This is a genomic window from Streptomyces sp. NPDC101151 (genome assembly GCF_044768335.1).
In the GTDB taxonomy this organism is placed as follows: domain Bacteria; phylum Actinomycetota; class Actinomycetes; order Streptomycetales; family Streptomycetaceae; genus Streptomyces.
In genome coordinates this window covers 1-57,214 of the sequence record NZ_JBIWPP010000006.1, presented here as the reverse complement: position 1 = coordinate 57,214, position 57,214 = coordinate 1, and the positions used below count along the sequence as shown (strand labels likewise).

The following is a 57,214-nucleotide window of genomic DNA, read 5'->3' as shown; positions in this document are numbered from 1 at the left end:
GGTCATCCGCGCCGCCAACCGGCACGTCCACTGGGTGGACACCGACCGTCACGGCTACGGCATCCTGGACATCACCGCCGACCGCGCGCAGATGGACTACTACGTCCTGTCCGACCGCACGGACACGAACGCGACGTCCTCCTGGGCGCGTTCGTACCGCACCCGCAGCGGCACCCAGAAGATCGAGCGCACCTACGACCCGGTGTAGGGGTCATCGGAGCCATCCGCGTACGGGCGGATCGTCACCTCGGCGGTCCGCCCGCAGCGTTCCTGAACGGCCCGGGCCGCTCGACGGCCGGCCCGGGTCCGGGCGGCCGTCACAGACTGTCGAGGAAGCCGAGGACCACCCGCCAGGTCGACTCGGCGGCCTCCTCGTCGTAGTCCGGCAGGCCGGGGTCCGTGTAGAGGTGACCCGCACCGGCATACCGGTAGATCTCCACCTCCGCCCCCGCCCTGCCCATCTGCAGGTACCAGGCGCTCAGCCAGTCGTCCGTCTCGAACGGGTCCGGCTCGGCCACGTGCAACTGCACGGGAAGCTCGTCCGCCTGCGCGTTCGGCGCGATGTCCGACGTGCCGTGCAGGAGGAGCAGGCCACGGGCCTTCTCGTCGCCCAGGGCCAGGGTCTGCGCGACGGAGGCCCCGAGCGAGAACCCGGCGTAGACGAGCCCCGGCTCCGAGTACGGCGCCGCCGCCAGCACGGCCCGCTTCAGCAGTTCCTCCTTGCCGATCCCTTCCTTGAACTCCATTCCCTCCTCGACCGTGTCGAACGTGCGTCCCTCGAAGAGGTCCGGTGTCCACACCTCGTGGCCCGCCGCGCGCAACCGGTCCGCGGCCTCGCGCACCGCGGGCCTGAGCCCGTAGGTCGAGTGAAAGAGCATGATGTTCATGAGGCCATGGTGCCAGCCGGCCCGGACACCACCACACCGCGGCCGTACCCGGATGCGCCGGTAACACACAGGTTCATGACCCCGCCGGGCCGGTTAGGCGCCGAGACATGGAGAACGTACTCCGCCCCCTGATCGTGATCGGCGGCTCGGTGCTGCTCACCCTGGCGATCGGCTGGGCCACCGACCGACTGCTGCGCAAGGCCGACGAACGAAACCCGGAGACCCCGCTGTGGGACCTGCTGCGACGCGGCCGTGTCCCCTATCAACTCGTCCTGTGCACCGCGCTGCTCAGAGGCTCCTACGACCAGACGAAACTGCTGGAGCGCCATCAGGTCGGCGCGGGCCGGGCCCTGACGCTGGTGCTGATCGGGTCCGCCGCCTGGTTGGTGATCCGGATCGCCTCGGCGATCGTCGAGACCTCCTACAGCCGCTACGCACGCGCCCACCGGGACGCCGCCCGGGTGCGCCGGGTCCGCACCCAGGTGGAGCTGATCATGCGGGTGGTCTCCGCGATCGTCATCGTGGTGGCGAGCGCCTCGATGCTTCTGACGTTCCCGGCGATGCGTGCGGCCGGTGCCTCGCTGCTGGCCTCCGCCGGCATCCTCGGGATCGTCGCCGGTGTCGCCGCCCAGTCCACCCTTTCGAACATGTTCGCCGGACTGCAGATCGCCTTCGGCGACATGGTCCGCATCGGCGACACCGTCGTGGTGGACGGAGAGTGGGGCACGGTCGAGGAGATCACCCTGACCTTTCTGACGGTACGGACCTGGGACGAGCGCCGGATCACGATGCCTGTGTCGTACTTCACCTCCAAACCCTTCGAGAACTGGTCGCGGGGCACCCCGGAGATGACGGGCACCGTCTACTGGCAGCTCGACCACAGCGCTCCGATCGAGGCGATGCGCGAGAAGCTCCGCGACATCCTGCGCCAGTGCCCGGCCTGGGACGGCCGCGCCTACGGCCTGCAGGTGACGGACACGACCCCGAACACCATCCAGGTGCGTGCCCTGGCGACCGCGAAGGACGCGGACGACATCTGGACGGTCCGGGTCACCGTCCGCGAGCAGATGATCACCTGGCTGTCCGCGGAACACCCCCACGCTCTTCCGCGCGTCAACACCGCGGACGCGGTCCTCCCGCCGTCAGTGCCCGCGTTCGGCACCGCCGTTGACCTGGATGATCTGCGAGGTGATGTGCCCGGCGCCGGGTGAGGCCAGCCAGTGCAGAGTGGCGGCCACATCCCCCGGTGTCCCGGCGCGGCCGGTCGAGGTGTCGGCGATGAGCCGCTCCCGCCGTGCCTCGTCCATGGCGTCGCCGAAGAACTCGGTGTCCTCGATGTACCCGGGTGCCACCACGTTCACGGTGATGCCGCGCGGGCCCAGCTCACGGGCCAGGTCATGGGCGTACGGATGCAGCCCTGCCTTGGCCGCCGCGTACGCACCTCTGCCCGAGCCCCGGTAGGCGGCGATGGAACTGAGGAGGAGCACCCGGCCGCCGGGCTCGGCGAGCCGGTCCTTCAGCGCTTCGGTGAGGAGAGCGGCGGTGAGGACGTTCAGCCGGAAGTTGACCGTCCAGTCGCGGTACACCCGGTCGAGGGGGTCCTCGCTGTCGGCCGGGGGCTCCAGGTTCCCCGCGCCGCCCGCGTTGTGCACGAGCACGTCGACGGTGCCGAGTTCCTCGGCGACGAACCGGGCGACGCGGCGCACGTCACCTGGCTCGGCCAGATCCGCCGCGCAGGTGAGTGCACCGGGCACCCCGGCCTTCTCCAGCACCTCCGCGCGCCGCCCGAGGAGCAGCACCCGATCCCCGTCCGCCGCGAAGGCATGCGCCGTCACGAGCCCGATCCCCGTACCACCACCACTGATCACGATGTTGCGAGTCATGATCCGAGACTACGGACGACCGCACGCGGAGGCCTCCGGATATCCACAGCCCCGACCCGTTTGTACGACTTTCGAGCACGGCCTGAGCGGAGGGACCGGACCCGCACACCGGGAGAGACACGTCAGCGCAGGCTGCGCACATCGAGATGCCTGAGCACCCGGTCCACGATCTCCGGATCCGCCCCCGGTTCGCTCCGCGCGGCCAGCACTTCGTGCCGCGCCGCGCTGAGCATCTCCCCCTGAATCCGCCGCACCCGCTTCAGCCTCCGCGCCCGCTGGCGATACGCCTCCCGCCGCTCCTCCTCCCCCATGTCCGGGCTGATCCGGATCCCGATGTCGAAGGCCCGCCGCAGCATCTGCTCCGACAGCTCCTCCGGCAACTCCTCCACCTGCTCGATCTCCCGCAGTTTCCGCTTCGCCGCCTTCGCGGCCCGCCGCGCCAGCTCCTTCTCGAACTCCTTCTCCCGCTCGGCGTCGGCCCGTACCCCGAGCCGCTTCACCAGCCAGGGCAGAGTCAGCCCCTGCAGCACGAGTGTGGCGATGATGACCCCGAAGGCGATGAACACGATCTCGTCCCGGTCGGGAAACGGGGCCCCGTCGTCGGTCTTGAGCGGGATCGCGAGCGCCAGCGCGACCGAGGCCACCCCGCGCATCCCGGACCACCACATCACGACGGTCTCCCGCCAGCTCAACGGGATGTCCTCGTCGTAGTCCCGCCGGGCGTGCAGCCGCTTGGTCAGCCAGGTCGCGGGCATCAGCCACAGCAGCCGTACCAGGACGACGACACCCACGGTCATGGCGGCCCAGCCGAGCAGCTCGCCCCAGCGCCCGGCGGCCGTCCTGATCGCGTTGTGCAGTTCCAGGCCGATCAGGCCGAAGGCGACCCCGGTGACGAGCGTGTCGATGATGTCCCAGAAGGTGTACCCGGCCAGCCGGGTCATCACGTCGTCGGCGTCGGTGGCGTACTCGGCGAGGAAGAGGGCCGTGGTGAGCACGGCGAGAACCCCGGACCCCTGCAGCACCTCCGCGAGCACGTAGGAGGCGTACGGCACCAGCAGGGTCAGCCCGATCTGCAGGGTCGCGTCACCGAGCAGGTCCATCAGCTTGTTCGCGCCCCAGCCCAGCACCAGCCCGATGGCGACCGCGACCACGGCGGACAGAACCAGGTCCAGCCCTGCGTGCCATGGCGAGAACTCCCCGCTCACGGCGGCGGCGATCGCCACGTGGTAGAGCACGATGGCCGTGACGTCGTTGAAGAGCCCTTCGCCCTCCAGGATCGACACCAGCCGGCGCGGCAGTCCGAGCTGCCCGGCGACGGCGGTGGCGGCGACCGGGTCGGGCGGGGCGATCAGCGCACCCAGCGCCACGGCGGCGGCGACCGGCAGCCCGGGCACGATCGCATGGGCGACGGCGGCCACGCACACCGTCGTCACGAACACCAGGGCGACGGCCAGCAGGAAGATCGGCCGTTTGTTGGCGGCGAACTGGCGCCACGAGGTCCGCCGTACGGCGGCGTAGAGCAGGGGCGGCAGCAGTCCGGGCAGGATCAGCTCGGGCGGGATGTCCACGTTGGGGACGAAGTCGGCCACTGCCAGGATGCCGCCGAACACGGTCATCAGCACCGGCGCCGGCAGTCCGAACCGGTCCCCCACCGGAACGCTCACCAGGGCCCCGAGCAGCACCACGAACAACAGAGCCAACTGATCCACGGCCGGCGCTCCGGGAGTCGACGATCACACGGCAGGCCCCCAGCCTGCCACGGCCCCCGGCCCACCAGTCGTTGCGGCGCCCTCGGCTACAGGACGCGCCGCATCGCCCGGTGCGGGATCCCTGCGTCCGGGAACTCCGGGCCGTACGCCTCGTACCCGAGGCGCTCGTAGAAGCCCAGGGCGTGGGTCTGCGCGTGCAGGTCCACCGCTGCCAGTCCGCGCGCGCGTGCCGCCTCCTCGACGGCCCGCACCAGGGCCACGCCGACACCCAGCCCACGCGCCGCACCGGCGACGGCGAGCCGCCCCAGGGAGCCCACCGAGGCGTCCCCGCCGGTCTTCCCGGCGGCCGCCTCGCCGAACAGCAGGCGCCCGGTGCCGAGCGGCACGCCGTCCTCGCGGACCGCCAGCACATGCACGGCGACGGCGTCGTACGCGTCGTACTCGATGTCCTGCGGAACGCCCTGCTCGACGACGAAGACCTCCTTGCGCACCGCGAAGCAGGCCTCGCGGTCGGCGGGATCCTCGGCGATCCGGACGGTGTACGGCGTACTCACCCGTACGTCTCCTCGCGGACCTGGTCGAGGGCCGTCCGCAGGTCCTCCGGGTAGTCGCACTCGAACTCCACCCACTGGCCGTCCCCGGGGTGCTCGAAGCCGAGCCGTACGGCGTGCAGCCACTGGCGGGTCAGGCGCAGCCGCTTGGCGAGGGTCGGGTCGGCGCCGTAGGTCAGGTCACCGACGCAGGGGTGACGGTGGGCGGACATGTGGACGCGGATCTGGTGGGTGCGGCCGGTCTCCAGCTTCACGTCGAGCAGGGAGGCGGCGCGGAAGGCCTCGATGAGGTCGTAGTGGGTCACGGAGGGCTTGCCGTCGGCCGTGACCGCCCACTTGTAGTCGTGGTTCGGGTGCCGGCCGATCGGGGCGTCGATCGTGCCGCTCGTCGGGTCCGGGTGGCCCTGGACGAGGGCGTGGTAGCGCTTGTCGACCGTGCGCTCCTTGAACTGGCGCTTGAGCGACGTGTACGCGTACTCGGACTTCGCGACCACCATCAGGCCGGAGGTACCGACGTCCAGGCGGTGCACGATGCCCTGGCGCTCGGCGGCGCCCGAGGTGGAGATCCGGTACCCGGCGGCGGCGAGACCGCCGATGACGGTCGGGCCGCTCCAGCCCGGCGAGGGGTGCGCCGCCACGCCGACCGGCTTGACGATCACGACCACGTCATCGTCGTCGTGCACGATCTCCATGCCCTCGACCGGCTCGGCGACCACCTGCACCGGCGCGGGCGCCTGGGGCATCTCGACCTCGAGCCAGGCGCCTCCGTGCACCCGCTCCGACTTGCCGACCACCGTGCCGTCGACCTGGACCTTGCCGGCCGCGGCCAGCTCCGCCGCCTTGGTGCGGGAGAAGCCGAACATGCGGGAGATGGCGGCGTCGATGCGCTCGCCCTCCAGGCCGTCGGGCACGGGCAGGGTTCGGATCTCGGGAATCGTGCTCACCCGACGAGTATGCCGGACCGGGCCGACGGCCCCGACCGGGCCTGTGGACAACGACCCCGCGAACGGGGCCGGCCTCAGTCCTTGTGGACGGTGCCGTCCGGGTCCAGGCCGCGGAAGGACAGCAGCACGATCAGGATGCCGCCGCACACGATCGCCGAGTCGGCCAGGTTGAACACCGCGAAGCCCTTGGGCGCGATGAAGTCCACGACCTCGCCCTCGAAGATCCCGGGCGCCCGGAAGATCCGGTCGGTGAGGTTGCCGAGCGCGCCGCCGAGCAGCAGGCCGAGCGCGACCGCCCAGGGGAAGCTGTAGAGCTTGCGGGCCAGACGGAAGATCACCACGATCACGGCGGCCGCGATCAGCGTGAAGATGATCGTGAAGGCAGCGCCGAAGCCGAAGGCCGCGCCGGGGTTGCGGATGGCGTGCAGCTCCAGCCAGTCTCCGATCAGCTGGATCGGCGCGCGGTGCTCCAGCTTCGCGACCACGAGCATCTTGCTGATCAGGTCGAGGGCGTACGCGAAGGCGGCCACCGCGAACAGCACGGCGATCCGGCGCCCGCGCCCGGTCTGCTGCCGCGCCGGCGTTTCCTGCTCGCCCGCGCCGGACGTGACGGGCGGTGCGGCCGCCGCCGTGTGCTCGTCGCTGTCGCCCGGGGTGTCCGGCGTACCGATGATGCGCTCCGCCTCTGCCACGTGAGTCCCTCAACCTAGGTGCCTGACTGGGGACGAGACTACGGCACGCCCCGCGGGACCCTCGTGCTCAGGAGCGACGTTCCTGCTTCTGTTTGCACTCCACGCACAGAGTGGCCCTCGGGAACGCCTGCATGCGGGCCTTGCCGATGGGGTTGCCGCAGTTCTCGCACAGGCCGTAGGTGCCCGCGTCGAGCCGTTCCAGGGCGCGCTCGGTCTGGATCAGCATCTCGCGCGCGTTGGCGGCCAGGGCCATCTCGTGCTCGCGCGTGATGTTCTTGGTCCCGGTGTCGGCCTGGTCGTCGCCGGCGCCGTCCCCGGAGTCGCGCATCAGGCCCACGAGGGAGGCCTCGGAGGAGCTGATCTCGGTCCGCAGCCGTTCTCCCTCGGACAGCAGCTCGGCGCGGGCCTCCTCGACCTCTTCCGGGGTCCAGGGGTCCTCGCCGGGGCGCACCGCCAGTTCGCCGGGCTCCGCCGCGGCGACCCGCGCCTTGGGGACTGCGCTCTCCGCCGTGGCCGTGCCAGGAGTCTTCTTCGCAACCACTGTCGTGGCTCCCGTCTGCTTCGCGGCCCGCGCCGCGCCCGCTTTCTTGGCCGTGCTCTTCTCGGCCGCCCCCGTGGAGACGTCCTTGGCGACCGCCTTCTGGGTGACAGCCCGCTTACCGCCCGCCTTCCCGCCCGCCTTCCTGGCAGCCGTCTCCTTCGTGACCGCCTCCTCGGCGACCGTCCTCTTGCCGGCCGTCTTCGTCGCGGCCGCCACCTTGGAGACCGCCTTCTTCGCCGCCGTCTTCTTGGCAGGCTTCCCGGCGGCCGCCTCCGTGACGGCAGCCTTCTCGGCATCCGCCTTCCCGGTGGCAGCCTTCCTGGCGGCTTCCTTCCCTGTGGCAGCCGCCTCCTTGGCGTCCGACCCCTTGGCGGCCGCCCTTTTCGCCGCTGCCTTCTTGGCCCCTGCCTCCTTGGCCTCTGCTTTCCGTGCCCCTGCCTTCTCGATCTCGGCTCCTGCCTCCTCGGCCGGCGTCCGCTCGGCCGCCGCTTCCTTGGCGGCCGTCTTCCTGGCGACAGGCTTCCTGGCGGCAGACTTCGTGCCGTTCTCCCCGGTGGGCGTCTTCTTCCCGGCCCCCGCCGCAGCGCTCCTCCTGCCCCCGCGCTCCTCTCCCGCCGCCTTCTCGGCGGCAGCGCCCCTGTCCCTGTCCTCCCCGGGCGGGTGCTTCGCCGCCCGGGCGGCCGTCGTCCTGTCCGACGGCCCCTCTCCCCGCTCCGCCCCGTCGGCAGGCGTCCGGACCGTCTTCGCCGGCCCCGCCCGCTCGGACGCCGTGGCCCCCGCGCGCGTGGTCTTCTTGCCGCCGGCTCCCTTGGCCTCGCCACCGGGGGCGGCCGAACCCCTGGAGCGGCCGGTCGCCGGCTGCTGTACGGCGGTCTTCTTCGCCACCATGGCCGCGGCCCCTTCACATATTGTGATCTTGCACGCGAATCGTGCTGGGACGATAAATCGACTTGAGTCCCGCGGCAACGGGGCACACCGCCCGATTCGCCCGCCCGCGCCCCCCTCTCAGCGGACCTGCATCCGTTGTGCCCAGCTCCTCGCCGGGTAATCCGCCGAGCCGGGCGTGCCCGGATCCGGGCAGCCGCACCCCTCCCCATTCGGGTCACCCGGACCCTTCCTGGACCGCGTGCCCCCACGGGCCCGAAAAGCGGTCGGCCGCTGTCCGCGCGGCGCCGTACACTGGGCGCAGCGAGAAGCGTGGATGGGGACGAGTAGCGACGTACGCAGCCCAGAGCGACCCGGGGACGGTGTGAGCCCGGGGGCGAGCGCGACGTGAAGATCACCCCGGAGCCGCCGGAAGAAAGCCGTGGAGGACCCGTCGCGGCGAGTAGAGCCGGCTTCGCGACCCCAATGAGGGGGCTCACCGGCGTGTACGGCGCGGCGGAGGGCCAAGGAGGGTGGTACCGCGGGAGCGCGCCGCACACGGCGTAGCAGGAAAGAAGGCTCTCGTCCCTCCGACGGAAGGCAGCAAGTCCGTTGGAGGATGCTCGCAGATGACAGCGCCGACGTACCGCCAGGTGCCCGCCCAGGTCGACCTGCCCGCGCTTGAGCACGCCGTGCTCGACTTCTGGCGCGACCAGAAGATCTTCGCCAAGAGCCTGGAGCAGTCCGAGGGCCGCCCCGAGTGGGTGTTCTACGAGGGCCCGCCCACCGCGAACGGCATGCCCGGCGCCCACCACATCGAGGCGCGCGTCTTCAAGGACGTCTTCCCCCGCTTCCGCACCATGCGCGGCTACCACGTGGCGCGGAAGGCCGGCTGGGACTGCCACGGCCTGCCGGTGGAGCTGGCGGTCGAGAAGGAGCTGGGCTTCTCCGGCAAGCAGGACATCGAGGCGTACGGCATCGCCGAGTTCAACGCCAAGTGCCGCGAGTCGGTGACCCGGCACACCGACGCCTTCGCCGAGCTGACGACCCGCATGGGCTACTGGGTCGACCTGGACGACGCCTATCGGACCATGGACCCCGAGTACGTGGAGTCGGTCTGGTGGTCGCTGAAGGAGATCTTCGCCAAGGGTCTGCTGGTCCAGGACCACCGCGTCGCCCCCTGGTGCCCCCGCTGCGGCACCGGTCTGTCCGACCATGAGCTGGCACAGGGCTACGAGACGGTCGTGGACCCGTCCGTGTACGTCCGTTTTCCGCTCACCTCCGGTCCGCTCGCCGGCGAAGCCGCGCTCCTGGTGTGGACGACGACCCCGTGGACCCTGGTGTCCAACACGGCGGTCGCCGCGCATCCCGAGGTCACCTACGTCGTCGCGACCGACGGCGAGGAGAAGCTCGTCGTCGCCGAGCCGCTCGTCGCCAAGGCGCTCGGCGAGGGCTGGGAGGTCACCGGCCAGACCTTCACGGGCGCCGAGATGGAGCGCTGGACGTATCAACGTCCCTTCGAGCTCGTGGAGTTCCCGGAGCCGGCCCACTACGTGGTGAACGCCGAGTACGTCACGACCGAGGACGGTACGGGTCTGGTCCACCAGTCCCCCGCCTTCGGTGAGGACGACCTCAGGGTCTGCCGGTCGTACGGTCTGCCGGTGGTGAACCCGGTCCGCTCGGACGGCACCTTCGAGGAGGACGTCCCGCTGGTCGGTGGCGTCTTCTTCAAGAAGGCGGACGAAAAGCTCACCGAGGACCTCCAGCAGCGCGGCCGGCTCTTCAAGCACCTCCCGTACGAGCACAGCTATCCGCACTGCTGGCGCTGCCACACCGCGCTGCTCTACTACGCGCAGCCCTCCTGGTACATCCGCACCACGGCGATCAAGGACCGCCTGATCCAGGAGAACGAGAAGACCAACTGGTTCCCGGACACGGTCAAGCACGGCCGGTACGGCGACTGGCTGAACAACAACATCGACTGGGCGCTGTCCCGCAACCGCTACTGGGGCACACCGCTGCCGATCTGGCGCTGTGAGGAGGACCACCTCACCGTCGTAGGCTCGCGCGCGGAGCTGTCCGAGCTGACCGGCACCGACCGGTCGGGCCTCGACCCGCACCGCCCGTACATCGACGAGGTCACCTTCGCCTGCCGTCACGACGGCTGCGGGAAGACGGCCACGCGCGTGCCTGAGGTCATCGACGCCTGGTACGACTCGGGCTCGATGCCGTTCGCGCAGTGGGGCTACCCGTACAAGAACAAGGAGCTGTTCGAGAGCCGGTACCCGGCGCAGTTCATCTCCGAGGCGATCGACCAGACCCGCGGCTGGTTCTACACGCTGATGGCCATCGGCACGCTGGTCTTCGACGAGTCGTCGTACGAGAACGTCGTCTGCCTGGGCCACATCCTCGCCGAGGACGGCCGCAAGATGTCCAAGCACCTGGGCAACATCCTGCAGCCGATCCCGCTCATGGATCAGCACGGCGCGGATGCGGTGCGCTGGTTCATGGCGGCCGGCGGTTCCCCGTGGGCGGCCCGCCGGGTCGGCCACGGCACCATCCAGGAGGTCGTCCGCAAGACGCTGCTGACGTACTGGAACACGGTGGCCTTCCAGGCGCTGTACGCCCGTACGTCGAACTGGGCGCCGTCCGCGGCGGACCCGGCCCCGGCCGACCGCCCGCTGCTCGACCGCTGGCTGCTGTCCGAGCTCCACGCACTCACCGACCAGGTGACCCAGGCGCTGGAGGCCTACGACACCCAGCGCGCCGGCAAGCTGCTGTCCGCGTTCGTCGACGACCTGTCCAACTGGTACGTCCGCCGCTCGCGCCGCCGCTTCTGGCAGGGCGACAAGGCCGCGCTGCGCACGCTGCACGAGGTGCTCGAGACGGTCACGAAGCTGATGGCCCCGATCACCCCGTTCATCACCGAGCGGGTGTGGCAGGACCTGGTCGTGCCGGTGACCCCGGGCGCCCCGGACTCGGTGCACCTGGCCTCCTGGCCGGAGGCGGACCTCGGTGCGATCGACCCGGACCTGTCGAAGCAGATGGTCCTGGTCCGCCGGCTGGTGGAGCTGGGCCGTGCCACGCGCGCGGAGTCGGGCGTCAAGACGCGTCAGCCGCTGTCCCGGGCCCTCATCGCCGCCACCGGTTTCGAGGCCCTGGACCCCGAGCTGCATGTCCAGATCACCGAGGAGCTGAACGTCTCCGGCCTGGCGTCCCTCTCCGAGGTCGGCGGCTCGCTGGTCGACACGACCGCCAAGGCCAATTTCCGCGCCCTCGGCAAGCGGTTCGGCAAGCGGGTGCAGGACGTGGCCAAGGCCATCGCCGCGGCCGACGCCGCCGCGCTGTCACTGGGCCTGCGCGAGGGCACGGCGTCGGTGGAGGTCGACGGGGAGACCGTCACCCTCGCCCCGGACGAGGTGATCATCACCGAGACCCCGCGCGAGGGCTGGTCGGTGGCCTCCGACTCGGGTGCCACGGTGGCGCTGGACCTGGAGATCACGGAGGAGCTGCGGCAGGCGGGCCTGGCGCGTGACGCGATCCGGCTGATCCAGGAGGCCCGCAAGAACAGCGGCCTGGACGTCGCCGACCGGATCGCCCTGCGCTGGACGTCCACGGACCCGGCGGTCATCGCGGCCCTGTCCGAGCACTCCGAACTCATCGCCGACGAGGTCCTCGCGACCGACTTCGCCCAGGGGGAGGCGGACGAGACCTATGGCGAGCCGTTCGCGGACGAAGGTCTGTCGCTGATCTTCCGCCTGCGCAAGGCGTAAGCGCCGGCCCACGGCAAGGGCCCGGTCTCCCCGCGTGGGGGCCGGGCCCTTCTCATGGGTGCGGGTTGCCGCAGTCGCCGTGCGCCCCGGCGGCAGAGCCGCCTGTCGGCTCGGCCCCGCGCCTTCCGGGTGCTCCGCCGGCACCCCCTGCAACACGCGTAAAAAGGGCGGGGCCCCGGATCGAAATCCGGGGCCCCGCCCTGAACGCTGCCGACGCCGTTGTCGTACTAGTGTCCGCGGCCCGTCAGTTGTCGTCCTCGTCGATCAGGAACCCGCGCATCGGCGAGGGGGCCTGACCCATCGGGGACGGACCCTGCGGACGGACCGGAGCCATGGGCTGGGTCATCGCGGGGGTCATCTGCTGCTGGCCGCCGTACGACGGGGCGGACGGCCCAGGCGAGCCGCCCATCGTCTGGTTGCCACCGTAGGACGGGGCACTCGCGCCGGCCGGAGCCATGGAGGGCGCCGGGGACGGCGGCAGGGACGCGGTGGCCGGGGTACGCGGCGGGGCGAGGGAATCGTCCGCCTGCGTCTCCAGCTGGCGCAGCTGCGACTCCAGGTACGACTTCAGACGCGTGCGGTACTCGCGCTCGAAGCCGCGCAGGTCCTCGACCTTGCGCTCCAGCGTGGCGCGCGCGGACTCCAGGGAGCCCATGGCGACGCGGTGCTTCTCCTGCGCGTCCCGCTCCAGCGCGTCCGCCTTGGCACGGGCGTCACGCTCCAGACCCTCGGCGCGGCTGCGGGCCTCGCCGACGATCTTGTTGGCCTCGGAGCGGGCCTCGGCGATCGCCTGGTCGGCGGTCTGCTGGGCCAGCGAGAGGACTCGGGCGGCGCTGTCGCCGCCAGGGCCCTGACCGGGCATGCCGGGGCCGCCCATCGGGCCACCCATGGGGCCGCCCATCTGCTGCGGCATGGGCGGCTGACCGCCCATGGGGCCCTGCCCCATCGGACCCTGACCCATCGGGCCCTGCCCCATCGGACCCTGACCCATCGGACCCTGACCCATCTGGCCGGGACCCTGCGGACCGCCCTGACCGCTGGGGCCGGCGGGCAGCTGCGGGGCGCCGCTCGGCAGCTGCGGGGGGCCACCCATGGGGCCACCCATCTGCTGCTGCGGCGGGCCCGATATGCCGGCGGGCACCGGTGCACCGGGACCTCGCATCCCCTGCTGAGGCATGCCAGGCTGCTGGTCCTGTTCCGGAGGCTTGCGCATGTTCTGCTGATTCTGGGCAGCAGCGCGCGTGGCCGCGGCCAGCTTGGCCCGCAGATCCTCGTTCTCGCGGAGCAGACGGGTCAGTTCGGCTTCGACCTCGTCGAGGAAGGCATCGACCTCGTCCTCGTCATAGCCTTCTCGGAGGCGGACGGTCGTGAACTGCTTGTTCCGCACGTCCTCGGGGGTCAACGGCATCTCTTCACCTCAACGTAGTCATCGGCAGTCGGCAAGACCGTATCGTCCACCCGCATCACACGAAGCTCTGCGCAACGGAGATGAGAATGTAGACGATGATCATCAGTACGAAGAAGGACAGGTCGAGCGCCACGCCCCCGAGACGCAGCGGCGGAATGAACCGCCGCAGAAGCTTCAACGGTGGATCGGTGACAGTGTAGGTGGCCTCCAGGACGACCACCATCGCCTTGCCGGGTTGCCACGAGCGGGCGAACTGAAAGACATAGTCCATGACCAGCCGGAAGATCAGCACGACGAGGAACACCATCAGCGCGATGTAGATCACCTGCGCGAACACGCTCATGGCCTGGACTTCCCTCTCCCCTGTTCCGTGCTTCTTTCCGGTGGTACTTCTCAGCTCTGGTTGAAGAACCCGCCCTCTGCGATGCGGGCCTTGTCCTCCGCCGTGACATCGACGTTAGCAGGAGACAACAGGAACACCTTCTGCGTCACCCGCTCGATGCTGCCGTGAAGACCAAACACCAAACCAGCCGCAAAGTCGACAAGTCGCTTCGCGTCTGTGTCATCCATCTCAGTCAGATTCATGATCACCGGGGTGCCCTCACGGAAGTGTTCCCCGATGGTACGGGCCTCGTTGTAGGTCCGCGGGTGAAGCGTAGTGATCCGGTAAGGCTCTCGTTCCGACACAACCTTGGGCATGATCACCGGCGCGTTCTTCTCCAGGGACTGACGTTCTTGTGTGATGGATGCCACGGGCGCGATCCTCGCCGGACGTCCGGATTCCGCCGCGAGCGAAGTCGAACGGGCCACCGGTTCGCGTGACGCGGGCGGCTGCACGATTCGCACCTCTTCGTCCCTTTGGGACTGATGTGCGTTGTGCGACTGGTGTGACGATTCGTGCCGTCGGTGGTCCCGCTCCGGCTCCGGGTCCAATTCGGGCTCGAAGTCGTCATCGGGGTCGAATCCGCGGCCGTCGTACCCATCGTCCTCCACGAGGCCGAGGTAGACCGCCATCTTGCGCATCGCGCCGGCCATGCTCTGAGTCCTCCGCTCTGTGGTGGATCAACTGACGACTGCCAAGTGCCCGCGATCCACGAGGTCGTTGCGCCCGCCTTGACGGGCATTGACCATATTTTCTGCTGTGGTCCGACTTCTTGGCGACGTTACCCGAGCCTAGGGCGGACTCCGAGTACCGCAGTGCCGACGCGCACATGTGTCGCCCCGGCGGCCACGGCCTGTTCGAGATCCGCACTCATCCCTGCCGACACCATGGTTGCAGCCGGATGGGCCCGGCGCAGGTCAGTCGACAAATCCATGAGCCGCTCGAATGCCGCCTGTTCGCGCCCCGCATACTCGCCGCTGAGCGGAGCGACGGTCATCAGCCCGTCGAGCCGCAGTCCCGGAGCATCGGCCACGAGGTCGGCCAACTCTTCGATTCCGCCGGGCGCTACGCCACCGCGCTCGCCCCGCTCGCTCGCACCGGCGTCGAGCGCGACCTGGAGGAGACACCCCACCTCGCGCTCCGCCCGCACGGCCTCCTTGGACAGCGCGGTGACCAGTCGCGCACGGTCCACGGACTGCACGACATCCGCGTAACCCACCACAGAACGGACTTTGTTGGTCTGCAACTGACCGACAAAGTGCCATTTCAGGGGCAGATCCGCGCAGGCCGCGGCCTTCGGCTCCGCGTCCTGGTCGCGGTTCTCGGCGACGTGACGGACACCGAGTTCCGACAGGATCCGCACATCGCTCGCCGGGTAGGTCTTGGTGACCACGATCAGGGTCACCTCCTCCCGCTTGCGTCCGGCCGCCGCACACGCGGCGGCGATACGCTGTTCCACTTTCGCCAGATTTGCGGCGAGTTCGGTCTTACGGTCCGTCATGCCCTCAGTCCAGCCAGACATAGCTCGCGAGCCGCCCGGTGGTGCGATCGCGGCGGTACGAGAAGTGGTCGTCCGACTCCAGCGTGCACACCGGCGACTGCGCCCGGTCGCGCACCCCGAGCCGGTCGAGCTGCGCGTGCACTCCGGCGCTCACGTCGACCGCGGGCGTGCCCCAGCTCGTCTCGGCGTGCGCCGCCGGCTCGACGGCGGCCACTTCGGCGCGCATTCGCTCGGGCACCTCGTAGCACCGGCCGCAGACGGCCGGTCCGGTTCTGGCGACGATCCGGCCCGGTTCGGCGCCCAGTTCGGCCATGGCCCGTACGGCGGCGGGGACGACTCCCCCGACCATGCCGGGCCGCCCGGCGTGGGCCGCGGCCACCACCCCGGCGACCGGATCGGCCAGCAGGACCGGTACGCAGTCGGCGGTGAGGACGGCGAGGGCGAGTCCCCGGCGGGCGGTGACGATCGCGTCGACCTCCGGTACGGGACGCTCACCCCAAGGGGCGTCCACGACGGCCGCATCGGCGCCGTGCACCTGGTTCATCCAGACGACCCGGCCGGCGTCCAGCCCGAGCGACTTCGCCGCCAGTTCCCGGTTCGCCCGAACCGACCCGGAATCGTCCCCGACCGCGCCGCCGAGGTTGAGCTCCTCATACGGAGCGGCGCTCACCCCGCCCCACCGGTCGGTGAAGGCGAAGTGCGCGCCGCTCACGCTCTCGCGCTGACGTATCACTTCAGGAAGTCCGGGACGTCCAGTTCCTCGGCCGCACTGTCCGAGTAGGTCCGCGACGACGGGACCGGCGGGGCGGCCGGGACATCGGCGACCGGCTCGGGCGTCGGCTCCGGCTCCTCCTTCGGAGTCACGCTGCCGAGCGAGCCGAAGGACGGGCGGCTCTCCGGCTGCCGTACCGGAGCGGGCTCGTCGCGGCGGGGCGAGGGAGAGGGCTGGGACGAGGCGGACGCCGAGCCGAGGACGTTGTCCCGGCGAGCCGGCGGCTGGCCGCCGTCGAAGCCGGCCGCGATCACGGTGACCCGGACCTCGTCGCCGAGGGCGTCGTCGATGACCGCGCCGAAGATGATGTTGGCCTCGGGGTGTGCGGCCTCGCTGACCAGCTGGGCCGCCTCGTTGATCTCGAACAGACCGAGGTCGGAGCCGCCGGAGATGGAGAGCAGAACGCCCCGGGCGCCGTCGATGGACGCTTCCAGCAGGGGCGAGGAGATCGCCATCTCGGCGGCGGCCACCGCGCGGTCGTCGCCGCGGGCCGAGCCGATGCCCATCAGGGCCGAACCGGCCTCGGACATGACCGACTTGACGTCGGCGAAGTCGAGGTTGATCAGACCGGGGGTGGTGATGAGGTCGGTGATGCCCTGAACACCGGAGAGCAGGACCTGGTCCGCGGACTTGAAGGCGTCCAGGACCGAGACCTGGCGGTCCGAGATGGACAGCAGCCGGTCGTTCGGGATGACGATGAGGGTGTCGACCTCTTCGCGCAGCTCCGCGATGCCGTCCTCGGCCTGGTTCGCGCGGCGCCGTCCCTCGAAGGTGAACGGGCGCGTGACCACGCCGATGGTGAGGGCGCCCAGCGAGCGGGCGATGTTGGCCACGACGGGTGCGCCGCCGGTGCCGGTGCCGCCGCCTTCACCGGCCGTCACGAAGACCATGTCGGCCCCCTTGAGGACCTCCTCGATCTCCTCGCGGTGGTCCTCGGCGGCCTTGCGGCCGACGGCCGGGTTGGCTCCGGCTCCGAGTCCGCGGGTGAGTTCACGGCCGACGTCGAGCTTGACGTCGGCGTCGCTCATCAACAGCGCCTGTGCGTCGGTGTTGATGGCGATGAACTCGACACCCTTGAGACCGACCTCGATCATCCGGTTGATGGCATTGACACCACCGCCGCCGACACCGATGACCTTGATGACTGCGAGGTAGTTCTGCGGTGCTGCCACGTCGAAGGCCTCTCGCCTCGAATTACGTTGTCGCCGCCGGACGGTTCCCCGCGCCGGGACGACAGATGCCGAATGGGACGGTCCGAACGCCGACCCGAACCCTAACCCTGAAGTTTAGGGTTACCAGTGTGTCTGTTCCCTGGAGTCTTCTGAACAGGACACTAAGTCGACAAGTGGCGCCCGTTCAACGAACACGCCGAACCTCCCGTTTTTCTTTTCACCCTATGTGATCAGCCGTAGCAGTGCCCAACCAGGGTGCTGGCCTGCGCTGATGTGCGTCAACTCCCCGATGACGCAGGGGCGGTGGGGACACTGACGTCGAAGTGCCGCGCACCGGGAGCTGCTTTCATGAGAGCTGCGAGGGCCCGCGCCTTGACGCGGCCGCTCTCGCTGCTTCCCCATGCCACCGTGCGGCCGCCGCCCAACTCCAGCGAGATGTCGTCGAAGGAGCGGACTTGGACGGTCCGGGTGTCCCGCGCGACCGCGGCCGGCAGCTCACCGGCGACCTGGACCGCCTCGCGCACCAGCCGGTCGGTGCCGAACCGCCGGAAGCTCGCCGCACCCGACCCCGACCGGGAAGCCGTCAATTCCAGCGCCGGAACGCCTTTCGGCGCCTGCGAAACCGTAGCGAAACGGACACCTTCGTCGTCAACTTCAACGAAATTCCCCGCTTTTCGGACAAGTAGCACCGGGGTGCGTTCGGTCACTTTCAGACCGATTCCATCGGGCCAGGAACGGACGACATCAACGGTGTCAATTCGGGGCAATTTCCGGCGAAGCCGGGCCTCAATGATCCCCGTGTCGACGGAAATCAACGGCTCCCCGATCGGCACGGAGGCGGCCTCCAGGACGTCGGCCGGGGTCAGCACCTGCGTGCCGGAGACCGAGACCCTCTTCACGCGCAACCACTCGGAGCCGTACAACGCCCAGACGGAACCGCCCCCGAGGAGCATCAGGGTGACAGCCAGAATGACGATCACACGAAGGCGGGCTTTCCTGGAGCGCCGCGCGGGCGGCGGGCCGGACGACTCCTGCTGGCGTTCACCGCGATCGGCGGTGGTCGGTCCGGCCACGCTCACTACCCTTTCGTCATATGGTCCTAACGGCGTGAGGCAATCGCCTCGTACACCATGCCGACGAGCAGCTCGTCGGCGTCGCGGCGGCCGAACTCACCGGCGGCGCGGGACATCTCGTACAGCCGGTGCGGGTCGGCGAGCACGGGCAGGACGTTCTGCTGCACCCACTCGGGGGTCAGCTCCGCGTCGTCGACGAGAAGTCCGCCGCCGGCCTTGACCACCGGCTGGGCGTTCAGTCGCTGTTCGCCGTTGCCGATGGGCAGCGGGACGTAGGCGGCCGGGAGCCCGACGGCGGAGAGTTCGGCGACGGTCATCGCGCCCGCGCGGCAGAGCATCAAGTCGGCCGCGGCGTACGCGAGGTCCATCCGGTCCAGGTAACTTACCGGGATGTACGGCGGCATTCCCGGCATCTGATGCACCTGCGGCAGTTCGTTCTTCGGGCCGACCGCGTGCAGGATCTGGATTCCGGCCTGCTGGAGCCACGGAGCGACCTGCTGGACCACCTCGTTGAGGCGGCGGGCGCCCTGGGAGCCGCCGGAGACGAGCAGGGTGGGCAGGTTCGGGTCGAGGCCGAAGCGGGCGCGGGCCTCGGGGCGGGCGGCGGCGCGGTCCAGGGTGGCGATGGAGCGGCGCAGCGGGATGCCGATGTAGCGGGCGTCACGCAGCTTGCTGTCCGGGGTGGAGACGGCGACCCGGGCCGCGTACCGCGAGCCGATCTTGTTGGCCAGGCCGGGCCGTGCGTTGGCCTCGTGGATCACGATGGGCACGCCGAGGCGCTTGGCGGCCAGATAGCCGGGCAGGGCGACATAGCCGCCGAAGCCGACCACGGCGTCCGCCTTGGTGCGCTCCAGGATCTGCTCGGCGGCCTTGATCGTGCCGCGCAGCCGGCCCGGGACAGTGATCAGCTCGGGCGTGGGCCTGCGAGGCAGCGGCACCGCGGGGATCAGCGCCAGCTCGTAGCCGCGCTCGGGAACGAGCCGGGTCTCCAGACCCCGCTCCGTGCCCAGGGCCGTGATCCCCACGGTCGGGTCCTGCCTGCGCAGGGCGTCCGCGAGGGCGAGCGCGGGCTCGATGTGGCCGGCGGTCCCCCCACCAGCGAGTACGACATGCACCGAAATTCACCGCTCTCCGGACGAGCGCGCCACTGAGGCGCGCCGTCTCATCGTGTTCCATCTCCGAGGCCCCCGCTCGGCACCGGGGCCTCCCGCCCGCTTTTTACCAAAGCGAGGTTGCCGCATCGCAAGCGCCGCCCGTGCAGCGGGCTCGTCGCGTGCGAAGGCGATCAGCAGCCCGATGGCGAACATGGTCGGCAGCAGGGCGGACCCTCCGTAGGAGAACAGCGGGAGGGGGACGCCGGCGATCGGCAGCAGGCCGAGCACCGCACCGATGTTGATCACCGCCTGGGCGGTGATCCAGGTGGTCACGCCTCCCGCGGCATACCTGACGAAGGGGTCCTCCGTGCGTCCTGCCACGCGGATACCCGCATAGCCTAGAGCCGCGAACAGGGCGAGCACCGACAGCGTCCCCGCCAGACCCAGTTCCTCACCGGTCACTGCGAAGATGAAGTCGGTGTGCGCTTCCGGGAGTTGGCCCCATTTTTCCACACTCGCGCCGAGCCCGGAACCGAAGATTCCGCCGGAGGCCAGGGCATAGATGCCGTGCACGGCCTGCCAGCAGTCGGCGACGCCGGACTTGGGCTCGGTGGCGCCGATGCAGGCGAGCCGGGCCATCCGGTTGGGGCTGGTCTTGATGAGGACCACACCGATCAGACCGGCGATCGAGAGCACACCGGCGAACAGCCGGGTCGGTGCCCCCGCGAGCCACAGCAGGCCGAACAGGATCGCCGTCAGGATGATCGCGGTGCCCATGTCGCCGCCGAGCATGATCAGCCCCAGCAGCAGGAAGGAGACCGGCACCAGCGGCACCAGCATGTGCTTCCACTGGGTCAGCAGCTTCTTCTCCTGCTTGCGGGCCAGCAGGTCCGCGCCCCACAGCACCAGGGCGAGCTTGCCGAACTCGCTGGGCTGGATCTGGAAGGAGCCGCCGAGGGAGATCCAGTTCTGGTTGCCGTTGATCGACACTCCTATCCCGGGCACCTGCACCAGGGCCATCAGGAAGACGGCGCCGGCGAGGATCGGGTAGGCCAGCGCCCGGTGCAGCTTCACCGGCATGCGGGAGGCGACCAACAGCAGTGCGCTGCCGATGAGTGCGGCGAGGGCCTGCTTGCGGAAGAAGTACGACCCCGGCAGCGACAGCTGCAACGCGGTGATCTGGGAGGCCGAGTAGACCATCACCAGGCCCAGCACGGTGATCAGCAGGCTGCCGCCGAGGATCAGGTAGTAGGCGGTCAGCGGGCGGTCCCAGGCCTTCTGCGCGCGCAGATAGAACCGCAGTACCGGGTTCTCGCGCGGCGGCCGGGAGACGGGACGCCGGGACGCCCGCTGCACGGGCGGGCGGCCGGTACGGCTACCGGGCATCAACGCCTCCACTGAACGTCGACCGTCCCACGCGTCCCACGCGTCCCTCCCAAGATCCGCCCGGCAGGCGGCCGGGGTCAGGCGCCGAGTTCGCGGACCGCCTCCGCGAACGCGTCACCGCGCTGGTTGTAGTTGGTGAACATGTCCATGGAGGCGCAGGCCGGAGCCAGCAGCACCGTGTCGCCGCGCTGCGCGAGCCGCTTCGCCTCCGTCACCGCCTGGAGCATCGCCCCAGTGTCGGTCCGTTCGAGGTCGACGACGGGTACTTCCGGTGCGTGTCGCGCGAGGGCGTCGCGGATCAGGGCACGATCGGCGCCGATCAGGACGGCACCACGAAGTCGCTTTGCCGACTTGGCGACCAGCTCGTCGAAGCTCGCCCCCTTCGCCAGACCACCCGCAATCCATACGATCGGTTCATATGCCGCCAATGAGGCTTCCGCGGCATGGGTGTTGGTCGCCTTGGAGTCGTCCACGTACGCCACCCCGTCGACATCGGCGACGTGCGCGATGCGGTGGGCATCGGGCCTGAAGTCCCTGAGGCCGTCGCGTACGGCCGTGGCGGGCACCCCGAAGGCGCGCGCGAGGGCCGCGGCGGCGAGGGCGTTGGCGATGTTGTGCGGGGCCGGCGGGTTGACGTCGGAGACCTCGGCCAGCTCCTGCGCGCTCTTGTGCCGGTTCTCCACGAAGGCACGGTCGACCAGGATGCCGTCCACGACACCGAGTTGGGAGGGGCCCGGGGTGCCGAGGGTGAAGCCGACGGCCCGGCAGCCCTCTTCGACGTCGGCCTCGCGCACCAGGTCCTCGGTGAGCTTGTCGGCCATGTTGTAGACGCAGGCGACCTGGTTGCCCTCGTAGATACGGCCCTTGTCGGCGGCGTACGCCTCCATGGAGCCGTGCCAGTCGAGGTGGTCGGGCGCCAGGTTCAGCACGGTCGCGGAGTGGGCGCGCAGGGAGGGCGCCCAGTGCAGCTGGTAGCTGGACAGCTCCACTGCGAGGACGTCGTACGTCTTCTCGCCCAGGACCGCGTCCAGCAGGGAGACGCCGATGTTGCCGACGGCGGCCGTCCGCAGGCCCGCTGCCTTCAGGATCGATGCCAGCATCTGGACGGTCGTGGTCTTGCCGTTGGTGCCGGTGACGGCCAGCCAGGGGGCCGCGTCGGGGCCCCGCAGGCGCCAGGCAAGCTCCACGTCGCCCCAGACGGGCACGCCCGCCTCGGCGGCCGCCAGGAACAGCGGCTTGTCCGGCTTCCAGCCGGGCGCGGTGACGATCAGCTCGGTGCCTTCCGGCAGGGTCGCCCCGTCGCCGAGGCGCACGGTGATGCCCGCCCGTCGCCCGCCACCAGCCCTATCCGAGGCGCTACGCGCCGCCCCCGCCCAAGCCTCCAGCTCCGCGGCCTGCTCCCGCGCGCGTGCGTCGTCGCCGTCGTTGACGACCGTGACGATCGCCCCGCGCGCGTGCAGCACTTTCGCCGCCGGTACGCCGGAGACGCCGAGCCCGGCGACGGTGACGTGCTTGCCCTGGAAGTCAGAAGGCTCAGAAGGCACCGAGGAGGTCACTTGTCAGCTGCCCATCCCGCATAGAAGAGGCCTAGTCCGACAATCACACAGATTCCCTGGATGATCCAGAAGCGGACCACCACCAGGACTTCGGACCAGCCCTTGAGTTCGAAGTGGTGCTGGAGTGGTGCCATCCGGAAGACGCGCTTGCCGGTGAGCCGGAAGGAGCCGACCTGGATGACGACCGACATGGTGATGAGGACGAACAGACCGCCCATGATGGCCACCAGCAGCTCCGTGCGGGAGAGGATGGCCAGGCCCGTGAGGACACCGCCGAGGGCGAGCGAACCGGTGTCGCCCATGAAGATCTTCGCCGGCGAGGTGTTCCACCACAGGAAGCCCAGGCAGGCGCCCATCAGGGCGGAGGCGATCACCGCGAGGTCGAGCGGGTCGCGCACCTCGTAGCAGGCGGCCGGGTTGGTCAGGGTGCCCGCGTTGGCGCACGACTCCTGGAACTGCCAGACGCCGATGAAGGTGTAGGCGCCGAAGACCAGGACGGAGGCCCCGGTGGCCAGGCCGTCGAGACCGTCGGTGAGGTTCACGCCGTTGGACATGGCGAGGATCATGAACAGCGCCCAGACGACGAACAGCACCGGGCCGATCGACCAGCCGAAGTCCGTGATGAAGGACAGCTTGGTGGAGGCCGGGGTGTTGCCCCGGGCATCGGCGAACTGCAGCGAGAGCACCGCGAAGCCGATACCGACGATCAGCTGGCCGGCCATCTTGGCCTTGGCCCGAAGGCCCAGCGAACGCCGCTTGACGATCTTGATGTAGTCGTCGAGGAAGCCGACCAGACCCATGCCGAACATCAGGCCGAGGACCAGCAGCCCGGAGTAGGTCGGGGCGTAGCCGGTGATGAGCTTGCTCAGGAAGTACGCGGCGATCGTCGCCAGGATGAAGGCGATACCGCCCATGGTGGGCGTACCGCGCTTGCTGGCGTGCTCGCGCGGGCCGTCGTCACGGATGTACTGGCCGTAGCCCTTGCGGGCCAGCAGCTTGATCAGCAGCGGGGTCCCGATCAGGGTCAGGAAGAGGCCGATGACTCCTGAGAACAGGATCTGCTTCATCATCGGGCGGCAACCTCACCCTCGGCACCGGTCTCGACGAGCGCCTGGGCGACGCTCTCGAGCCCCACCGAACGGGACGCCTTCACGAGCACGACGTCCCCTGGGCGCAACTCGCTGCGCAACAGGTCGACCGCCGCCTGTGCGTCGGACACGTGCACCGACTCCTCACCCCACGAACCCTCGTTATATGCGCCCAGTTGCAGCCAGGAGGCCTCAATCCCCCCGACCGCGACGAGCTTGCTGACGTTGAGCCGGACGGCGAGCCGTCCGACGGCGTCGTGCTCGGCGAGCGCCTCGTCCCCCAGCTCGGCCATCTTGCCGAGCACCGCCCACGTACGGCGCCCCTTGCCCATGGCCGCGAGTGCCCTGAGGGCGGCCCGCATGGACTCGGGGTTGGCGTTGTAGGCGTCGTTGACGATGGTCACGCCGTCCGGGCGCTCAGTGACCTCCATGCGCCAGCGGGAGAGGGAGCCCGCCTCGGAGAGCGCCAGGGCGATCTCTTCCGCGGACATGCCCAGCTCATGGGCGACGGCGGCCGCGGCGAGCGCGTTCGACACGTGGTGCTCACCGTACAGGCGCATGGTCACATCGCATGCACCGGAGGGTGTGTGAAGCCTGAAGGCGGGCTGTCCGCTGTCCGTGAGTCGCACGTTCTCGGCGCGTACGTCCGCTTCGGCCGACTCTCCGAAAAGGACCACCTTCGCCTTGGTACGGGAGGCCATGGCACGGACCAACGGGTCGTCGGCGTTGAGGACGGCGGCCCCGCCCTCCTCCGCCGGAGGAAGCGCCTCCACCAGCTCGCCCTTGGCCTGCGCGATCTGCTCTCGGCCGCCGAACTCACCGATGTGGGCGGTGCCGACGTTCAGCACCAGGCCGATCTTCGGCGGGGTGAGGTCGGTGAGGTAACGGATGTGGCCGATGCCGCGGGCACCCATCTCCAGCACGAGGAATCCGGTCTCCTCGGTGGCGGACAGGGCGGTCAGCGGCAGCCCGATCTCATTGTTGAGCGAACCGGGCGTGAACACGGTCGGCGCCTTGCGCCGGAGCACCTGGGCGACGAGGTCCTTGGTGCTGGTCTTGCCGGCGGAGCCGGTGAGCGCGACCAGGGTCGCGCCGAGCCGTCGTACGACATGGCGGGCGAGGGCGCCGAGGGCCCCCTGGACGTCCTCGACGACGATCGCGGGCACGCCGACCGGCCGGGAGGCCAGGACGGCGACCGCGCCGGCCGCCACGACCGCCTCGGCGTAGTCGTGGCCGTCGACGCGCTCGCCGACGAAGGCGGCGAAGAGGCTGCCCGGCACCACCTCTCGGGAGTCGCGGACCACCGGGCCCGTGACCTGGACGGACGGATCCGGTATGTCGTGTGTCTGCCCGCCGACGACTGCTGCGATCTCGGCGAGGGAGAGGGCGATCACAAGTTCATCCCTGGGTCTTCTGGATAGCTTCGCGAAGCACCTGGCGGTCGTCGAAGGGACGGACCACGCCGGCGATGTCCTGGCCCTGCTCGTGGCCCTTGCCCGCGACCAGCACGGTGTCGCCGGGCGCGGCACGGCCGACGGCGGCGGCGATCGCGGCGGCCCGGTCCTCGAAGAGCAGCACCTCGCCGCGCTCGTGCGCCGGCACGGAGGCCGCACCCTGGAGCATGGTCGCGAGGATCGCGAGGGGGTCCTCGGAGCGGGGGTTGTCGGAGGTCAGTACGGCCGTGTCGGAGAGCCGGGCCGCGGCGGCGCCCATCGGGGCGCGCTTGGTCTGGTCGCGGTCGCCGCCGCAGCCGAGGACGACGTGCAGGCGGCCCTTGGTGACCTTGCGCAGGGCCTTGAGCACCGACTCGACGGCGTCGGTCTTGTGGGCGTAGTCGACGACCGCGAGGTAGGGCTGCCCGGCGTCCACGCGCTCCAGGCGGCCGGGGACGCCCGGTACGGCGGCGATGCCGTCGGCGGCCGCCTGCGGGTCGAGACCGGCCGCGGCGAGGGCGACGACGGCGGCGAGGGCGTTCGCCACGTTGAAGGGGCCCGCCAGCGGCGACTTGGCCTGGATCCGCTCGCCCTTGGGGCCGATGGCGGTGAACGTCGAGTCCAGGGGGCCGACCTGGACGTCCTCGGCGCGCCAGTCGGCGTCGGGGTGGCCCTCGGCGGAGAAGGTGACGACCGGGACGGTCGCCTCCCGGGCGAGCCTGCGGCCGTACTCGTCGTCGGCGTTGATCACGCCGAGTCTGCTGCGTTTCGGGGTGAAGAGCTGCGCCTTGGCCCGGAAGTAGTCCTCCATGTCGGAGTGGAACTCCATGTGTTCCGGGCTGAGGTTGGTGAACACGGCGATGTCGAAGACGCAGGCGTCGACCCGGCCGAGGACCAGGGCGTGGCTGGAGACCTCCATGGCGACCGCCTCGACGCCGCGTTCGCGCATGACGGCGAACAGGGCCTGCAGGTCGGTGGCTTCGGGGGTGGTGCGCTCGGACTTGATGCGCTCCTCGCCGATGCGCATCTCCACGGTGCCGATGAGGCCCACCCGACGCGCGCCACCGCCCTCGGCCGACGACGCTTCGCGTCGGCTCCCCTCGCTCGTGCTGCGGGCGGCCTTCAGGCCGCCCTCGACCAGGTAGGCGGTGGTGGTCTTGCCCGAGGTGCCGGTGATGCCGATCTGGAGCAGGTCACGGCCGGGGTGGTCGTAGATCGTCGCCGCCAGTTCGCCCATCCGCGCGCGCGGGTCGTCGACGACCAGGACCGGCAGCCCGGTCGCGGCGGCTCGCTCGGCGCCCGTCGGGTCGGTCAGCACGGCGACCGCGCCGAGGCCGGCGGCCTGGGTGACGAAGTCGGCGCCGTGCAGACGGGCGCCCGGGAGGGCGGCGTACAGGTCACCGGGGCGGACGGCGCGCGAGTCGTGGGTGATCCCCGTGACCTCGGCGGCGGCGGTCGGAGCGGCGGCACCCAGCTGATCGGCCAGTTCCGCGAGGGGTGTGGCGGAGACCTGAACCGGTCGCGGCGGTCCCGGATATGTCACGGAAGCGCCCTTCTGGGTGGTTTGGGACTGATCAGCGTGTGGCACGGCGGTGAGCGTACCGGGCGCACCCGCTCCGGGGCTAAAAAGGGGCTCGCGCGCAGCGCGGTCCTGCGGGGGTGGTGGTGGGAGACGGGCGGGAGAGGGGCTTGGGGTGCCCTGGTTCCCGGGGTTCGGGGTGATCGTTGTCACGAGTTCGTTCCTGGGTCTTTCGGGGCTGCTGATCAGGGCTTGTAGTCGACGGGCAGGTTCGCGGGCCTCGCCCCGGTCGGCGGGACCTGGAGGGTCTTCAGGGCGAACTCCATCACCTGCTTGTAGATGGGGCCGCAGATCTGGCCGCCGAAGTAGCTGCCGGACGTGGCGTTCTGGATGGCGCAGTAGACGGTGATCCGCGGGTTGTCCGCGGGGGCGAACCCGGCGAACGACGAGGTGTAACCGTGATAGCGGCCGGTGGCCGGATCCACCCGGTTGGCGGTACCGGTCTTGCCGGCGACCCGGTAGCCGGGGATGCGTGCCTTGATGCCGGTGCCCTGCTCGTCGTCCACGACGGACTCCAGCATCTGGGCGACGGTCTTGGCGGTCTTCTCACTGACCACGCGGGTCTTCTTCGGCTGCGGGGCGGGAGTGAAGCGCCCGTCGGCGCCCTCGGTGCCGCGCACCAGGGTCGGTTCGACGCGGACACCGCCGTTGGCGATCGTCGAGTACACGGAGGCGGCCTGCATGGCGCTGAGGGAGAAACCCTGGCCGAAAGGAATCGTGTACTGCTGCGATGTCGACCACTTGGCGGCGGGCGCGAGGATGCCCCTGGTCTCGCCGGGGAAGCCGAGCCCCGTGGAGCTGCCGATGCCGAACTTGTGCAGGTACGAGTAGAGGACCTTGTTGGCCTGCGACTGGTTCCTGCCGAGCTGGCCGGTGGCGAGGATGGTGCCGATGTTGCTGGACTTGGCGAGCACGCCGTTGAGGGTGAGATACCAGGTGGAGTGGTCGACGTCGTCCTGGAAGAGCCGGTCGCCGCGGTGCAGCCGGTTCGGTACGACGACATGGGTGAGCGGGGTGGCCGCGTTCTCCTCCAGCACCGCCGCCATCGACATCACCTTGGCGGTGGAGCCCGGCTCGTAGGCGTCCTGGACGGCCGCGTTGCCCATGGCCTCCCCGTCGGCCTTGGACAGGTCGTTCGGGTCGAAGCCGGGCGAGTTGGCCATGGCCAGGATCTGGCCGGTGCGGGTGTCCTGGACGATGACGTAGCCGCGGTCCGCCCTGGACTTCTTCACCTGCTCGCTGATGGCGTTCTGGGCGGCCCACTGGATGTCGCGGTCGATGGTGAGTTCGACGTCGCTGCCGGGTACCGCGGGCGTCTCCGTCGACCCCGCCGTGGGCACCTCGCGGCCGCCGGACTGGGCGTAGCGGATCTTGCCGTCCTCTCCGGCCAGCTGCTTGTCCAGCTCCTGCTCGATACCGCCGCCGCCCTGGCCCCCGGCGTTGACCCAGCCCAGTATCCCGGCGGCGAGATCGCCGTTGGGGTACACGCGCTGGCTGCTGGGGTCGGCGAAGACGCCGGCGAGCACGTTGGCCGTGTTGTTGTCGGTGTCGGCCTTCTTGGAGAGGGCGCTCTTCAGGTCCTTGATCTGCTTCCAGACCTGCGGGGTCTGGCGGGTGGCGAGCCGGGTGTAGCGCGACTGCTTGTTCTCGGGCCTGAGCTTCTTGGCGATCGCGGCCTGGTCCTCGCCGAGGATCGGCGCGAGCAGGGCGGCGGCCTGCTCGGGCCCGTCTCCGATCTTCAGCTGCTTGTAGGTGAACATCGTCGGGTCGGCCGTGATGTCGTACGCGTCCTCGCTGATGGCGAGCGCCACGCCGTTGCGGTCGGTGATCCCGCCGCGCTCGGCGGCCAGGGTGTGCACGACGTACCGGTTCTGCTGCGCCTTTGCGGCGTACGCGCTGGCGTCGACGGCCTGGACCTGGAGCAGCCGGACGACGAAGGCGAGCAGCACCAGGGTGAGCGCGAGGCCGACCATGCGCAGCCGGGGCCGGGGGCTGCCGAGCCTGAGCGGCGGCGGGGGCATGGGCCGGGCCCCGCTCGGCCTGCGGACCGGACGGGCACCGGGCCCGGGCTGCCGCCGGACGGCGCCCCGCGGCCGGGGAGGCTTCGCGGGGGCGGGCACGCGGCGGCGCGGCGGTTCCCTGTCGGACACTTCCGTCACCTGCCGGGGGTCGGGGTGGGGTCGGGCGGGAGGGTGGAGAGCGGAGCCACCGCCGCGTCCGGGGTGGTCACCGGGACCGGAGCCGAGGGGGTGGCGGGGGGCTGGGTGGGTGCGGCGGAGGGCTGGGCCGACGCGACCGAGGGGGTCGCGGAAGGGCCGGCGGCCGGGGCGACGGTCTCCGGGGCGACCGGGGCGGTCAGGGAGGCAGGCTCGGGGCTCGCGACGTTCGGCACGCCCTTGATGCCGCCGTCGGAGCCGAGGAAGGCCGGGTCGCCGCCGGGGACCATGCCGAGTTCGCGGGCGCGGCGCTGCAGGGCGTCGGGGGACGAGTAGGCGTCGATGTCCCGCTGGAGGGCCTGTTCCTCGTCGGTGAGGCCCTTCGTCCGCTTCTGCAGGTCGTCGAGTTTGAACGAGCCCTCGCTGAGCGCGGAGTTCAGGACCAGCAGCCCGATGAGGCCGCCACCGAGCAGCAGGACGACGAGCAGGACGAACGGGGCGCGGGCCGCGCGGGCGCGGCCGGCCGGGAAGAGCCGGACGAGCCGGGCGGCCCTCCCCCTCAGTTCGGGTTTCCTACTCACTGGGCCTCCAGTGACTCCGGCACGCCGACGGGTGAGTCCGGAGACCCAACCGACCCGATTCGCTCACTCGGCGTCCTCCCTGATGCGCTCGGCACCCCGCAGCCGGGCCGGGGCGGCCCTGCGGTTCTCGGCGACCTCTTCCTCGGTGGGAAGTTCGGCACCGCGCGTGAGCAGCTTGAGCCGCGGCTGATAGCGCTCGGGCACGACCGGCAGCCCGGGGGGCGCGGTGGACGCGGCGCCGGCCGCGAACACCTGCTTCACCAGCCGGTCCTCGAGCGAGTGGTACGACAGCACGGCGATGCGTCCGCCGACACCGAGTGCCTTCACCGCGGCCGGAACGGCCCTCTCCAGGACGGACAGCTCGCCGTTGACCTCGATGCGCAGCGCCTGGAACGTGCGCTTGGCCGGGTTGCCTCCCGTGCGCTTGGCGGCTTGCGGCAACGCGTCCCGGATCAGCTCCACCAGCCGCGCGCTGTTGCTGAACGGCTCCTTCTCGCGCTCGCGGACGATCGCGGAGACGATCCGCTTGGCCTGCTTCTCCTCGCCGTACGCGCGCAGGATCCGCACCAGCTCGCCCGGCGGATAGGTGTTGAGGACGTCGGCGGCACTGATGCCGGTCGTCTGGTCCATGCGCATGTCGAGGGGGGCGTCCTGAGCGTAGGCGAAGCCGCGGTCGGCCTCGTCCAGCTGCATGGAGGAGACGCCGAGGTCGAACAGGACGCCTTGGACGCGCGGAAGGGTGAGCCGCTGCAACACGTCGGGCAGTTCGTCGTAGACGGCGTGCACCAGGGTGGCGCGCTCGCCGAAGGGCGCGAGCCGCTCGCCGGACAGGCGCAGCGCCTCCTTGTCCCGGTCGAGGGCGACGAGCCGCGCCTCGGGGAACCGCGTCAGCAGCGCCTCGCTGTGGCCGCCGAGGCCGAGGGTGCAGTCGACCACCACCGCTCCCGGCCGCTCCAGGGCGGGTGCCAGCAGATCCAGGCACCGCTGGAGCATCACCGGGACGTGTCGACTCTGGCTCAAGGGGGCCTCTCAGTTCCGGCGGGGCCGTACGCACCGCCGGGTCCCCGCCCGCTCTGTGAAGGGGAGGCCTGCCGGCGCCGAAAGCGTCAGCCGACCGGGAGCGGGAGGAGGCCGAGCCGTACGTACGCGCCGCGCACGTGGGGAGACGGTCCGGGGGTGTACCGGGGTCTCCGGGGGTTTCACCAGCAGGGAGAGCCGCGCCTCCCGACTTCGCGTCACTTTAGTCGACCGTGTCTCGCGGTCAATCAACCGGCCTGCGCGTCGCGTACCGCATCGCGGCGCGGGCCGCAATTCGAACGAATTCACCCGTCCGACCCCTGTTCGCCCTCCGTGTGGGTTAGCTCACAACAAGCCACGATGACGTTCTTTGTCCCCTCTCACAGCGGGCCGGGACCGGACGTGACCAGTAACGTCATGGCTATGACGACTTCCGCAGCAGTTCCCACTGGATCCGAAGGCGCCATAACCAGCGGCGGCACCGTGACGGATCGCCTGGTGGAGGCGAACGAGCACTACGCCTCGGCCTTCACCGATCCCGGCATGGACGCCCGCCCGGTCCTGCACGTGGCCGTGGTGGCCTGCATGGACGCCCGGCTCGACCTGCACGCCGCACTCGGCCTGCAGCTCGGTGACTGCCACACCATCCGCAACGCGGGCGGTGTGGTCACCGACGACGTGATCCGCTCCCTGACCATCAGCCAGCGCAAGCTCGGCACCCGCAGCATCGTCCTGATCCACCACACCGGCTGCGGCCTGGAGTCCCTCACCGAGGACTTCCGCACCGAGCTGGAGATGGAGGTCGGCCAGCGCCCGGCCTGGGCGGTGGAGTCCTTCCGGGACGTCGACCAGGACGTGCGCCAGTCCATGCAGCGGGTACGCACCTCGCCGTTCCTGCTGCACACGGACGATGTGCGCGGCTTCGTCTTCGACGTGCGCACGGGTCTGCTGCGCGAGGTCGACCCGGCCTGAACCGGTCCGGCCGGGTCGCCGGCCCGCCGCGAACTCCGCGCCCTGCGAAAACATTCGGCCGCACGGCATCGAAAACGATGGTCGAAAAGGACGTAAGACCGACATCGTGCGGGCAGTTGTCCACAGGCGAGTGACACGAATCGGTAACGGCAGCAAGAATGCGGGGGTGGGCGGCGCGCGGAACCATTTCCGTGCGGTGTCCGTGTTTTCGGGGTGGGCCGGTTCGCATCGCAGAGCGTCGGCCCGAGTAAGAACGGGCCGAGGAGGGCCGGGTGACGACCTATGACGATCGAGCGAGCCTCACTGATCTGACCGCCACTGTGGAGCGCGTCCGCAGTTCGGTGGAGGGTGTGATCGAGGGCAAGCCCGAGGTCGTACGGCTTTCGCTGACCGTACTGCTCGCCGAGGGACACCTCTTGATCGAGGACGTCCCCGGCGTGGGCAAGACGATGCTCGCCAAGGCGCTGGCGCGGTCCATCGACTGCACGGTGCGGCGCATCCAGTTCACGCCCGACCTGCTGCCCTCGGACATCACCGGTGTGTCCATCTGGGACCAGCAGCGCCGGGACTTCGAGTTCAAGCCGGGCGCCATCTTCGCGCAGATCGTGATCGGCGACGAGATCAACCGCGCCTCGCCCAAGACCCAGTCGGCGCTGCTGGAGTCCATGGAGGAGCGGCAGGTCACCATCGACGGGCAGAGCTATGAACTGCCCAGCCCCTTCATGGTCGTGGCCACGCAGAACCCGGTCGAGATGGAGGGTACCTACCCGCTGCCCGAGGCCCAACGCGACCGCTTCATGGCCCGGGTCTCCGTCGGCTACCCGAGCGTCGAGGCCGAGCTGCAGATGCTGGACGTGCACGGCGGGGTCTCCCCGCTGGAGGACCTGCAGCCGGTGGCGCACGCGCACGAGATCCTGAAGCTGATCGAGGCGGTGCGCGGGGTGCACGTCTCCGAGGCGGTGCGGCGGTACGCGGTCGAGCTGGTCTCGGCCACCCGCACGCACCCCGATCTCAGACTCGGCGCCTCCCCGCGCGCGACGCTGCACCTGCTGCGCGCGGCCAAGGCGTCCGCCGCCCTGAGCGGCCGGGAGTACGCGCTGCCCGACGACATCCAGGCGCTCGCCGGCGCCGTCCTCGCCCACCGGCTGCTGCCCACCGCCCAGGCCCAGCTCAACCGCCGTACCGCCGAACAGGTGGTCCTGGAGATCCTGCAGCACACCCCCGTGCCCGCGGCGCCCCAGCAGCAGACCGGCTTCGGCGGTCTGGGCCGGGGCGTGCCGGCCTATCCCCAGCAGCCCCCGCGGAGTCTGTGATGAGCACCGGGGGGACCGGGCAGCCGGAGGCCGACCGGGGGGAGCCGGGCGGCGTCCGTACGGCCCTGGCGGGGCTCACCACCCGCGGGCGTTCCTTCCTGGCCGCCGGGATCGCGGCCGCGGTCTGCGCCTATGTGCTGGGCCAGAGCGATCTGCTGCGGGTCGGCCTGCTGCTGGCCGTGCTGCCCCTGCTGTGCGCCGCCGTGCTCTACCGCACGCGCTACCGGGTGGCCGGCAACCGCAGGCTCTCCCCCGCACGGGTGCCCGCGGGCAGCGAGGCCCGGGTGCACCTGCGCATCGACAACGTCTCCCGGCTGCCCACGGGCCTGCTGATGCTCCAGGACCGGGTGCCCTACGTCCTCGGGCCGAGGCCTCGCTTCGTGCTGGACCGGGTGGAGCCGGGCGGCCGCCGCGAGGTGTCCTACCGGGTCCGCTCGGACCTGCGCGGCCGCTATCCGCTCGGCCCGCTGCAACTGCGGCTGACCGACCCGTTCGGGATGTGCGAACTGACCCGCTCCTTCTCGACGTTCGACACGCTGACGGTCATCCCGCGCGTGGAGCCGCTGGCGCCCGTCCGGCTCACCGGCGAGGCCAAGGGGTACGGCGACGGACGGCAGCGCTCACTGGCCCTGGCCGGCGAGGACGACGTGATCCCGCGCGGGTACCGCTACGGCGACGACCTGCGCCGGGTGCACTGGCGCTCCACCGCCCGCTACGGCGAGCTGATGGTGCGCCGAGAGGAGCAGCCGCGGCGCTCGCGCTGCACGGTCCTGCTGGACACCCGGGCCATCGGCTACGAGGGCGCGGGCCCCGACTCGGCCTTCGAGTGGGCCGTCTCGGGCACCGCATCGGTCCTGGTGCACATGCTCGAACGGGGCTTCACGGTGCGCCTGCTGACGGACAACGGCAGCTCGGTGCCCGGCGGGGGCGCCGACGGGTTCGCAGGCGTCGGGCAGGACGGCGCCGATGCGGCCGGGCTGATGATGGACACCCTCGCGGTGATCGACCACTCCGACGGCACCGGCCTGTCCCGGGCGTACGACCTGTTGCGCGGCGGGAACGAGGGGCTGCTGATCGCCTTCCTGGGCGATCTCGACGAGGAGCAGGCCGCGGTGGTCGCCAAGATGCGCCAGCGCAGCGGCGGCGCGGTCGCCTTCGTACTGGACCCGGACACCTGGGTGCGCGAGACGACCGATGTACCCGGCCCGGGCCACCGGCACGAGGAGCGGCTGCGCATGCTGCGCGAGGCGGGCTGGACCGTGCTCGGCGTGCCGCGCGGCGCCTCGCTGAACGATCTGTGGCGGCAGGCGGACCGGGAGCGCTCGGGCCTGACCGCGATGAGCGGGGAGGCACTGGGATGAGCGGGCGGGCACGACTGGCCCTGTGCGCCGCCGCGGCCACGCTGATGGCCGCGTGCGCACTGCTGCCCCTGGTCAACCAGCCCACGTGGCTGTTCCAGACGGTGCTGCTGGTCGCCGTGCAGACCGGCGTGGGTGCGGCGGCCCGGCGGGTGCCTCTGGCCAGGCCGCTGACCGTGGCGGCGCAGGCCCTGGTCACGCTGATGCTGCTGACCCTGGTCTTCGCACACGCGCAGGCGATCGTGGGGCTGATCCCCGGACCGGACGCCTTCCGGCACCTCGCCGACCTGCTGCAGCAGGGCTCGGACGACGTCAGCCGGTACGCGATACCGGCACCGCTCACCGACGGCATCAAACTGATGCTGATCGGCGGTGTCCTGGTGATCGGCCTGCTGGTGGACACCCTGGCGGTGACCTTCCGCAGTGCGGCCCCCGCCGGACTGCCGCTGCTCGCGCTGTACTCGGTGGCCGCGGGGCTGTCCGACGACGGCACCGACTGGGTGTGGTTCGTGGTCGCGGCGGTCGGCTATCTGATGCTGCTGCTCGCCGAGGGCCGGGACCGGCTGGCCCAGTGGGGCCGCGTCTTCGGCGGCGCGCAGCGCACACCGGGCGGACCGGACGGCGGGGCGGTGGCCCCGGTGCGCACGGGGCGCCGGATCGGCGTGGTGGCGCTCGGTGTCGCCGTGCTGGTGCCGGCGCTCCCCTTGTTCTCCATCCAGGGCGGCCTGCTGGACGCCGCCGGAACGGGCGTCGGCGCGGGCAACGGGAGGGGCGGCACGATCTCCGCGGTCAACCCCCTGGTGTCGCTGCGCGACAGCCTGAACGTGGAGAACGACCGGCAGGTGCTGTCCCTGAAGACCAGCGCGGGCGACCTCTCGGACATGTACCTGCGGATCGTCTCCCTCGACGACTTCGACGGCACGACCTGGAAGCCGTCCCAGCGGCACATCGGCGGCGTGCCGAACGTCTTCCCCACGCCCATCGGTCTGGGCACGGACATCAAGCGCACCACGGTGAGGACGACGATCACGGCGGCGGACTGGTACGCCCAGGACTGGCTGCCGATGCCGTACCCGCCGAGCGGGGTGCGGATCAGCGGCAACTGGCGGTACGAGCCGGTCGGCATGACGCTCGTCGGTGACCACGGGCAGACGACGCGCGGCGAGACCTACCAGGTGAACAGCCTGGACGTGCAGCCGACCGCCGATCAGCTGGCGGCCGCTGCACAGCCGCCGCCGGCCCTGAGGCGCGACTACACGAAGGTGCCGTCCAAGCTGCCGAAGGTGGTGGCCAGGACCGCCGAGGAGATCACCGCGGGCTCGGCGAACCACTACGAGGAAGCGGTCAAACTCCAGGACTACTTCGCGGTGTCCGGCGGCTTCCAGTACGACACCCAGGTGGAGGTCGGCCGCGGCCCGGACGCGATCGCGAACTTCCTGGAGAAGAAGCAGGGATTCTGCGTCCACTTCTCCTTCGCGATGGCGGCCATGGCCCGCACGCTCGGCATCCCGGCCCGGGTCGCGGTGGGCTTCGCGCCCGGCACCCCGCAGGCGGACGGGGCGGTCTCGGTGAGCCTGAAGGACGCGCACGCGTGGCCCGAGCTGTACTTCGAGGGCGTGGGCTGGACCCGCTTCGAGCCGACCCCCACCCGGGGCACCGTGCCGTCGTACACCCAGTCGGACAAGCCCGGCAGCTCCCTGCCGGACGAGGCCCTGCCGTCCCGTGGGTCGTCCACGGCGCCCTCGGCGGCGGCCTCGCCGAGCGAGAGCTGCACGGCCCAGATGCGCAAGCTCGAGGCGTGCGACAGCCCGTCCGCGGCGGTGGTGCAGCACAGCGGTGGCGGTGGTCTGTGGGGCCTGCTCTGGCTCGCGCTGATCGGGCTCGGGGTCCTTGCGGTGCTGGCGATCCCGCTGGTGCCGGTGCTGTGGCGGGCGCGCGTGCGCTCCGTACGGCTCGGCGCGCACGCCCGGACCGGGGAGGGCGCGGCAGCGCACACGCTGGCGGCCTGGCAGGAGCTGACCGACAGCGCCTGGGACGTCGGCATCCTGCCGGACGAGTCGCAGACCCCGCGCAAGGCGGCCGCCCGGATCGTCCGGCTGGGGCAGCTCGACCCGGCGGCCGGGGCCGCGGTGCACCGGGTGGCGGACGCGCTGGAGCAGGTGCTGTACGCGCCCCGGCCGCGCCCGGTGGCGGGCCTGGCCGAGGACGTACGCCAGGTGATCGCCGCCCTGAACGGCGCGGCGAGCGGGCGCACGCGGCTGCGAGCGCTGTTCGCGCCTCGGTCGGCCGCACGGGTGCTGTGGGCGGCGTCGGCCCGGTGGACGGCGCTCCGGGCCCGCGTGGTGTCGGCCCGGCCGACGCTGCCCAGGCCTTCGGGACAGCGGGGCTGAGGCCGAGGCGGGCGGGGCCTGGCGTCCCGCTCGTCCGGAGCACGCGTGAGGGGTGACCACCGGCTGGTGGTCACCCCTCACGGATGTCTGTGCTGTTGTCCGCCCCGATCCGGCGCGTCGCCGACTTGATACGGCGAGCGGTCAGTGGCCCTGTTCGTCCCTGCGGCGCTGCCAGCGCTGCTCGATCCGGTCCATCATCGAACGCTTCTGCCGTGCCTGCCGGCGAGGAGCGCCCGCGGGCTGTTCCCCCGGCTTGGGCGCCTTTCGCCAGCCGGTGACGGCGAGTACGGCACAGCCCAGCATGACGAGGAAGCCCACCACGCTGACCCAGATCTGCTGCGCGACCATTCCGGCCATGAGGAGCGCGATACCCACGAGGAAGCCCGCGACCGCCTGGTAGACCCGCCGCCGGGTGTACGTCCGCAGCCCACTTCCCTCAAGCGCCGACGCGAACTTGGGATCTTCGGCGTACAGCGCTCGCTCCATTTGCTCGAGCATGCGCTGCTCGTGCTCCGAGAGCGGCACGGAGTCCTCCTCATCGTGCAGTCGCCGGGGCGACCCGGGGGGTCCCTTCAGGATAGGCAGGGAATCGCCCCCGTGAAACCCGCCCCTCTACGCCAATAGGCCAACCGGAATCCGCCATGGCCGTCCCGGCTCGCTGAGGCTTCCATTCCCCGGCAGCCGATCCGTCATGCCGGACCGTGTACCTCGATCATACGGCGCAAACCGCTCGATCGGGGGGCTTGTGGCGTACTCCATCTGCTGCCCAGCCCCTGATCAGCGGCGGGTCACACCGGCCGCTCAGGCCTGAGCGGCACCCTGCGTCTCACCGAGCACATGAAGCTGCGTGGCCACCGAGTGGAACGCGGGCAACTCGGCCGCCGCCGCCTCCAGCTTCAGCAGGGCGTCGAGGGCGCCGGGTTCGGTGTCCACCAGGACGCCGGGCACCAGGTCGGCGAAGACCCGAACGCCGTGCACGGCGCCGATCTTCAGGCCCGCGCCCTCGACCAGCGCGGTGAGCTGCTCCGCGGTGAAGCGGCGCGGCATCGGGTCGCCGGCGCCCCAGCGGCCCTGAGGGTTCTCCAGGGCCTGCTTGGCCTCCTTGAAGTGCCCGGCGAGGGCCCGGGCGAGGACGGCACCGCCCAGACCGGCCGCGAGGAGGCTGAGGACGCCCTCGGAGCGCAGCGCGGCCACCGCGTTGCGGACGCCCTCGGCCGGGTCGTCGACGTACTCCAGGACGCCGTGGCACAGCACGGCGTCGTAGGCACCGCGCTCGACCACGTCGAACAGGCCGTGGGCGTCGCCCTGGACGCCCTTGACCCGGTCGGCGACACCGGCCTCGGCGGCGCGGCGCTCCAGCGCGAACAGCGCGTTCGGGCTGGGGTCGACGACGGTGACGCGGTGGCCGAGGCGGGCGACGGGCACCGCGAAGTTGCCGCTGCCGCCCCCGGTGTCGAGCACGTCCAGCGCGTCCCGTCCCGTGGCCTTGACCCGGCGGTCGAGGGCGTCCTGGAGGACCTCCCAGACCACGGCGGTACGGAGAGAGGCCCGGGGGCGCATCGGGTCCGACACGGCAGTTGACTCCTCGGCAGGCGGAAGGCTTCAGGCGACCTCCACCCTATTGCCTCCGCTGCCGTACCCGGTCATCGCGGCGGGGGACCGCCGGGTCCGTCTCGCACGGCGGACCATCGGTGGTCAGCCCGCGTCCGGCAGGTGGCCGCGGGTGCTCGGGCGGCCCTGCTCGTCGGTGTCCTGGCGGGGCTGGGGCAGGACGGGCTGGAGCACCAGCATCCGCTCGACTATGCGGAGGAACATCGCCACGTCGCGTATCAGGTCGTCCGCGTCCCGCTGCCCGGCCGCTCCCTGGATGCCTGCCTCCGCGCGGGCCCGGCGGGCCGCGCCGGAGGCGAAGAGCGCGCTCCACTCGGTCAGTTCAGGGGTGATCTCGGGGAGCACCTCCCAGGCGCTGCGGATGCGGGCCCGGCGGCGCGGAGAGGTCTCGGGGCGGCCCCGGGCGGCGAGCACGGCGGCGGCGGTGCGCAGGGCGGCGAGGTGGGCCGTCGCATAGCGCTCGTTGGGTGTTTCCAGGCGGGTGGCCTCGTCAAGTCCGGCGCGGGCCTGGGCGAGCAGGTCGAGGGCGGCGGGCGGAGCCGTGGCCCGGCGGAGCACGGGGTGCACATCGCTCGCCGGGCCGGTCAGTGAGGGGGCAGGGCCGGTGGCGCGGCGCCGGTGGGCGGCGGCTGCGGAGGAGTTGGCCATGACGAACCTCCTGTCGTCTGGGTGACGGCACAGGTGCCGTATGTGCCCATCGTGAGGTATGGCACTGACAATCCGTTCTGACCTGGGCTTTTGCCTCGATCGTAGGTTCGGGCGTATTTTTGCACTGACCAGTCAGTTCAAATAATTGCAAGCAGGCAGGGGGGCTTGTGGACGGCGTGGACGTCACAGCCGAGGGCCTCGGGCTCAAAGGGCCACGGGGGTGGGCCTTTCGCGGCATCGCCCTCGACGCGGAGCCCGGCTCACTGATCGCGATCGAGGGACCGTCCGGCTCCGGCCGTACGTGCCTCCTGCTCGCGCTCACCGGACGGATGAAGCCCAGCGCGGGAGCGGCCGCGGTGGGCGGGTTGAAACTGCCCCGGCACATGGCGGCCGTGCGCCGCGTCAGCGCCGTGGCCAACGTCGCCGGTGTCACCGATCTGGAACCGGCCCTGACCGTCGGGGAGCACCTGCGGGAGCGGGCCCTGCTGCAGCGCCGGTTCGGCGACTCGCTGCGCGAGGTGCTGCGGCCCCGCGCGGACCGCTCCCACGAGGCACGGCTGCGGGTCGACGCGGCCCTGGCCGCCGCCGGACTCGACCTGGAGACGCTCCCCAAGGGCTCCCGGACGGCCGTACGCGACCTGGAGCGGCTTGAGGAGCTGCGCCTGTCCATCGCGCTGGCCCTTCTCGGCCGGCCCCGGCTGCTCGGTGTCGACGACATCGAGATGAAGCTCTCGGACGCCGAGCGCGCCGAGGTCTGGGACCTGCTGCGGTCCCTCACGCGCGCGGGGCTGACGGTCCTGGCCGTGTGCCGCACCGCCCCCCACGACTGCGTTTCCGTTCCCACCCGCCCGAGTGACGAGAAGAGCGACCCGAAGGAGGAGGCCGATGCGCTCGCCGAGGCTGGCCGCGCTTGAGCTGAGGCGCTTCGGGCGGGGGAAGCTGCCGCGCGCCGCCCTGGTCGCGCTGCTCGTGCTGCCCCTGCTCTACGGCGCCCTGTACCTGTGGTCGTTCTGGGACCCGTACGGCCGTCTGGACCGGATCCCGGTGGCCCTGGTGAACGACGACAAGGGCGCCACGGCCGGCGGGAAGAAGGTCGCGGCCGGCGACGACATCGTGGACGGGCTGCGCGACAGCCGGACCTTCGAATGGCACCAGGTGAGCGACGCCGAGGCACGCCAGGGCGTCGAGGACGGCACCTACTACCTGTCCCTGACGATGCCGTCCGACTTCAGCGAGCGGATCGCCTCCAGCTCCGGCGGCTCCCCGGAGACGGGCGCGCTCCGGGTGCGCACGAACGACGCGAACAACTACATCGTCGGCCAGATCTCCCGGACGGTCTTCAACGAGGTCCGCACGGCCGCGTCCACCAAGGCGTCCCGGACCTTCCTGGACCGGATCTTCATCTCCTTCTCCGGCATTCACGACAAGACCGTGACGGCGGCCCAGGGCGCCGACCGGCTCAAGGGCGGCCTCGGGAAGGCGGAGAAGGGCTCCAAGGACCTCGCGGACGGCCTGAAGGACGCCAAGAGCGGCAGCGGCAAGCTCTCCAAGGGCCTGACGAAGCTCACCAAGGGCGCGAGCGACCTGGAGGACGGCTCACAGCGGGTCTCGGACGGCACCCGGACCCTCGCCGACAACGTCAACGGCGTGTACAAGCAGGCCGGCCCGTTCCTGAAGGACAACGAGAAGACCATCGGGGACACCGCCCAGCTGGTCGCCGACTCGGCCGCGGCGGTCCGCCACAACCTCGACGTGCTGGTGAAGCTCGCGCCGGGCGCCGCCAGGACGGCCCATGCCTCCTCGGCCGTCCTGGACGAGGTCTACAAGGCCCGTTGCGAGACCGCGGTGATCCCCGACCCCGTCTGCCCCGATCTGAAGAAGGCCAGGCAGGCGGCCGCCGACGTGGCCACCGTCGCCGACGACCTCAACACCCTGATCGCCGACCAGGACGGCGACCTGAAGACGCTGAAGGACAACCTCGGCACGCTCCAGAAGCAGGCCCAGGCCCTGGCCGAGCGCGCGCCGCACCTCTACGAGGACGTGCACGACGCCGTCACGAAGATCAACAAGCTGAACGACGGCGCGGCCCGGGTCGCCGCGGGCGCGAAGAAGCTGCACTCCGGGCTGGGCACCGCCGGGATCGGGGCGACCCGGCTCGACAAGGGCATCGGCACGGCCGAGTCGGGCGCCGAGACGCTGAACGGCGGCATGTACAAGCTGGTCGACGGCTCCGGAAAGCTCGCCGGCGGTCTGCACGACGGCGCGAAGAAGATCCCGGACTACGACAAGCAGGACCGCGACCAGCGCACCGACGTGATGGCCGACCCGGTCCAGCTCGCCTCCCACGACCTGCACAAGGCGCCCAACTACGGCACCGGCTTCGCCCCGTACTTCATCCCGCTGTCCCTGTGGGTGGGCGCGATGGTGGCGTACATGCTGATCGCGCCGCTCAACCGGCGTGCCCTGGCGGCCGGTTCGCCGGCCTGGCGGATCGCCCTGGCCGGCTGGCTGCCGGTGGCCGCGGTGGGCGTGCTGCAGACGGTCGCCCTGATGTCCGTGCTGCACTGGGCGATCGGCCTGCAGATGGCGCGGGCAGCCGGCACGGTCGGCTTCCTGTTCCTGGTGGCGGCGTGCTTCGCGGCGCTCGTGCAGTGGCTGAACGCCCGCTTCGGCGCGGCCGGCCGGATCCTGGTCCTGGCCCTGCTGATGCTGCAGTTGACCTCGGCCGGGGGCACCTACCCCGTGCAGACCAGCCCGGGCTTCTTCAACGCCCTCCACCCGTTCCTGCCGATGAGCTACATCGTGGCGGCCCTGCGCCGGCTGATCACGGGCGGCGGGCTCGGCCCGGTGTGGCAGGCGTGCGCCGTCCTGGTCGCGTTCACCGCGGGCGCGCTCGCCCTGACCGCACTCGCGGCCCGGCGCCGCCAGGTGTGGACGCTGGACCGGCTGCACCCCGAGCTGAGCCTGTGATCCCCAAGAAGTCCCTGCACGCGCGCGTACCTGTGACAATCGGGGCCATGGAAAGCAGCAGCGCCACGTCCGGCGGCAGCACGCGCCGCGAGGCCACCCGGCAGAAGCTCTACGAAGCGGCCGTCACACTCATCGCCGAGCAGGGCTTCTCCGCCACCACGGTGGACGAGATCGCCGAGCGGGCCGGAGTGGCGAAGGGCACGGTCTACTACAACTTCGCGAGCAAGTCGGTCCTCTTCGAGGAGCTGCTGCGGCACGGCGTGAGCCTCCTCACCGCCTCCCTCCAGGAAGCGGCCGAGCGGACCGCGGCCGAGGGCGGCAGCAAGGTGGACGCGCTGGACGCGATGGTCCGCGCGGGGCTGGTCTTCATCGACCGCTACCCGGCCTTCACCCAGCTGTACGTGGCCGAGCTGTGGCGCACCAACCGCGCCTGGCAGTCCACCTTGATGGTGGTGCGGCAAGAGGCCGTCGCCGTCGTCGAGGGCGTGCTGCGCGAGGGCGTCGCGGCGGGTGAGTTCAGCGACGAGATCGACATCCAGCTGACGGCGGCCGCGCTGGTCGGCATGGTCCTGGTGGCCGCCCTGGACTGGAAGTCCTTCCAGCCGGAGCGCTCCCTGGACGACGTCCACGCGGCCCTGTCCCGCCTGCTGCAAGGACGCGTGAGCGGCAAGGGCTGAGCACAGGAGCACACGGAAGGCGCCGGTCCGCTTGCCGGACCGGCGCCTTCCCCATTCCCCGTGCTTCCCGTACTCCCCCGCACTTCCCCGTACGGTTTCCCCCGATGGTCCCCCGTGGTGGTCTGCCCCGGGTCCCCCGTCTCGCTTCCGCCGACGGATCGGCGGAAGGAACGGCCAGGGCGCGGGCGCCGTTCCGCCGCCCCGTGCCGGCGGTGCCGGTCCGCGCCCCCTGCCGTGTCTCCACTCTCCCGTCGACACAGGTCGCAGCCCATCCGCGCGCGTACTCATCTCACCGTCTGAGTACGGATACTCAGCCGTGCGTGCGCCAGCCCACGACGTCGGCCCGCCGGCTGGCTACGATCGCGTCCGTGTCCGTACTTCCCCTGGTCTTCACCAGCGGCTGGGCGAGCGGCATCAACGCCTATGCGGTGGTGCTGCTGCTCGGCATCTTCGGCGTGACAGGGGTGAGCGACGACGTCCCGCAGACGTTGCAGCGCCCCGAGGTCCTGATCGTGGCAGGCGTGCTGTTCCTGTGCGAGGCGGTCGCCGACAAGATCCCGTACGTCGACTCGGTGTGGGACTCCGTGCACACGGTGATCCGGCCGCTCGCGGGCGCCTGGGTCGGGGCGCTGCTGGCCGGGCAGAGCGGCTCGCTGTCGGACGTGGCGGCCGGGCTGGTCGGCGGTTCGACCGCGCTGGCCAGCCACGCCGTCAAAGCCGGAACGCGGATGGCGGTCAACACCTCGCCGGAACCGTTCAGCAACTTCGTCCTGAGCCTCGCCGAGGACCTCGGCGTGGCCGGCATCGTCTCGTTCGCTATGTTCCATCCGGAGGCGGCGGCGATCATCGCGGCGGTGCTGCTCGTCTCCGGGCTCGTGGTGCTGCTGTTCCTCGTCTCCCGCATCCGGCGCTTTCTGCGGCGCCGGGCCCAGCGGCGGGAGGAACGGCGGCTGGCCTCGCGGATGTCCGAACCACCCGGCTGACGATCACCGCCCGCCCGCGGGCCGGCTTGTCGGTGGCGGTCGATAAAGTCGCAGGCATGGCACGGATTGCGGTGATCGGCGCCGGGATGGGCGCGATGGCGGCCGCTGCCCGGCTGGCCGTCGCGGGCCACCGGGTGGCGGTGTACGAGCGTACGGAGACGTACGGCGGTGCGGTGCGCCGTTTCGAGCGGGACGGGTTCGCCTTCGACACCGGTCCCGGTCTGCTGCCGCTGCCCGCCGTGTACCGCGATCTGTTCGTCAAGACCGGCAAGGAGCCCCTGGAGGACTGCGTCGAGCTGGTCCAGGTCGACCCGGCCTCCCGGCACGTCTTCGCGGACGGCACGCAGGTGTCCCTGCCGAACGCCTCGCGCGCGGGTGTCGTCGCGGCGCTGGACGAGGCGCTGGGTGCCGGGGCCGGGCAGCGCTGGGGCGACTTCCTGGTCCGGGCGCGCGAGGCCTGGGACCGTACACGCCGGCCGCTGCTGGAGGAGCCCCTGTGGCCGGACTGGCAGGTGCTCGCGGAGCGGGAGCCGTATCCGGCCGTCCCGCACAAGCGTCTGCTGCGCACACGGCGGGCGAGCACGCCGGCCGAGATCGGGGCGTGGGAATTGCGGGACGAGCGTCTGGCAGCCCTGCTGGAGAGCCAGGTGCTCGCGTACGGCCTCGATCCCCGGACGGCTCCGGCGAGCGCGGCTGTACTGCCGTACATGGAGCACGCCTTCGGCACGTGGTACGTACGTGGCGGCATACGCGAGCTGGCGCGCGCGGTGTACGAGCGGTGCGTGCGGCGGAGGGTCGAGTTCTTCTTCGGCGCCGAGGTCACCCGGATCCTGGAGAAGGACGGCCGGGCGGTGGGTGTGGAGCTGGCTGGGGGCACCTCCCAGGCTTTCGGCTCTGGGGGAAGGACGGTGGCCGAGGCGGACCATGTCGTGGCGGATCTGGACCCGGCACGGCTGCGGGCCCTGACGGAGCATCCGCTGGACGAGGACGGTGATGTGCGGGCCGACCCCGTGTCACCCCCGCCCGCGCGGTTCGTTCTCCTGCTGGCCCTGCGGGGCGGGCGGGAGGCCGGAGCCGCGCACCGGACGGTCGTGCACCCACGAGCCCCCGAGTCCGAGCTGGACTTCCTGGTCTCACCCGGCGGCGACGAACCCGTGTGTCCCACCGTCACCGTGCTGCGCCCCGACGATCCCGCGCTCAGACCGGACGACGCGCACGAGTCCGTGGTGGTGTCCGCAGTGGTGTCGACCGAAGCCTCCTGGGAGGAGGAGGGGACCGTCCGGACCTACACGGACTTCCTCCTCGATGCCGCCGAGCGCGCGGTACCCGGGCTGCGGGACCGCCTTCTGTGGCACGAGGTGCGCGCGCCCCTGCACACGGAAAGTGAAACGGGCGCCCTCTTCGGGGCCGTGCCCGCCCCCGCACTCGCCGCCGGCCGGGGCCGCTACCTGCATCCGGCGAACACGACGCGCCTGCCCGGTCTGTACCGAGTGGGCGGCTGGTCCCACCCCGGTGGCGGCCTCCCGCACGCCGGCATGTCGGGTGCGCTGGTGGCCGGGCTGATCGTGGAGGGTCCGCAGTTCCGCGGCTCCCAGTGAGCGGAGCCGGGCTTCAGAAACGGTACTGCTCGTCGTACCCGGCCCCCGGCTGCGGCTGCGGCTGCTGCTGCTCATGGCCCTGGTACGGGTACGGCTGCTCCTGCGGAAGCTCGCCGCCGTAGGTCTCGTCGCTGCGCTGCTGCGGGACCCAGACTCCGCCGGACGGGGTCTCGCCGTAACCTCCGGTGGCGTACGCGTCCTGGCCGTAGGCCTGCTGGCCGTACTGCTGCTGGCCGTAGCCGGGGTCGTACGAGGTGCCGCCGTAGGACTGGGTGCCGATGTACGGGTCGGAGTAGTTGGCGTAGCCCTGCTGCTGGGCGCCGGTGTCGTAGCCGTACCCCTGCTGGGCGTAGCCCGAGTAGTCGTAGGCGTAGGTCTGGTCGGCGCCCTGGGGCTGGGCGGCGCCCGCGTAGGCCGTGTCGCCGTAGATGCCGTAGGAGCCGGTGTCGTCGGGGAGGGGCTGCGGCTCGTAGACGGCGGTGGTCTCGGCGGCGGCCTCGGGAGAGCGGGCCGGGGTGAAGACGTCGTCACGGTCGTAGCCGTCGTCGCCGTAGGCGAGCTGGTCGGGGCCGTAGTCGGCGTCCCGGTCGTCGCCCTCGGCGGCCTCCAGGTCGGAGACCTCGAGGCTCGGGTCGTGGCGGTCCGCCTTGCCGCGGCGGCGCTTGCTGCCGCCGCCCTCGGCCTCGGTCTCGGGACGCTTGACCGCCCAGCCGGAGGCGAAGCCGCGCCGGAAGGACAGGGTGACGTAGGTCTGGCCGATCGCGAAGGCGATCGCGCCCAGGCCGATCACGACGACGGACGGCATCAGCACGCCGAGCACGACGCCGAGGAAGCCGACGAAGGCGAGCAGCCGCCAGCGCAGCCGTGCCTTGTACTGCAGCAGCACCTCGCCGAGCAACCACAGTGCGACGATGCCGAACGCGATGTAGAGGACCGTCCAGCCCATGTACGCCCCTCTCCCAGTAACCGCTACGCAGTGTGTCGTATCGCGGTGCGGCCGGTCTAGGCCTGCGGGGGGTGGTGCAGACCCAGGTTCTCGTAGATTTCCAGCGTCGCCGTGGAGTTGTTGAGCGTGATGAAGTGCAGTCCGGGCACTCCCTCGGCCAGCAGCCGTGCGCAGAACTCCGTGGCGAACTCGATGCCAATGGAGCGTACCGCCGCCGGATCGTCCTTGGCTGTGAGGATCCGCTCTTTCAGGGCGTCCGGGAAGTGCGCATTGCTGAGTTTGGGCAACCGTTCCAGCATCTTCACGCTGGTGACAGGCAAGACCTCTGGAATGACAGGAGTGTCGCAGCCGGCCGCCGCCACCCGGTCGCGCAGGCGCAGGTACGACTCCGGCTGGAAGAACATCTGCGTGATGGCGTAGTCGGCGCCCGCACGGCACTTGTCGACGAAGTGGGCGACATCGGTGTCCCAGTCCGCGGACCGCGGGTGCATCTCCGGGAACGCGGCGACGCCCACGCAGAAGTCGCCCGACTCCTTGATGAGCCGGACGAGCTCGGCCGCGTACGCCAGGCCCCGCGGGTGCGGGACCCAGTCGCCCATCGGGTCGCCGGGCGGGTCGCCGCGCACGGCGAGCATGTTGCGGATGCCCGCGTCCGCGTACTGGCCGATGATGTTGCGCAGCTCGGCGATGGAGTGGTCGACCGCGGTGAGGTGGGCGACGGGGGTGAGCGTCGTGTCGACGACGATCTGCTGGGTCTCCTTGACCGTGGTCGCGCGCGTGGAACCGCCCGCGCCGTAGGTGACGGAGACGAAGTCGGGGGCCATGGCCTCGACCCTCCGCAGCGCGTTCCACAGGTTCCGCTCGCCCTGGGGCGTCTTCGGCGCGTAGAACTCGAACGAGTACGTCGTCTTGCCGGTGGCGAGGATGTCGCGCACAGTGCGTGCGCGATCAGTCCTGGTGGATGCGGTTCCGAGGGCCATACCCGCAGGTTAGCCACGGGTGGGCGGTCTCCCAACCGGGCGCCGGAAATTTGCCCGAATTGTCGCCCTCCTGTCCACCCCTTGGACAGAAACCTGGACACACGCCCTGTCGGGCGGGCCCTAGGCCTGCCGCAGCCGCTTGGTGAACTCCGCCGCGGCGGCTCCCGGATCGTCGGCCTCGGTGATCGCACGCACCACGACCACCCGGCGGGCGCCCGCGTCCAGCACCTCGTCCAGATTGCCGAGATCGATGCCGCCGATGGCGAACCAGGGGCGGTCCGTGCCCAGGGCGGCTGTGTACCGGACCAGGTCGAGGCCCGGGGCGTGCCGGCCGGGCTTGGTGGGGGTGGGCCAGCAAGGGCCGGTGCAGAAGTAGTCCACGCCCTCCTGGCCGGCGGCCGCCGCGGCCTCGGACTCGGCGTGCGTGGAGCGGCCGATCAGGACGTCGGCGCCGAGGATCGCGCGGGCCGCGGGGACCGGGAGGTCGCCCTGGCCGAGGTGGAGCACATGGGCGGAGGCGGCGTGGGCGACGTCGGCCCGGTCGTTGACCGCCAGCAGCTTGCCGTGCCGGGCGCAGGCGTCGGCGAAGACCTCGAGGTGCTCCAGCTCCTCGGCGGCCTCCATGCCCTTGTCGCGCAACTGGACGATGTCGACACCGCCGGCCAGGACCGCGTCCAGGAACTCGGCGAGGTCGCCCTGCCTCCTGCGGGCGTCCGTGCAGAGGTAGAGGCGGGCGTCGGCGAGCCTGCTGCGGGCGGTGTCGGACATACGTGTGTCCCCCCTCGGTCGGTGTCATGGGTGGGCGAGCGGGTGGCGTACGGGCCGGGGCCCGGTACGCCACCCGTGGTGCGGGTCGGTTCAGACAGCGAGCGCCTGGGCGCGGCGCTTCACCTCCGTGCCGCGATTCTCACTCAAAGCCTGCGCGGGGGTCCCGGGCAGGGTCGGGTCGGGGGTGAAGAGCCACTCGATCATCTCTTCCACCGTGAAGCCGTCGTCCCTCAGGAGCGTCAGGGTCCCGGACAGGCCCTTGACGACCTTGTCCCCGTCGATGAAGGCGGCGGGGACGTACAGCGCCCGGTTCTCACCTCGGCGTACAGCGACGAGCTGGCCCTCCTTGACCAGCTGCCGCACACGCGTCACCTCGACGTCGAGCATCTCGGCGATGTCGGGGAGGGTGAGCCAGGCGGGGACGAGAGCATCGATCTTTGCGTCAATCTCGGTCACGGAACAAGCCTGCCATCTGCCACTGACAGTCGGAAGCCAGGGCGGTCCACCTGGGAGGACGCGTCCGGGGCCGCTCCGGCGGATCATGCCGGAATCCTGACGTCCGGCACGCACATCCGCTCTGGTGAGGCACCGTGGCCCGGAGCCGGCCCGAGCCGCCGGACACGCCTAACCGGCGGTGGCGTCCTTCAAGGGCCGTGCCGGGTCGGCCAGGGCCTCCGGATCCATACGGCGGCCGGTCTCGATCAGCCGTCGCCCCTGGGCCAGGTCGCGCGGTCTGCCCACGGCCAGCAGAGCGACCAGCCGGTCCTCGCGCAGCCAGCAGACCGACCAGGCCGGGCCCGCCGGGTCGCCGCGCCACACCAGGCGGTCGGCAGCGGGGTGGTGGCCGGCGTACTGGACGAACCGGCCGAACTGCTCGGACCAGAAGTACGGCACCGGGTCGTAGATCACGGGGATCTCGCCCAGGATGTTCGCGGCGACCGTGCGCGGACCCTGCAGGGCGTTGTCCCAGTGGTGGACCAGCAGCCGCACTCCGTACCGGCCCGAGGGGAAGGAGGCGCAGTCGCCGACCGCGTACACATCCGGGGCGGACGTGCGCAGGTGGGCGTCGGCCACCACCTCGCCGTGCGCGCCCAGCTCGATGCCGGAGCCGGCCAGCCAGGCGGTGGCGGGGCGCGCACCGATACCGACCACGACGGCGCCCGCGGGCAGCCGCGCGCCGTCGGCGAGCATCACCGCGCCGGGCTCGACGCGCTCCACGCGCGCGTGGGTGCGCAGCTCGGCACCGCTGTCGGCGTACCAGGCGGTCATGGGCGCGGCGACCTCGGCGGGCAGGGCGCCGGCCAGCGGCCGGTCCGCGGCCTCGACCACGGTCACGGCACAGCCGGCCTCGCGGGCGGCCGTGGCGAACTCGGCACCGATCCAGCCGGCGCCGACGACCACGATGTCGTGCTGCCGGGCGAGCACGGGCCGCAGCCGTTCGGCGTCGTCCAGGGTGCGCAGCAGGTGCACGCCGGGCACGCCCTCGGTGCCGGGCAGCCGGATCGGTTCGGCGCCGGTGGCGAGGACCAGCACGTCGTACGGGACGGGCCCGGCCTCGGTGTCCAGCTCATGGTCGCCGGGGCGCACGCCCAGCACCTCGCAGCCGAGCCGCAGTTCGATGCCGAGCGCGTCGAAGTCGACGTCGAAGGCGGAGCCCTCGGCCTTGCCGAGCAGCACGGCCTTGGACAGCGGCGGCCGGTCGTACGGCTGGTGGGGCTCGGCGCCGATCAGCGCGACCGTGCCCGTGAAGCCCTGTTCCCGCAGGGCGACCGCGGTCTGCACCCCGGCCATGCCCGCGCCGACGACGACCACGCGCCGCCCCTGTGACGTGCCCTGCTGCGCTGTCTGCTCGCTCACCCGATCACCATAGACAACTGACAAATCGTCAGTCAGCGGGCGTGCTCAGTGACCTGTTCCACAACGCTGGTCCCGGAGCCCGGTCGCGACTCCCACTCCCAGGTCTCTTCGAGCCGCACCCGCCCGTCCGGCAGGTCCACGACCGTCGACGCGCAGTGCCCCGAGGAGGTGGTCCCGTCGTGCCCCAGCTGCACGTACCGGAAGTCCAGCCGGTCGCCCTCCCGGGTGCCGACCAGACGGCCGCGCACGACGTCGCCGCCCGCGTACTCGGCCCAGATCTCGCCGTCCTGCTCGTGGTACGCGAAGCGGGTGCGGGTACCCACCTGACCTGGGGCCTGGTCCGCGACGGGGGCCAGGATCAGTCCGTCGAGCGAGCGGGCCATGGGCAGGGGCTCCCTTACGGGTGACGAGCGCTGCGGGCTAGGGTGGCCACCGTACAAGCACTCGCGGGAGCCCGGACGCACCGGGCTGAGAGGGAGGCTGGCGGCCTCCGACCGTACGAACCTGATCCGGGTCATGCCGGCGAAGGGAGGGGCTGGACGCCCATGTCGTCACGTACGTCCGACGTCCTCGTCATCGGGGGCGGAATCATAGGCCTGGTCACGGCCTGGCGGGCCGCGCAGCGCGGGCTCGCCACGACCGTGGTGGACCCCGAGCCCGGCGGCGGGGCCGCGCGGGTCGCGGCGGGGATGCTGGCCGCCGTCACGGAACTGCACTACGGCGAGGAGACACTGCTCGCCCTGAACCTGGAGTCCGCCCGCCGCTACCCGGACTTCGCCGCCGAACTGACCGGGCTGACCGGCCACGACCTCGGCTACCGCCGCTGCGGCACGCTCGCGGTCGCCCTCGATGCCGACGACCGTGCCCACCTGCGCGAACTGCATGCGCTTCAGCAGCGTTCGGGCCTGGAGTCGGAGTGGCTGTCCGGGCGGGAGTGCCGGCGCCTGGAGCCGATGCTCGCGCCCGGGGTGCGCGGCGGGCTGCGGGTCGACGGGGACCACCAGATCGACCCGAGGCGGCTGGCGTCGGCCCTGGTGGCCGCGTGCGAGCGGTCCGGGGTGGTGTTCCACCGGTCGTGGGCCGAACGGCTCGACGTCGTGCGGGACCGGGCCGCCGGGGTCACCACGGCGGACGGCACCGTGCTTGGCGCGGGACAGGTCGTGCTCGCGGGCGGCAGCCTGAGCGGGCGTCTCACCGGCGTCCCGGACGACGTGCTGCCGCCCGTGCGGCCGGTGAAGGGGCAGGTGCTGCGGCTGACCGTGCCGCGCCGGTACTCGCCCTTCCTGAGCCGCACCGTGCGGGCCGTGGTGCGCGGCAGCCATGTCTATCTGGTGCCCCGGGAGAACGGCGAGTTGGTCGTCGGCGCGACCAGCGAGGAGCTGGGCTGGGACACGACGGTGACCGCGGGGGGCGTGTACGAGCTGCTGCGCGACGCCCATGAGCTGGTGCCGGGGCTCACCGAGCTGCCGCTCACCGAGACCCGGGCCGGACTGCGCCCCGGCTCCCCCGACAACGCCCCGCTGCTCGGCCCGTCCGGGCTCGACGGACTGCTGCTGGCCACCGGGCACTACCGCAACGGGGTGCTTCTCACACCGGTCACCGGGGATGTGATGGCAGAGGTGCTGGTCGCCGGTGAGCTGCCGGAGTACGCCCGTCCGTTCTCGCCGAAGCGCTTCGGCGACGTCCTCATGGAGCAGTCCGCATGACCATCGCCGTCACCGTCTCCGTGAACGGGGAGCGCCACCAGGTCGCCCCGGGCACCGCTCTGGACGCCCTCGTGAAGACCCTCACCGCGGCACCCTCCGGGGTGGCCGCCGCCGTCAACGAAACCGTCGTCCCGCGCGCGCAGTGGGCGACCACGGCCCTCGCCGAGGGCGACCGCGTCGAAGTCCTCACCGCCGTCCAAGGAGGCTGACCCATGGCCGACGATCCCTTCGTCCTCGGCGGTGTGCCCCTCGGCTCCCGGCTGATCATGGGTACCGGCGGCGCGCCGAGCCTGGACGTGCTGGAGCGGGCGCTGACCGCCTCCGGCACCGAGCTGACCACCGTGGCGATGCGGCGGGTCAATCCCGAGGTCCACGGCTCGGTGCTGTCGGTGCTGGAGAAGCTGGGCATCCGGGTGCTGCCGAACACGGCGGGCTGTTTCACCGCCGGGGAGGCGGTGCTGACCGCCCGGCTGGCCCGGGAGGCGCTCGGCACCGATCTGATCAAGCTGGAGGTCATCGCCGACGAGCGGACGCTGCTGCCGGATCCGGTGGAGCTGCTGGATGCGGCGGAGACGCTGGTCGACGACGGCTTCACGGTGCTGCCGTACACCAACGACGATCCGGTGCTCGCGCGGAAACTGGAGGACGTGGGCTGTGCGGCGGTGATGCCGCTGGGCTCGCCGATCGGCTCCGGGCTCGGGATCCGCAACCCGCACAACTTCCAGCTGATCGTGGAGCACGCGCGCGTGCCGGTGATCCTGGACGCGGGGGCCGGTACGGCGTCGGACGTGGCGCTGGCGATGGAGCTGGGGTGTGCCGGTGTGATGCTCGCCTCGGCCGTCACGCGGGCGCAGGAGCCCGAGACGATGGCCGCCGCCATGAAGCACGCGGTGGAGGCGGGGCGGCTGGCGCGGCTGGCCGGACGGATCCCGCGCAGGCACTTCGCGGAGGCCTCCTCCCCCGCGGAGGGGCTCGCGCACCTGGATCCCGAGCGCCCTGCCTTCTAGGCCTGCCTTCTAGGCCTGCCTTCTAGGCCTGCCTTCTGGCCCTCCCGTCCGGTCGCACAAGAGTCACAGCTCTGCTGCATTCCGTCCCCTGAACGGCCGAGCGGGCGGGAGTGTCGTTCGTCCCTCGTACACTCGCCTGCGTGGATACGACCCTTCAGGACCCCCTTGTCGGGCAGGTGCTCGACGGCCGGTATCGCGTCGAGGCGCGGATCGCGGTCGGCGGGATGGCCACGGTCTACCGGGCCCTGGACACCCGCCTGGACCGCGTTCTCGCGCTCAAGGTGATGCACCCGACCCTGGCGGCCGACGGGTCGTTCGTCGAGCGGTTCATCCGGGAGGCCAAATCGGTCGCCCGGCTGGCCCACCCCAACGTGGTGCAGGTCTTCGACCAGGGCGCCGACGGGTCGTACGTGTACCTGGCGATGGAGTACATCGCCGGGTGCACCCTGCGGGACGTGCTGCGCGAGCGGGGCGCGCTGCAGCCGCGGGCCGCGCTGGACATTCTGGAGCCCGTCCTGGCCGCGCTGGGCGCCGCGCACCGGGCCGGGTTCGTGCACCGCGACATGAAGCCCGAGAACGTGCTGATAGGGGACGACGGGCGGGTCAAGGTCGCCGACTTCGGGCTCGTGCGGTCGGTGGACACCGTGACCAGCACGACGGGTGCCGTGCTCGGGACCGTGTCGTATCTCGCGCCCGAGCAGATCGAGCAGGGCACCGCCGACCCCCGCGTCGACGTGTACGCGTGCGGCGTCGTCCTCTACGAGATGCTGACGGGCGGCAAGCCGCACTCCGGGGAGTCCCCCGCGCAGGTGCTCTACAAGCACATCCACGAGGACGTGCCCCCGCCCTCGGCGCTCGTGCCGGGGCTGCCCCACGAGCTGGACCAGCTGGTCGCCTCGGCCGCCGCGCGCACCCCGGGCCACCGCCCGCAGGACGCGGCGGCGCTGCTCGGCCAGGTGCTGCAGGCGCGGTCCGGGCTCAGGGCGGAGCAGTTGGACGCCCTGCCGCCGCAGGCGCTGTCCGCGGAGCACGACATCGCCGAGGACCGTACGAGCGTCATACCCCGCTCGCTGACCGTGCCACGGCCCCTGCCCGTCAACGAGGAGGACGAGGCCGCGGTCGTCCAGCACACCAGCCGGCTGGAGAGCCCGCCCGCCCCGCCCCGGCGGCGGCCCGCGCGGCCCCGGCGCGGGCTGATCACCCTGATCGCCGCGGTCCTGGTGGTCTTCGGTGTCGGTGCCGGCGTCTGGTACATCAACTCCGGGCAGTTCACCAAGGTCCCGCCGCTGCTGACGAAGACCGAGGCGCAGGCGCGGGCTCGGCTGAACACGGCCGGGCTCGACGTCAAGCGGGTCAAGCTCGAGTTCAACGACACGGTGAAGCGCGGCCGGGTCATCAGCACCGACCCGGCGGCCGGGGCCCGGATCCGCAGCAACGACTCCGTGACCCTCGTCATCTCCCGCGGTCCCGAGATCGTGAAGGTGCCCGATCTGCAGGGCGTCCCGCTGGGCAAGGCGCAGGCACAGCTGAAGGCCGCCGGGCTGGAGCCGGGCATGGTCAGTCGCGCGTTCAACGACAGCGTCGACAAGGGCCAGGTGATCAGCACAGACCCGGAGGCGGGCATCAAACGGCACGCGGGCTCGGCGATCGCGCTGCTGGTCAGCAAGGGCAGCCCGATCGACGTACCGGACGTCACCGGCGATGACCTGGACGACGCCAAGCAGGAACTGGAGGACGCCGGCCTGAAGGTGGCCGTCTCCGCGGAGCAGGTCAACTCCGAGTACGACAAGGGCAAGGTGGCCCGGCAGACCCCGGCGGGCGACAGGCAGGCCGCCGAGGGCGACACGGTGACGCTGACGCTGTCCAAGGGCCCGGAGATGATCGAGGTGCCGGACGTGGTCGGGGACAGCGTCGACGACGCGCACGAGGCGCTGGAGGGCGCGGGTTTCAAGGTCGACGACGACCGCGGACTGCTCGGGCTGTTCGGGGACACGGTGAAGGAGCAGTCGGTCGAGGGTGGCGAGACGGCGCCCAAGGGTTCGACGATCACGATCACCATCCGCTGACGGAAGCGCCTGCGGGAGCACGCGACGGGAGCGCTCCGGGGACATGACACCCTGAACGGGTGAGCAGTCAACATTCCGGTGCCGCCCCCGGCCCTTCCCGCAATCCCGTGGGCGGCCACGTCCCCGTGGCCGGCGGTCTGAACTCCGTGGGCCTGTCGTACGCCCGTGATCTCAAGGCGGAGACCGTACAGATCTTCGTGGCCAATCCGCGCGGCTGGGCGACGCCGGCCGGCAACCCGCGGCAGGACGAGGAGTTCCGGGCGGCCTGCGCGGCGGGGTCGATCCCCGCGTACGTGCACGCCCCCTACCTGATCAACTTCGGCTCGCACACCGAGGCGACCGTGGAGAAGTCGGTGGAGTCGCTGCGGCACTCGCTGCGGCGCGGGCGCGAGATCGGCGCGCTGGGTGTCGTCGTGCACACGGGCAGCGCGACGGGCGGCCGGGAGCGGGCGGTGGCACTGAAGCAGGTGCGGGAACATCTGCTGCCCCTGCTGGACGAGCTGACCCATGACGACGACCCGTTCCTGCTGCTGGAGTCGACCGCCGGACAGGGCGCCTCGCTGTGCTCGCGCACCTGGGACTTCGGGCCGTACTTCGAGGCCCTGGACGCCCACCCGAAGCTGGGCGTCTGCCTGGACACCTGCCACATCTTCGCCGCCGGGCACGACCTGACCGGCCCGAGCGGTATGCATCAGACCCTCGACCTGCTGGTCGACACCGTCGGCGCGGGCCGGCTGAAGCTGATTCACGCCAACGACTCCAAGGACGTGGTCGGCGCACACAAGGACCGGCACGAGAACATCGGCGCCGGGCACATCGGCGAGGATCCGTTCCGGGCGTTGATGACCCACCCCGCGACCGAGGGCGTGCCGCTGATCATCGAGACCCCCGGCGGGAAGGAGGGGCACGCGGCGGATGTGGAGCGGCTGAAGAAGCTCCGGGATTCCTGAGCCCGTCCAGAGGTGACGGGAATACCCCCAGGGGGTATACGGTTCCTCGGTGGCAGGAACCACCGCCTGACATTGGGGGACCCATGGACCACTCGGCACACGCACACCAGCACGAGCAGCACTCCGTACACGAACAGCACGACCACGAGCAGCAGGGCCACGAGCACCACCAAGACCACGCGGCCGGCGCCGGCTGGCGGACGGCCGTCCAGGCCACCCTGCACTGCCTCACCGGCTGCGCCATCGGCGAGGTGCTGGGCATGGTCATCGGCACCGCGTTCGGATGGGGCAACCTGCCGACCACGCTGCTGGCGATCGCCCTGGCCTTCTTCTTCGGCTACTCGCTCACCCTGCGCGGGGTCCTGCGGGCCGGGGTCGACTTCCCCACGGCCTTCCGGGTGGCGCTGGCCGCGGACACCCTGTCCATCGCCGTGATGGAGCTGATCGACAACGGCGTGATCATGCTCTGGCCGTCCGCGAGGGACGCCATGCTGAGCGATGCGCTGTTCTGGATCTCACTGGTGATCTCGCTCGTGCTCGCCTTCGTGGTGACCACGCCGGTCAACAAGTGGACGATCGGGCGGGGCAAGGGGCACGCGGTGGTGCACCGCTACCACCACTGAGGCACCGGTCAGAGCTCGGGACCGTCCCCGGGCTCCTCCTGGTAGGAGTAGCGCTGCTCCCTCCAGGGGTCGCCGAGGTTGTGGTAGCCGCGCTCCTCCCAGAAGCCGCGGCGGTCGGCGGTCATGTACTCCACGCCCCGCACCCACTTGGGACCCTTCCAGGCATACAGGTGGGGGACGATCAGGCGGACCGGGAAGCCGTGCTCGGCGGTGAGGAGTTCACCGTCCTTGTGGGTGGCGAACATCGAGCGGTCGGAGGCGAAGTCCGACAGCCGCAGGTTCGAGCTGAATCCGTACTCAGCCCACACCATCACATGGGTGACGTCCGGCGCCGGCGGGGCCAGGTCCAGGATCGCGCGGGCCGGGATGCCGCCCCACTCCGCGCCGACCATGCTGAACTTCGTCACACAGTGCAGATCGGCCACCACGGTGGTGTACGGCAGGGCCGTGAACTCCTCATGGTTCCAGGTGCGCTTGTCACCGTCCGCGGTCATGCCGAAGACCCGGAACTCCCAGCGCTCGGGCCGGAACTTCGGCACGGGCCCGTAGTGCGTGACCGGCCAGCCACGCTGAAGTCGCTGCCCCGGCGGAAGCTCGGACCCTGCCGCTGCCCCAGATTCGCGCTTCACCGGATGACCCATGTCTCCATCCTGACAGACCTGCGACAGTGCCCTTGACCACCTTTCCGCAAATCGGACAACTGCTATCAAGTCAGCGTGTACTTACTAAGTACGCACTTACTGGACGATCTTCTCCACCGGTGCAATCATGCGGCCGCATACCTCACCCGTCCCTCCGTGTGGAAGGAGCCGCTGCGATGCAGGGCGACCCCGAGGTCATCGAGTTCCTCAACGAGCAGCTCACCGGCGAGCTGACCGCGATCAACCAGTACTTCCTGCACGCGAAGATGCAGGAGAACCTGGGCTGGACCAAGCTCGCCAAGTACACGCGGCACGAGTCGTTCGACGAGATGAAGCACGCCGAGGTGCTGACCGACCGGATCCTGTTCCTGGAAGGGCTGCCGAACTACCAGCGACTGTTCCATGTGCGGGTGGGCCAGACCGTCAAGGAGATGTTCGAGGCCGACCGGCAGATCGAGGTCGAGGCGATCGACCGGCTCAAGCGGGGCATCAAGGTGATGCGGGAGAAGGGCGACATCACGTCCGCGAACATCTTCGAGGACATCCTCGCCGACGAGGAGAACCACATCGACTACCTCGACACCCAGCTGGAGCTGGTGGAGAAGCTCGGTGAGGCGCTGTACATCGCCCAGGTGATCGAGCAGCCGGAGAGCTAGGCGGCCTCGTCCAGGCCGGCCGGGCCGGACAGCTCCGCCAGGACCGGCATGCCCTGGTCGGCCAGCTCGCGGCGCGGGCAGGCGCCACGGCCGAGGATCGCCTGGATCCGGCGGACGCACGAGCCGCAGTCCGTGCCCGCCTTGCAGGCGGAGGCTATCTGGCGGGGGGTGCAGGCACCGTCCTCCGCATGCTTCTTCACCTGCGCTTCGGTGATGCCGAAGCAGCTGCAGACGTACACGCGGATTCACCTCCCGACGGGGTCGTTCTCTTCACTGCCGTCCCGTTGATCGGTGAGGCTAACCTAACCTTACCCATCGCGCGGGAACCGCAAAAGTGGAGTGGGGGGGGGGGGGGGGGGGGTGGGGGCCCCCCCCCCCCGGGCGGGGGGCGGCGGGGACCGCCAAGGTGGCCCGTAAAAACAGGGCCCCGGCAACGCCCGGGCCGGGGCTGG

The 57,214-nt window shown here is 71.2% G+C and carries 53 protein-coding genes and 1 riboswitch (1 of these 54 cut by a window edge); of the genes, 19 read left to right on the top strand and 34 right to left on the bottom strand.

Annotated elements, in window-relative coordinates:
* On the top strand, positions 1-208 hold the 3' end of the coding sequence (locus tag ACIRU3_RS13485; RefSeq protein WP_404055614.1) for an alkaline phosphatase D family protein. The gene continues 1,463 nt to the left of window position 1, outside the view; the window shows 208 of its 1,671 coding nt (coding positions 1,464-1,671); its start codon lies off the left edge, out of view; the stop codon is at positions 206-208.
* Positions 209-317: 109 nt separating this feature from the next.
* Here ACIRU3_RS13485 and ACIRU3_RS13480 read toward each other — a convergent pair whose 3' ends face one another.
* On the bottom strand, positions 318-887 hold the full coding sequence (locus tag ACIRU3_RS13480) for a dienelactone hydrolase family protein (RefSeq protein WP_404055612.1): 570 nt from the start codon (positions 885-887) through the stop codon (positions 318-320).
* Positions 888-994: 107 nt separating this feature from the next.
* Here ACIRU3_RS13480 and ACIRU3_RS13475 point away from each other — a divergent pair, with 107 nt between their 5' ends.
* Entirely contained in the window at positions 995-2,098 is a 1,104-nt protein-coding gene (locus tag ACIRU3_RS13475) for a mechanosensitive ion channel family protein (RefSeq protein ID WP_404055610.1), read from the top strand.
* Here ACIRU3_RS13475 and ACIRU3_RS13470 read toward each other — a convergent pair.
* From ACIRU3_RS13470 to ACIRU3_RS13445, 6 genes are all read right to left on the bottom strand, one after another.
* Positions 2,030-2,770, bottom strand: a complete 741-nt coding sequence (locus ACIRU3_RS13470; protein WP_404055608.1) for an SDR family NAD(P)-dependent oxidoreductase — start codon at positions 2,768-2,770, stop codon at positions 2,030-2,032. The two genes, ACIRU3_RS13475 and ACIRU3_RS13470, sit on opposite strands and share 69 nt — an antisense overlap.
* A 122-nt stretch (positions 2,771-2,892) precedes the next feature.
* Positions 2,893-4,479 (bottom strand): Na+/H+ antiporter, encoded by a 1,587-nt coding sequence (locus ACIRU3_RS13465; protein ID WP_404055606.1) that lies wholly within the window; start codon positions 4,477-4,479, stop codon positions 2,893-2,895.
* Positions 4,480-4,565: 86 nt separating this feature from the next.
* Positions 4,566-5,033: a GNAT family N-acetyltransferase gene (locus ACIRU3_RS13460; protein ID WP_404055604.1), complete on the bottom strand. Its 468-nt coding sequence runs from the start codon at positions 5,031-5,033 to the stop codon at positions 4,566-4,568.
* Positions 5,030-5,974, bottom strand: coding sequence for an RluA family pseudouridine synthase (locus ACIRU3_RS13455; protein WP_404055602.1), 945 nt, complete (start codon positions 5,972-5,974; stop codon positions 5,030-5,032). The genes ACIRU3_RS13460 and ACIRU3_RS13455 overlap by 4 nt, the downstream gene beginning before the upstream one ends.
* A gap of 74 nt (positions 5,975-6,048) precedes the next feature.
* Entirely contained in the window at positions 6,049-6,666 is a 618-nt protein-coding gene (lspA, locus tag ACIRU3_RS13450; RefSeq protein ID WP_404055600.1) for a signal peptidase II, read from the bottom strand.
* Positions 6,667-6,733: 67 nt separating this feature from the next.
* Complete coding sequence (locus ACIRU3_RS13445; protein ID WP_404055598.1) at positions 6,734-8,095, bottom strand: TraR/DksA C4-type zinc finger protein; 1,362 nt, start codon at positions 8,093-8,095, stop codon at positions 6,734-6,736.
* A 605-nt stretch (positions 8,096-8,700) separates the two neighbouring features.
* Between ACIRU3_RS13445 and ileS the strand changes: the two genes are divergently transcribed.
* Positions 8,701-11,844 carry an isoleucine--tRNA ligase gene (gene ileS, locus ACIRU3_RS13440; RefSeq protein ID WP_404055596.1) on the top strand — a complete coding sequence of 1,048 codons (3,144 nt, stop codon included), beginning with the start codon at positions 8,701-8,703 and terminating at the stop codon, positions 11,842-11,844.
* Positions 11,845-12,088: 244 nt separating this feature from the next.
* Here ileS and ACIRU3_RS13435 read toward each other — a convergent pair whose 3' ends face one another.
* From ACIRU3_RS13435 to rsmH, 16 genes are all read right to left on the bottom strand, one after another.
* Positions 12,089-13,252 carry a DivIVA domain-containing protein gene (locus tag ACIRU3_RS13435; protein WP_404055594.1) on the bottom strand — a complete coding sequence of 388 codons (1,164 nt, stop codon included), beginning with the start codon at positions 13,250-13,252 and terminating at the stop codon, positions 12,089-12,091.
* A 55-nt stretch (positions 13,253-13,307) separates the two neighbouring features.
* Positions 13,308-13,595, bottom strand: a complete 288-nt coding sequence (locus tag ACIRU3_RS13430; protein ID WP_404055592.1) for a YggT family protein — start codon at positions 13,593-13,595, stop codon at positions 13,308-13,310.
* A gap of 50 nt (positions 13,596-13,645) precedes the next feature.
* Complete coding sequence (locus ACIRU3_RS13425; protein WP_404055590.1) at positions 13,646-14,287, bottom strand: cell division protein SepF; 642 nt, start codon at positions 14,285-14,287, stop codon at positions 13,646-13,648.
* 128 nt (positions 14,288-14,415) lie between these two features.
* On the bottom strand, positions 14,416-15,135 hold the full coding sequence (locus ACIRU3_RS13420; protein WP_404055588.1) for a YggS family pyridoxal phosphate-dependent enzyme: 720 nt from the start codon (positions 15,133-15,135) through the stop codon (positions 14,416-14,418).
* 4 nt (positions 15,136-15,139) lie between these two features.
* Positions 15,140-15,868, bottom strand: coding sequence for a peptidoglycan editing factor PgeF (gene pgeF, locus ACIRU3_RS13415; protein ID WP_404055587.1), 729 nt, complete (start codon positions 15,866-15,868; stop codon positions 15,140-15,142).
* On the bottom strand, positions 15,865-17,079 hold the full coding sequence (ftsZ, locus tag ACIRU3_RS13410; RefSeq protein WP_404055585.1) for a cell division protein FtsZ: 1,215 nt from the start codon (positions 17,077-17,079) through the stop codon (positions 15,865-15,867). Before ftsZ ends, pgeF begins: the two co-directional genes overlap by 4 nt.
* A 278-nt stretch (positions 17,080-17,357) precedes the next feature.
* The gene (locus ACIRU3_RS13405; protein ID WP_404055583.1) at positions 17,358-18,152 is read right to left on the bottom strand and encodes a cell division protein FtsQ/DivIB; all 795 of its coding nucleotides are present in this window, start codon (positions 18,150-18,152) and stop codon (positions 17,358-17,360) included.
* Positions 18,153-18,178: 26 nt separating this feature from the next.
* A complete protein-coding gene (gene murG, locus ACIRU3_RS13400) occupies positions 18,179-19,267 on the bottom strand; it encodes an undecaprenyldiphospho-muramoylpentapeptide beta-N-acetylglucosaminyltransferase (protein ID WP_404055581.1) in 1,089 nt (362 codons plus the stop codon).
* 6 nt (positions 19,268-19,273) lie between these two features.
* Positions 19,274-20,632 carry a putative lipid II flippase FtsW gene (gene ftsW / locus ACIRU3_RS13395; RefSeq protein WP_404055579.1) on the bottom strand — a complete coding sequence of 453 codons (1,359 nt, stop codon included), beginning with the start codon at positions 20,630-20,632 and terminating at the stop codon, positions 19,274-19,276.
* Between the two features lie 77 nt (positions 20,633-20,709).
* Complete coding sequence (gene murD / locus ACIRU3_RS13390) at positions 20,710-22,188, bottom strand: UDP-N-acetylmuramoyl-L-alanine--D-glutamate ligase (protein WP_404055577.1); 1,479 nt, start codon at positions 22,186-22,188, stop codon at positions 20,710-20,712.
* Entirely contained in the window at positions 22,185-23,255 is a 1,071-nt protein-coding gene (gene mraY / locus ACIRU3_RS13385) for a phospho-N-acetylmuramoyl-pentapeptide-transferase (protein WP_404056223.1), read from the bottom strand. Before mraY ends, murD begins: the two co-directional genes overlap by 4 nt.
* Positions 23,255-24,670, bottom strand: a complete 1,416-nt coding sequence (gene murF / locus ACIRU3_RS13380) for a UDP-N-acetylmuramoyl-tripeptide--D-alanyl-D-alanine ligase (protein WP_404055575.1) — start codon at positions 24,668-24,670, stop codon at positions 23,255-23,257. Before murF ends, mraY begins: the two co-directional genes overlap by 1 nt.
* Positions 24,671-24,674: 4 nt before the next feature.
* Positions 24,675-26,252, bottom strand: a complete 1,578-nt coding sequence (locus tag ACIRU3_RS13375) for a UDP-N-acetylmuramoyl-L-alanyl-D-glutamate--2,6-diaminopimelate ligase (RefSeq protein WP_404055573.1) — start codon at positions 26,250-26,252, stop codon at positions 24,675-24,677.
* Positions 26,253-26,473: 221 nt separating this feature from the next.
* Positions 26,474-28,438: a peptidoglycan D,D-transpeptidase FtsI family protein gene (locus ACIRU3_RS13370; RefSeq protein ID WP_404055571.1), complete on the bottom strand. Its 1,965-nt coding sequence runs from the start codon at positions 28,436-28,438 to the stop codon at positions 26,474-26,476.
* Positions 28,439-28,443: 5 nt separating this feature from the next.
* A complete protein-coding gene (locus ACIRU3_RS13365; RefSeq protein ID WP_404055569.1) occupies positions 28,444-29,025 on the bottom strand; it encodes a septum formation initiator family protein in 582 nt (193 codons plus the stop codon).
* A gap of 63 nt (positions 29,026-29,088) precedes the next feature.
* Positions 29,089-30,045 carry a 16S rRNA (cytosine(1402)-N(4))-methyltransferase RsmH gene (rsmH, locus tag ACIRU3_RS13360; RefSeq protein ID WP_404055567.1) on the bottom strand — a complete coding sequence of 319 codons (957 nt, stop codon included), beginning with the start codon at positions 30,043-30,045 and terminating at the stop codon, positions 29,089-29,091.
* 357 nt (positions 30,046-30,402) lie between these two features.
* Between rsmH and ACIRU3_RS13355 the strand changes: the two genes are divergently transcribed.
* From ACIRU3_RS13355 to ACIRU3_RS13340, 4 genes are all read left to right on the top strand, one after another.
* Positions 30,403-31,014, top strand: a complete 612-nt coding sequence (locus ACIRU3_RS13355) for a beta-class carbonic anhydrase (protein ID WP_404055565.1) — start codon at positions 30,403-30,405, stop codon at positions 31,012-31,014.
* A gap of 272 nt (positions 31,015-31,286) precedes the next feature.
* Entirely contained in the window at positions 31,287-32,327 is a 1,041-nt protein-coding gene (locus tag ACIRU3_RS13350) for an AAA family ATPase (RefSeq protein WP_404055563.1), read from the top strand.
* Complete coding sequence (locus tag ACIRU3_RS13345) at positions 32,327-33,688, top strand: DUF58 domain-containing protein (RefSeq protein WP_404055561.1); 1,362 nt, start codon at positions 32,327-32,329, stop codon at positions 33,686-33,688. Before ACIRU3_RS13350 ends, ACIRU3_RS13345 begins: the two co-directional genes overlap by 1 nt.
* Entirely contained in the window at positions 33,685-36,075 is a 2,391-nt protein-coding gene (locus ACIRU3_RS13340; RefSeq protein ID WP_404055559.1) for a DUF3488 and DUF4129 domain-containing transglutaminase family protein, read from the top strand. The genes ACIRU3_RS13345 and ACIRU3_RS13340 overlap by 4 nt, the downstream gene beginning before the upstream one ends.
* A 141-nt stretch (positions 36,076-36,216) precedes the next feature.
* On the opposite strand, the gene ACIRU3_RS13335 is transcribed toward ACIRU3_RS13340, so the two are convergent.
* The 3 genes from ACIRU3_RS13335 to ACIRU3_RS13325 all read right to left on the bottom strand — a co-directional run bounded on the left by ACIRU3_RS13335 (position 36,217) and on the right by ACIRU3_RS13325 (position 38,334).
* On the bottom strand, positions 36,217-36,600 hold the full coding sequence (locus ACIRU3_RS13335; RefSeq protein WP_404055557.1) for a DUF3040 domain-containing protein: 384 nt from the start codon (positions 36,598-36,600) through the stop codon (positions 36,217-36,219).
* A 276-nt stretch (positions 36,601-36,876) separates the two neighbouring features.
* Complete coding sequence (locus ACIRU3_RS13330; RefSeq protein WP_404055555.1) at positions 36,877-37,647, bottom strand: methyltransferase; 771 nt, start codon at positions 37,645-37,647, stop codon at positions 36,877-36,879.
* A gap of 123 nt (positions 37,648-37,770) precedes the next feature.
* Positions 37,771-38,334, bottom strand: coding sequence for an SAV_6107 family HEPN domain-containing protein (locus ACIRU3_RS13325; protein WP_404055553.1), 564 nt, complete (start codon positions 38,332-38,334; stop codon positions 37,771-37,773).
* A 167-nt stretch (positions 38,335-38,501) separates the two neighbouring features.
* Here ACIRU3_RS13325 and ACIRU3_RS13320 point away from each other — a divergent pair, with 167 nt between their 5' ends.
* The 5 genes from ACIRU3_RS13320 (at position 38,502) to ACIRU3_RS13300 (ending at position 44,562) form a co-directional block, all read left to right on the top strand.
* Positions 38,502-39,248: an ATP-binding cassette domain-containing protein gene (locus tag ACIRU3_RS13320; protein ID WP_404055551.1), complete on the top strand. Its 747-nt coding sequence runs from the start codon at positions 38,502-38,504 to the stop codon at positions 39,246-39,248.
* On the top strand, positions 39,220-41,304 hold the full coding sequence (locus tag ACIRU3_RS13315; RefSeq protein ID WP_404055549.1) for a YhgE/Pip family protein: 2,085 nt from the start codon (positions 39,220-39,222) through the stop codon (positions 41,302-41,304). The genes ACIRU3_RS13320 and ACIRU3_RS13315 overlap by 29 nt, the downstream gene beginning before the upstream one ends.
* A 47-nt stretch (positions 41,305-41,351) precedes the next feature.
* On the top strand, positions 41,352-41,981 hold the full coding sequence (locus ACIRU3_RS13310) for a TetR/AcrR family transcriptional regulator (RefSeq protein WP_404055547.1): 630 nt from the start codon (positions 41,352-41,354) through the stop codon (positions 41,979-41,981).
* Between the two features lie 368 nt (positions 41,982-42,349).
* On the top strand, positions 42,350-42,964 hold the full coding sequence (locus tag ACIRU3_RS13305) for a DUF4126 domain-containing protein (protein WP_404055545.1): 615 nt from the start codon (positions 42,350-42,352) through the stop codon (positions 42,962-42,964).
* A gap of 56 nt (positions 42,965-43,020) precedes the next feature.
* Positions 43,021-44,562 (top strand): phytoene desaturase family protein, encoded by a 1,542-nt coding sequence (locus tag ACIRU3_RS13300; protein WP_404055543.1) that lies wholly within the window; start codon positions 43,021-43,023, stop codon positions 44,560-44,562.
* Between the two features lie 13 nt (positions 44,563-44,575).
* Here ACIRU3_RS13300 and ACIRU3_RS13295 read toward each other — a convergent pair whose 3' ends face one another.
* The 6 genes from ACIRU3_RS13295 to ACIRU3_RS13270 all read right to left on the bottom strand — a co-directional run bounded on the left by ACIRU3_RS13295 (position 44,576) and on the right by ACIRU3_RS13270 (position 49,496).
* A complete protein-coding gene (locus ACIRU3_RS13295) occupies positions 44,576-45,508 on the bottom strand; it encodes a hypothetical protein (RefSeq protein WP_404055541.1) in 933 nt (310 codons plus the stop codon).
* A gap of 56 nt (positions 45,509-45,564) precedes the next feature.
* A complete protein-coding gene (gene metF, locus ACIRU3_RS13290) occupies positions 45,565-46,488 on the bottom strand; it encodes a methylenetetrahydrofolate reductase [NAD(P)H] (RefSeq protein WP_404055539.1) in 924 nt (307 codons plus the stop codon).
* Positions 46,489-46,608: 120 nt separating this feature from the next.
* Entirely contained in the window at positions 46,609-47,256 is a 648-nt protein-coding gene (thiE, locus tag ACIRU3_RS13285) for a thiamine phosphate synthase (RefSeq protein WP_404055537.1), read from the bottom strand.
* Between the two features lie 90 nt (positions 47,257-47,346).
* Positions 47,347-47,712: an Rv2175c family DNA-binding protein gene (locus ACIRU3_RS13280; RefSeq protein ID WP_404055535.1), complete on the bottom strand. Its 366-nt coding sequence runs from the start codon at positions 47,710-47,712 to the stop codon at positions 47,347-47,349.
* A 168-nt stretch (positions 47,713-47,880) separates the two neighbouring features.
* On the bottom strand, positions 47,881-49,113 hold the full coding sequence (locus ACIRU3_RS13275) for an NAD(P)/FAD-dependent oxidoreductase (protein WP_404055533.1): 1,233 nt from the start codon (positions 49,111-49,113) through the stop codon (positions 47,881-47,883).
* Between the two features lie 32 nt (positions 49,114-49,145).
* On the bottom strand, positions 49,146-49,496 hold the full coding sequence (locus tag ACIRU3_RS13270) for a hypothetical protein (RefSeq protein ID WP_404055531.1): 351 nt from the start codon (positions 49,494-49,496) through the stop codon (positions 49,146-49,148).
* Between the two features lie 53 nt (positions 49,497-49,549).
* Positions 49,550-49,661, top strand: a riboswitch (TPP riboswitch).
* On the opposite strand from ACIRU3_RS13270, the gene thiO reads away from it, so the two are divergent.
* The 6 genes from thiO to ACIRU3_RS13240 all read left to right on the top strand — a co-directional run bounded on the left by thiO (position 49,659) and on the right by ACIRU3_RS13240 (position 55,465).
* Positions 49,659-50,819: a glycine oxidase ThiO gene (gene thiO / locus ACIRU3_RS13265; RefSeq protein WP_404055529.1), complete on the top strand. Its 1,161-nt coding sequence runs from the start codon at positions 49,659-49,661 to the stop codon at positions 50,817-50,819. Its footprint overlaps the riboswitch before it by 3 nt.
* Positions 50,816-51,028 carry a sulfur carrier protein ThiS gene (thiS, locus tag ACIRU3_RS13260; protein WP_404055527.1) on the top strand — a complete coding sequence of 71 codons (213 nt, stop codon included), beginning with the start codon at positions 50,816-50,818 and terminating at the stop codon, positions 51,026-51,028. The genes thiO and thiS overlap by 4 nt, the downstream gene beginning before the upstream one ends.
* A gap of 3 nt (positions 51,029-51,031) precedes the next feature.
* Complete coding sequence (locus tag ACIRU3_RS13255; RefSeq protein WP_404055525.1) at positions 51,032-51,826, top strand: thiazole synthase; 795 nt, start codon at positions 51,032-51,034, stop codon at positions 51,824-51,826.
* A gap of 140 nt (positions 51,827-51,966) precedes the next feature.
* Positions 51,967-53,892, top strand: coding sequence for a Stk1 family PASTA domain-containing Ser/Thr kinase (gene pknB, locus ACIRU3_RS13250; RefSeq protein ID WP_404055523.1), 1,926 nt, complete (start codon positions 51,967-51,969; stop codon positions 53,890-53,892).
* Positions 53,893-53,951: 59 nt separating this feature from the next.
* The gene (locus ACIRU3_RS13245; RefSeq protein WP_404055521.1) at positions 53,952-54,842 is read left to right on the top strand and encodes a deoxyribonuclease IV; all 891 of its coding nucleotides are present in this window, start codon (positions 53,952-53,954) and stop codon (positions 54,840-54,842) included.
* A gap of 83 nt (positions 54,843-54,925) precedes the next feature.
* Positions 54,926-55,465: a DUF4396 domain-containing protein gene (locus tag ACIRU3_RS13240; RefSeq protein WP_404055519.1), complete on the top strand. Its 540-nt coding sequence runs from the start codon at positions 54,926-54,928 to the stop codon at positions 55,463-55,465.
* Positions 55,466-55,473: 8 nt separating this feature from the next.
* Here ACIRU3_RS13240 and ACIRU3_RS13235 read toward each other — a convergent pair whose 3' ends face one another.
* On the bottom strand, positions 55,474-56,106 hold the full coding sequence (locus ACIRU3_RS13235; protein WP_404055517.1) for a sulfite oxidase-like oxidoreductase: 633 nt from the start codon (positions 56,104-56,106) through the stop codon (positions 55,474-55,476).
* A 176-nt stretch (positions 56,107-56,282) separates the two neighbouring features.
* Here ACIRU3_RS13235 and bfr point away from each other — a divergent pair, with 176 nt between their 5' ends.
* Positions 56,283-56,762: a bacterioferritin gene (gene bfr / locus ACIRU3_RS13230; RefSeq protein WP_404055516.1), complete on the top strand. Its 480-nt coding sequence runs from the start codon at positions 56,283-56,285 to the stop codon at positions 56,760-56,762.
* On the opposite strand, the gene ACIRU3_RS13225 is transcribed toward bfr, so the two are convergent.
* Positions 56,759-57,001 (bottom strand): bacterioferritin-associated ferredoxin, encoded by a 243-nt coding sequence (locus ACIRU3_RS13225; protein WP_404055514.1) that lies wholly within the window; start codon positions 56,999-57,001, stop codon positions 56,759-56,761. The genes bfr and ACIRU3_RS13225 overlap by 4 nt on opposite strands.
* Positions 57,002-57,214: the final 213 nt, after the last annotated feature.

Coding starts and splice junctions, on each gene's coding strand:
- ACIRU3_RS13470 (WP_404055608.1), bottom strand. CDS start 2,770: ATGACTCGCAACATCGTGATCAGTGGTGGTGGTACGGGGATCGGGCTC.
- metF (WP_404055539.1), bottom strand. CDS start 46,488: ATGGCCCTCGGAACCGCATCCACCAGGACTGATCGCGCACGCACTGTG.
- thiO (WP_404055529.1), top strand. CDS start 49,659: ATGTCGTCACGTACGTCCGACGTCCTCGTCATCGGGGGCGGAATCATA.
- ACIRU3_RS13240 (WP_404055519.1), top strand. CDS start 54,926: ATGGACCACTCGGCACACGCACACCAGCACGAGCAGCACTCCGTACAC.
- ACIRU3_RS13255 (WP_404055525.1), top strand. CDS start 51,032: ATGGCCGACGATCCCTTCGTCCTCGGCGGTGTGCCCCTCGGCTCCCGG.
- ACIRU3_RS13425 (WP_404055590.1), bottom strand. CDS start 14,287: ATGGCCGGCGCGATGCGCAAGATGGCGGTCTACCTCGGCCTCGTGGAG.
- mraY (WP_404056223.1), bottom strand. CDS start 23,255: ATGAAGCAGATCCTGTTCTCAGGAGTCATCGGCCTCTTCCTGACCCTG.
- ACIRU3_RS13355 (WP_404055565.1), top strand. CDS start 30,403: ATGACGTTCTTTGTCCCCTCTCACAGCGGGCCGGGACCGGACGTGACC.
- ACIRU3_RS13475 (WP_404055610.1), top strand. CDS start 995: ATGGAGAACGTACTCCGCCCCCTGATCGTGATCGGCGGCTCGGTGCTG.
- ftsW (WP_404055579.1), bottom strand. CDS start 20,632: ATGCCCGGTAGCCGTACCGGCCGCCCGCCCGTGCAGCGGGCGTCCCGG.
- ACIRU3_RS13430 (WP_404055592.1), bottom strand. CDS start 13,595: ATGAGCGTGTTCGCGCAGGTGATCTACATCGCGCTGATGGTGTTCCTC.
- ACIRU3_RS13235 (WP_404055517.1), bottom strand. CDS start 56,106: ATGGGTCATCCGGTGAAGCGCGAATCTGGGGCAGCGGCAGGGTCCGAG.
- thiS (WP_404055527.1), top strand. CDS start 50,816: ATGACCATCGCCGTCACCGTCTCCGTGAACGGGGAGCGCCACCAGGTC.
- ACIRU3_RS13340 (WP_404055559.1), top strand. CDS start 33,685: ATGAGCGGGCGGGCACGACTGGCCCTGTGCGCCGCCGCGGCCACGCTG.
- ACIRU3_RS13435 (WP_404055594.1), bottom strand. CDS start 13,252: ATGCCGTTGACCCCCGAGGACGTGCGGAACAAGCAGTTCACGACCGTC.
- bfr (WP_404055516.1), top strand. CDS start 56,283: ATGCAGGGCGACCCCGAGGTCATCGAGTTCCTCAACGAGCAGCTCACC.
- ACIRU3_RS13445 (WP_404055598.1), bottom strand. CDS start 8,095: ATGGTGGCGAAGAAGACCGCCGTACAGCAGCCGGCGACCGGCCGCTCC.
- thiE (WP_404055537.1), bottom strand. CDS start 47,256: ATGTCCGACACCGCCCGCAGCAGGCTCGCCGACGCCCGCCTCTACCTC.
- ACIRU3_RS13345 (WP_404055561.1), top strand. CDS start 32,327: ATGAGCACCGGGGGGACCGGGCAGCCGGAGGCCGACCGGGGGGAGCCG.
- ACIRU3_RS13420 (WP_404055588.1), bottom strand. CDS start 15,135: ATGACGGACCGTAAGACCGAACTCGCCGCAAATCTGGCGAAAGTGGAA.
- ACIRU3_RS13295 (WP_404055541.1), bottom strand. CDS start 45,508: ATGGGCTGGACGGTCCTCTACATCGCGTTCGGCATCGTCGCACTGTGG.
- ileS (WP_404055596.1), top strand. CDS start 8,701: ATGACAGCGCCGACGTACCGCCAGGTGCCCGCCCAGGTCGACCTGCCC.
- ACIRU3_RS13270 (WP_404055531.1), bottom strand. CDS start 49,496: ATGGCCCGCTCGCTCGACGGACTGATCCTGGCCCCCGTCGCGGACCAG.
- ACIRU3_RS13315 (WP_404055549.1), top strand. CDS start 39,220: ATGCGCTCGCCGAGGCTGGCCGCGCTTGAGCTGAGGCGCTTCGGGCGG.
- ACIRU3_RS13310 (WP_404055547.1), top strand. CDS start 41,352: ATGGAAAGCAGCAGCGCCACGTCCGGCGGCAGCACGCGCCGCGAGGCC.
- ACIRU3_RS13480 (WP_404055612.1), bottom strand. CDS start 887: ATGAACATCATGCTCTTTCACTCGACCTACGGGCTCAGGCCCGCGGTG.
- ACIRU3_RS13300 (WP_404055543.1), top strand. CDS start 43,021: ATGGCACGGATTGCGGTGATCGGCGCCGGGATGGGCGCGATGGCGGCC.
- ACIRU3_RS13325 (WP_404055553.1), bottom strand. CDS start 38,334: ATGGCCAACTCCTCCGCAGCCGCCGCCCACCGGCGCCGCGCCACCGGC.